At 61.3% G+C, this 55,471-nt stretch carries 57 protein-coding genes and 2 pseudogenes (2 of these 59 running past the window's edge); 33 read left to right on the top strand and 26 right to left on the bottom strand.

The genetic code is table 11. The features are described 5' to 3' along the window. The 3 genes from J4E08_RS15285 to J4E08_RS15275 form a co-directional block, all read right to left on the bottom strand. On the bottom strand, positions 1-273 hold the 5' portion of the coding sequence (locus tag J4E08_RS15285) for an FAD binding domain-containing protein (RefSeq protein WP_349539230.1). The gene continues 564 nt to the left of window position 1, outside the view; 273 of the gene's 837 nt are visible here — the first part of the coding sequence; its start codon is at positions 271-273; the stop codon falls past the left edge of the window. A 245-nt stretch (positions 274-518) separates the two neighbouring features. Continuing rightward, positions 519-1,646 carry an MHYT domain-containing protein gene (locus tag J4E08_RS15280; protein WP_349539229.1) on the bottom strand — a complete coding sequence of 376 codons (1,128 nt, stop codon included), beginning with the start codon at positions 1,644-1,646 and terminating at the stop codon, positions 519-521. Positions 1,647-2,073: 427 nt separating this feature from the next. Then, positions 2,074-2,946 (bottom strand): branched-chain amino acid aminotransferase, encoded by an 873-nt coding sequence (locus tag J4E08_RS15275; protein ID WP_349539228.1) that lies wholly within the window; start codon positions 2,944-2,946, stop codon positions 2,074-2,076. Positions 2,947-3,105: 159 nt separating this feature from the next. On the opposite strand from J4E08_RS15275, the gene J4E08_RS15270 reads away from it, so the two are divergent. The 6 genes from J4E08_RS15270 (at position 3,106) to dxs (ending at position 8,454) form a co-directional block, all read left to right on the top strand. Beyond that, a complete protein-coding gene (locus J4E08_RS15270) occupies positions 3,106-3,609 on the top strand; it encodes a MarR family winged helix-turn-helix transcriptional regulator (protein ID WP_183965952.1) in 504 nt (167 codons plus the stop codon). After that, positions 3,606-4,307, top strand: coding sequence for a response regulator (locus J4E08_RS15265; RefSeq protein ID WP_349539227.1), 702 nt, complete (start codon positions 3,606-3,608; stop codon positions 4,305-4,307). Before J4E08_RS15270 ends, J4E08_RS15265 begins: the two co-directional genes overlap by 4 nt. 54 nt (positions 4,308-4,361) lie before the next feature. Further along, positions 4,362-5,291: a histone deacetylase family protein gene (locus tag J4E08_RS15260; RefSeq protein ID WP_349539226.1), complete on the top strand. Its 930-nt coding sequence runs from the start codon at positions 4,362-4,364 to the stop codon at positions 5,289-5,291. After that, a complete protein-coding gene (locus J4E08_RS15255) occupies positions 5,288-5,536 on the top strand; it encodes an exodeoxyribonuclease VII small subunit (RefSeq protein ID WP_183965958.1) in 249 nt (82 codons plus the stop codon). The genes J4E08_RS15260 and J4E08_RS15255 overlap by 4 nt, the downstream gene beginning before the upstream one ends. 5 nt (positions 5,537-5,541) lie before the next feature. Continuing rightward, entirely contained in the window at positions 5,542-6,447 is a 906-nt protein-coding gene (locus tag J4E08_RS15250) for a polyprenyl synthetase family protein (RefSeq protein ID WP_349539225.1), read from the top strand. An 81-nt stretch (positions 6,448-6,528) separates the two neighbouring features. Continuing rightward, positions 6,529-8,454, top strand: a complete 1,926-nt coding sequence (gene dxs / locus J4E08_RS15245; protein WP_349539224.1) for a 1-deoxy-D-xylulose-5-phosphate synthase — start codon at positions 6,529-6,531, stop codon at positions 8,452-8,454. Between the two features lie 39 nt (positions 8,455-8,493). On the opposite strand, the gene J4E08_RS15240 is transcribed toward dxs, so the two are convergent. Beyond that, the gene (locus tag J4E08_RS15240; protein ID WP_349539223.1) at positions 8,494-9,105 is read right to left on the bottom strand and encodes an exopolysaccharide biosynthesis protein; all 612 of its coding nucleotides are present in this window, start codon (positions 9,103-9,105) and stop codon (positions 8,494-8,496) included. Positions 9,106-9,108: 3 nt separating this feature from the next. Then, complete coding sequence (locus tag J4E08_RS15235) at positions 9,109-9,966, bottom strand: SDR family oxidoreductase (protein WP_349539222.1); 858 nt, start codon at positions 9,964-9,966, stop codon at positions 9,109-9,111. 183 nt (positions 9,967-10,149) lie between these two features. On the opposite strand from J4E08_RS15235, the gene J4E08_RS15230 reads away from it, so the two are divergent. Then, a complete protein-coding gene (locus J4E08_RS15230; protein ID WP_183965968.1) occupies positions 10,150-10,614 on the top strand; it encodes a transglycosylase SLT domain-containing protein in 465 nt (154 codons plus the stop codon). A gap of 101 nt (positions 10,615-10,715) precedes the next feature. On the opposite strand, the gene J4E08_RS15225 is transcribed toward J4E08_RS15230, so the two are convergent. Both J4E08_RS15225 and J4E08_RS15220 read right to left on the bottom strand, forming a co-directional pair. Continuing rightward, positions 10,716-11,471, bottom strand: coding sequence for a class II aldolase and adducin N-terminal domain-containing protein (locus J4E08_RS15225; protein ID WP_349539221.1), 756 nt, complete (start codon positions 11,469-11,471; stop codon positions 10,716-10,718). A 48-nt stretch (positions 11,472-11,519) separates the two neighbouring features. After that, on the bottom strand, positions 11,520-12,476 hold the full coding sequence (locus tag J4E08_RS15220; RefSeq protein ID WP_349539220.1) for a DNA topoisomerase IB: 957 nt from the start codon (positions 12,474-12,476) through the stop codon (positions 11,520-11,522). Between the two features lie 142 nt (positions 12,477-12,618). Between J4E08_RS15220 and J4E08_RS15215 the strand changes: the two genes are divergently transcribed. Further along, entirely contained in the window at positions 12,619-14,103 is a 1,485-nt protein-coding gene (locus J4E08_RS15215) for an AMP nucleosidase (RefSeq protein ID WP_349539219.1), read from the top strand. Positions 14,104-14,268: 165 nt separating this feature from the next. Next, the gene (locus J4E08_RS15210) at positions 14,269-14,556 is read left to right on the top strand and encodes an HU family DNA-binding protein (RefSeq protein WP_183965976.1); all 288 of its coding nucleotides are present in this window, start codon (positions 14,269-14,271) and stop codon (positions 14,554-14,556) included. Positions 14,557-14,648: 92 nt separating this feature from the next. Here J4E08_RS15210 and J4E08_RS15205 read toward each other — a convergent pair whose 3' ends face one another. The 3 genes from J4E08_RS15205 to J4E08_RS15195 form a co-directional block, all read right to left on the bottom strand. Beyond that, on the bottom strand, positions 14,649-15,239 hold the full coding sequence (locus J4E08_RS15205) for an ImmA/IrrE family metallo-endopeptidase (protein ID WP_183965978.1): 591 nt from the start codon (positions 15,237-15,239) through the stop codon (positions 14,649-14,651). A gap of 140 nt (positions 15,240-15,379) precedes the next feature. Next, positions 15,380-16,072, bottom strand: a complete 693-nt coding sequence (locus J4E08_RS15200) for a GNAT family N-acetyltransferase (protein ID WP_349539218.1) — start codon at positions 16,070-16,072, stop codon at positions 15,380-15,382. A 23-nt stretch (positions 16,073-16,095) separates the two neighbouring features. Beyond that, entirely contained in the window at positions 16,096-17,487 is a 1,392-nt protein-coding gene (locus tag J4E08_RS15195) for an aminotransferase family protein (RefSeq protein WP_349539261.1), read from the bottom strand. Positions 17,488-17,778: 291 nt separating this feature from the next. Between J4E08_RS15195 and J4E08_RS15190 the strand changes: the two are divergent. The 3 genes and pseudogenes from J4E08_RS15190 (at position 17,779) to J4E08_RS15180 (ending at position 20,632) form a co-directional block, all read left to right on the top strand. Beyond that, a pseudogene (locus J4E08_RS15190) lies at positions 17,779-18,773 on the top strand (taurine ABC transporter substrate-binding protein). Further along, positions 18,730-18,879: pseudogene (locus J4E08_RS15185) on the top strand (ABC transporter ATP-binding protein); the annotation flags it as partial. The pseudogenes J4E08_RS15190 and J4E08_RS15185, both read left to right, overlap by 44 nt. A gap of 202 nt (positions 18,880-19,081) precedes the next feature. Beyond that, on the top strand, positions 19,082-20,632 hold the full coding sequence (locus J4E08_RS15180; RefSeq protein ID WP_349539217.1) for an alkaline phosphatase D family protein: 1,551 nt from the start codon (positions 19,082-19,084) through the stop codon (positions 20,630-20,632). A gap of 42 nt (positions 20,633-20,674) precedes the next feature. On the opposite strand, the gene J4E08_RS15175 is transcribed toward J4E08_RS15180, so the two are convergent. Beyond that, positions 20,675-21,775 (bottom strand): zinc-ribbon domain-containing protein, encoded by a 1,101-nt coding sequence (locus J4E08_RS15175; protein WP_349539216.1) that lies wholly within the window; start codon positions 21,773-21,775, stop codon positions 20,675-20,677. A gap of 162 nt (positions 21,776-21,937) precedes the next feature. Between J4E08_RS15175 and J4E08_RS15170 the strand changes: the two genes are divergently transcribed. The 5 genes from J4E08_RS15170 to J4E08_RS15150 all read left to right on the top strand — a co-directional run bounded on the left by J4E08_RS15170 (position 21,938) and on the right by J4E08_RS15150 (position 25,668). Then, entirely contained in the window at positions 21,938-22,615 is a 678-nt protein-coding gene (locus J4E08_RS15170; protein WP_183965988.1) for an ATP-binding cassette domain-containing protein, read from the top strand. Then, the gene (locus tag J4E08_RS15165) at positions 22,612-23,517 is read left to right on the top strand and encodes a cell division protein FtsX (protein ID WP_349539215.1); all 906 of its coding nucleotides are present in this window, start codon (positions 22,612-22,614) and stop codon (positions 23,515-23,517) included. The genes J4E08_RS15170 and J4E08_RS15165 overlap by 4 nt, the downstream gene beginning before the upstream one ends. Then, the gene (locus tag J4E08_RS15160) at positions 23,514-24,290 is read left to right on the top strand and encodes a lysophospholipid acyltransferase family protein (protein WP_349539214.1); all 777 of its coding nucleotides are present in this window, start codon (positions 23,514-23,516) and stop codon (positions 24,288-24,290) included. The genes J4E08_RS15165 and J4E08_RS15160 overlap by 4 nt, the downstream gene beginning before the upstream one ends. Continuing rightward, a complete protein-coding gene (locus J4E08_RS15155) occupies positions 24,259-24,858 on the top strand; it encodes an MSMEG_1061 family FMN-dependent PPOX-type flavoprotein (RefSeq protein ID WP_349539213.1) in 600 nt (199 codons plus the stop codon). The genes J4E08_RS15160 and J4E08_RS15155 overlap by 32 nt, the downstream gene beginning before the upstream one ends. Positions 24,859-24,969: 111 nt before the next feature. Next, positions 24,970-25,668, top strand: a complete 699-nt coding sequence (locus J4E08_RS15150) for an intradiol ring-cleavage dioxygenase (protein WP_349539212.1) — start codon at positions 24,970-24,972, stop codon at positions 25,666-25,668. Between the two features lie 78 nt (positions 25,669-25,746). On the opposite strand, the gene lpdA is transcribed toward J4E08_RS15150, so the two are convergent. From lpdA to mdh, 11 genes are all read right to left on the bottom strand, one after another. Beyond that, positions 25,747-27,147 (bottom strand): dihydrolipoyl dehydrogenase, encoded by a 1,401-nt coding sequence (lpdA, locus tag J4E08_RS15145; RefSeq protein WP_349539211.1) that lies wholly within the window; start codon positions 27,145-27,147, stop codon positions 25,747-25,749. A 102-nt stretch (positions 27,148-27,249) separates the two neighbouring features. Next, the gene (locus tag J4E08_RS15140; RefSeq protein WP_349539209.1) at positions 27,250-27,639 is read right to left on the bottom strand and encodes an MAPEG family protein; all 390 of its coding nucleotides are present in this window, start codon (positions 27,637-27,639) and stop codon (positions 27,250-27,252) included. Next, positions 27,636-28,028 carry an MAPEG family protein gene (locus J4E08_RS15135; protein WP_349539208.1) on the bottom strand — a complete coding sequence of 131 codons (393 nt, stop codon included), beginning with the start codon at positions 28,026-28,028 and terminating at the stop codon, positions 27,636-27,638. Before J4E08_RS15135 ends, J4E08_RS15140 begins: the two co-directional genes overlap by 4 nt. Then, positions 28,028-28,258, bottom strand: coding sequence for a hypothetical protein (locus J4E08_RS15130; RefSeq protein ID WP_183966002.1), 231 nt, complete (start codon positions 28,256-28,258; stop codon positions 28,028-28,030). Before J4E08_RS15130 ends, J4E08_RS15135 begins: the two co-directional genes overlap by 1 nt. After that, complete coding sequence (locus J4E08_RS15125; RefSeq protein WP_349539207.1) at positions 28,255-28,800, bottom strand: hypothetical protein; 546 nt, start codon at positions 28,798-28,800, stop codon at positions 28,255-28,257. The genes J4E08_RS15130 and J4E08_RS15125 overlap by 4 nt, the downstream gene beginning before the upstream one ends. Before the next feature lie 99 nt (positions 28,801-28,899). Further along, a complete protein-coding gene (odhB, locus tag J4E08_RS15120) occupies positions 28,900-30,435 on the bottom strand; it encodes a 2-oxoglutarate dehydrogenase complex dihydrolipoyllysine-residue succinyltransferase (protein ID WP_349539206.1) in 1,536 nt (511 codons plus the stop codon). Between the two features lie 6 nt (positions 30,436-30,441). Next, entirely contained in the window at positions 30,442-33,411 is a 2,970-nt protein-coding gene (locus J4E08_RS15115; protein ID WP_349539205.1) for a 2-oxoglutarate dehydrogenase E1 component, read from the bottom strand. A gap of 195 nt (positions 33,412-33,606) precedes the next feature. Beyond that, on the bottom strand, positions 33,607-34,488 hold the full coding sequence (gene sucD, locus J4E08_RS15110; RefSeq protein WP_183966012.1) for a succinate--CoA ligase subunit alpha: 882 nt from the start codon (positions 34,486-34,488) through the stop codon (positions 33,607-33,609). A gap of 144 nt (positions 34,489-34,632) precedes the next feature. After that, entirely contained in the window at positions 34,633-34,983 is a 351-nt protein-coding gene (locus tag J4E08_RS15105; RefSeq protein ID WP_183966014.1) for a hypothetical protein, read from the bottom strand. Between the two features lie 154 nt (positions 34,984-35,137). Then, complete coding sequence (gene sucC, locus J4E08_RS15100; protein ID WP_183966017.1) at positions 35,138-36,331, bottom strand: ADP-forming succinate--CoA ligase subunit beta; 1,194 nt, start codon at positions 36,329-36,331, stop codon at positions 35,138-35,140. Positions 36,332-37,053: 722 nt separating this feature from the next. After that, complete coding sequence (gene mdh, locus J4E08_RS15095; RefSeq protein ID WP_183966019.1) at positions 37,054-38,016, bottom strand: malate dehydrogenase; 963 nt, start codon at positions 38,014-38,016, stop codon at positions 37,054-37,056. Between the two features lie 157 nt (positions 38,017-38,173). On the opposite strand from mdh, the gene J4E08_RS15090 reads away from it, so the two are divergent. Then, positions 38,174-38,926 carry a sulfite exporter TauE/SafE family protein gene (locus J4E08_RS15090; protein WP_349539204.1) on the top strand — a complete coding sequence of 251 codons (753 nt, stop codon included), beginning with the start codon at positions 38,174-38,176 and terminating at the stop codon, positions 38,924-38,926. Positions 38,927-38,980: 54 nt separating this feature from the next. Here J4E08_RS15090 and J4E08_RS15085 read toward each other — a convergent pair whose 3' ends face one another. Next, on the bottom strand, positions 38,981-39,298 hold the full coding sequence (locus tag J4E08_RS15085; RefSeq protein WP_344716383.1) for a hypothetical protein: 318 nt from the start codon (positions 39,296-39,298) through the stop codon (positions 38,981-38,983). A gap of 324 nt (positions 39,299-39,622) precedes the next feature. Here J4E08_RS15085 and J4E08_RS15080 point away from each other — a divergent pair, with 324 nt between their 5' ends. From J4E08_RS15080 to J4E08_RS15030, 11 genes are all read left to right on the top strand, one after another. Beyond that, positions 39,623-40,471 (top strand): HpcH/HpaI aldolase/citrate lyase family protein, encoded by an 849-nt coding sequence (locus J4E08_RS15080; protein WP_349539203.1) that lies wholly within the window; start codon positions 39,623-39,625, stop codon positions 40,469-40,471. 94 nt (positions 40,472-40,565) lie between these two features. Then, positions 40,566-41,111 (top strand): NnrU family protein, encoded by a 546-nt coding sequence (locus J4E08_RS15075; RefSeq protein WP_349539202.1) that lies wholly within the window; start codon positions 40,566-40,568, stop codon positions 41,109-41,111. A 4-nt stretch (positions 41,112-41,115) separates the two neighbouring features. Then, positions 41,116-41,319 carry a DUF1737 domain-containing protein gene (locus J4E08_RS15070; protein ID WP_349539201.1) on the top strand — a complete coding sequence of 68 codons (204 nt, stop codon included), beginning with the start codon at positions 41,116-41,118 and terminating at the stop codon, positions 41,317-41,319. Beyond that, entirely contained in the window at positions 41,319-42,347 is a 1,029-nt protein-coding gene (locus J4E08_RS15065) for a MaoC family dehydratase (protein WP_349539200.1), read from the top strand. The genes J4E08_RS15070 and J4E08_RS15065 overlap by 1 nt, the downstream gene beginning before the upstream one ends. Before the next feature lie 657 nt (positions 42,348-43,004). After that, positions 43,005-43,394: a succinate dehydrogenase, cytochrome b556 subunit gene (gene sdhC / locus J4E08_RS15060; RefSeq protein ID WP_349539199.1), complete on the top strand. Its 390-nt coding sequence runs from the start codon at positions 43,005-43,007 to the stop codon at positions 43,392-43,394. A gap of 14 nt (positions 43,395-43,408) precedes the next feature. Continuing rightward, positions 43,409-43,780: a succinate dehydrogenase, hydrophobic membrane anchor protein gene (locus J4E08_RS15055; RefSeq protein WP_183966035.1), complete on the top strand. Its 372-nt coding sequence runs from the start codon at positions 43,409-43,411 to the stop codon at positions 43,778-43,780. A 63-nt stretch (positions 43,781-43,843) separates the two neighbouring features. Then, a complete protein-coding gene (gene sdhA, locus J4E08_RS15050) occupies positions 43,844-45,646 on the top strand; it encodes a succinate dehydrogenase flavoprotein subunit (RefSeq protein ID WP_349539197.1) in 1,803 nt (600 codons plus the stop codon). A gap of 448 nt (positions 45,647-46,094) precedes the next feature. Then, positions 46,095-46,415 (top strand): hypothetical protein, encoded by a 321-nt coding sequence (locus tag J4E08_RS15045; RefSeq protein ID WP_349539196.1) that lies wholly within the window; start codon positions 46,095-46,097, stop codon positions 46,413-46,415. Between the two features lie 10 nt (positions 46,416-46,425). Next, positions 46,426-47,205 (top strand): succinate dehydrogenase iron-sulfur subunit, encoded by a 780-nt coding sequence (locus J4E08_RS15040; RefSeq protein ID WP_183966038.1) that lies wholly within the window; start codon positions 46,426-46,428, stop codon positions 47,203-47,205. A 209-nt stretch (positions 47,206-47,414) separates the two neighbouring features. After that, positions 47,415-47,546 carry a hypothetical protein gene (locus J4E08_RS15035; RefSeq protein WP_349539195.1) on the top strand — a complete coding sequence of 44 codons (132 nt, stop codon included), beginning with the start codon at positions 47,415-47,417 and terminating at the stop codon, positions 47,544-47,546. Positions 47,547-47,838: 292 nt separating this feature from the next. After that, positions 47,839-48,681: an urea carboxylase-associated family protein gene (locus tag J4E08_RS15030; protein ID WP_349539194.1), complete on the top strand. Its 843-nt coding sequence runs from the start codon at positions 47,839-47,841 to the stop codon at positions 48,679-48,681. A 2-nt stretch (positions 48,682-48,683) separates the two neighbouring features. Here the strand turns inward: J4E08_RS15030 and deoD are convergent, their stop codons facing one another. The 3 genes from deoD to J4E08_RS15015 all read right to left on the bottom strand — a co-directional run bounded on the left by deoD (position 48,684) and on the right by J4E08_RS15015 (position 51,991). Further along, on the bottom strand, positions 48,684-49,388 hold the full coding sequence (gene deoD / locus J4E08_RS15025) for a purine-nucleoside phosphorylase (protein ID WP_183966040.1): 705 nt from the start codon (positions 49,386-49,388) through the stop codon (positions 48,684-48,686). A 4-nt stretch (positions 49,389-49,392) separates the two neighbouring features. Next, positions 49,393-49,701, bottom strand: a complete 309-nt coding sequence (locus tag J4E08_RS15020) for an H-NS histone family protein (RefSeq protein ID WP_349539193.1) — start codon at positions 49,699-49,701, stop codon at positions 49,393-49,395. A gap of 325 nt (positions 49,702-50,026) precedes the next feature. After that, on the bottom strand, positions 50,027-51,991 hold the full coding sequence (locus tag J4E08_RS15015; protein ID WP_349539192.1) for a methylmalonyl-CoA mutase family protein: 1,965 nt from the start codon (positions 51,989-51,991) through the stop codon (positions 50,027-50,029). A gap of 569 nt (positions 51,992-52,560) precedes the next feature. Here J4E08_RS15015 and ccrA point away from each other — a divergent pair. From ccrA to J4E08_RS14995, 4 genes are all read left to right on the top strand, one after another. Further along, positions 52,561-53,847 carry a crotonyl-CoA carboxylase/reductase gene (gene ccrA / locus J4E08_RS15010; RefSeq protein ID WP_183966044.1) on the top strand — a complete coding sequence of 429 codons (1,287 nt, stop codon included), beginning with the start codon at positions 52,561-52,563 and terminating at the stop codon, positions 53,845-53,847. Positions 53,848-54,086: 239 nt separating this feature from the next. Continuing rightward, the gene (locus J4E08_RS15005) at positions 54,087-54,293 is read left to right on the top strand and encodes a hypothetical protein (protein ID WP_183966046.1); all 207 of its coding nucleotides are present in this window, start codon (positions 54,087-54,089) and stop codon (positions 54,291-54,293) included. After that, positions 54,241-54,960: a helix-turn-helix transcriptional regulator gene (locus tag J4E08_RS15000; RefSeq protein WP_502949284.1), complete on the top strand. Its 720-nt coding sequence runs from the start codon at positions 54,241-54,243 to the stop codon at positions 54,958-54,960. Before J4E08_RS15005 ends, J4E08_RS15000 begins: the two co-directional genes overlap by 53 nt. A gap of 139 nt (positions 54,961-55,099) precedes the next feature. Then, a protein-coding gene (locus tag J4E08_RS14995; RefSeq protein ID WP_183966048.1) for an acyl-homoserine-lactone synthase crosses the window boundary here: on the top strand, positions 55,100-55,471 show its 5' portion. The gene runs 267 nt beyond the window's last position; 372 of the gene's 639 nt are visible here — the first part of the coding sequence; it begins with the start codon at positions 55,100-55,102; the stop codon falls past the right edge of the window.

Genomic DNA, 55,471 nt, shown 5'->3' with positions numbered 1-55,471 from the left:
CAAGGCCGTCGCCAGCGCGTCACTGGTGATCAGTTCGTGCTGGGTGGTCATGGCGCCGATGACAACGCTGTCGGATGTGACCTCGATGCCCCGGAGCGACGCGATGTCCTGAAGGTCGATCAGATGCCCGATCTCTGTCATGCGCAGCTTCATCATCGGGATCAGGCTGTGACCACCGGCCACGACCCTGGCCTCGTCCCCATGCGTGTTGAGAATGGAAAGCGCCGACGCAAGGTCGGCCGGCCGATGGTATTCGAACGCCGCTGGTATCACGATCTGTCCCTCCCTGTGGTCATCATGATCTGTGCCGGAATGCTATCCGGTCGCCGATGGGGACAAACGGTTTGGCCATGAAACACAGGGGGTCTTGCACGAAATGCGAATGGGCTGCACGAATGGCGTCCCTTCGGATCTGGTGCGACACCTTTGTCCGGTTCGTTTTGGGCGTGCAGATGCGGCATCTCGTGCCGCAGCGCAGCAGCGCAGAGGGCGGAATCGTGGGACTGGAGGCGCGCGCCTCAGATGCCGAGGGCGCTGCGCACCTCAGACAGGCGCGACCGGCTGACCGGGACCTTTTGCAGCGACGCGGTGGAGGCGAGCAGGCAGACCCCGGTGTCTTTCTTGCGCTCGAACCCGGTGACGAAACTGGGATTGATCAGGTAGCTGCGGTGGCTGCGGATAAAGTGCGACGGCGCCAGACGGCTCTCCGCCTCCGAGATCGACCAGGGGCAGAACAGTTTCTCTGACCCTGCATACAACAAGGTATAATGCCCCTCCGCCCGCACCGCCGCGATGGACTTGCGGTCAAGAAATTGCGTACGCCCTTCTTTCTCGAACGGCACGGGTGGCAGCGAGGGCTCTTCGCTCTCGGGGCCCGGATCGGCTGGCGCGTGTGGCTCCGGGACGGCAGGTGCGCTGACGGCCTCCGTGACCGGGTCCAGAAAACTCACCCCGGTCAGCAGGAACGCCCCGGAGATGACAAAGGCCGTGACAGTGACCCCCATGGCCATCACCTCGTTCGAGATTTCAGGCCCCACGGCAAAGGCGTCATTTGGAACAAAGCCTGTGCCCGTCATCGCAATATAATGCACCGCGCCGACAGAGACCGCGAAACACACCGTCCCAAGCAGCGTGTTGCCCCGCGTCCGCGCGCCATAGGCCACCCAAATCGCCAGGTTCGACAGCAGCAGCGCGCTCAGCACCGACACCGCCACCCCGGTAAAGCCAAAGACCGGCGCGCACAGCTCCATCCCCAGCATTCCGACGTAGTGCATGGCCGCAATGCCAAGGCCCATGATGCTGCCCGCAGTCGTCAAGGTCACAGCGGTCCGGTTGCGGAAATGCAGGATCAGCAGTGCGAGCCCCATCATCAGGATCGCAATGAGCGCCGAGATCAGCGTCATCAGACCATCATAATAAAACCGGATCGGCAGTTCGAGGCCAAGCATCGCAACGAAGTGCATTGACCAGATCCCGCCGCCCAGAACGATGGCCGCGATCACCAAGGTCATCTTGCGCTGCAAATTGGGAAGGCGCGACGCCCCCCGCGTCAAAGACAGGCCGCTGAACCCGGCCATCAAAGCGATGGCCAGAGACGCCATAACAAGCCAGGCGTTATGCGATATCTCCAACAGCGTCTGGTCCATCCCTTTTATACCAAGGGGTAGGGCAACACTGCCTGTCGCGCAACGATCATGGTTGCATCCAGGGTTATAATACATGCGTGGGTTGTTATGCGGCATTGCGGCAGACGCCATGCGCGAAGACCGGTCCCGCTTGGGACGGGGCGGCGTGGCTCGAAGGCTTCAGGGCCATGGTGGCGTGCACCAAGTCACGGCCTGCGAATGGTCGGAAGGCCGCGCCAAACGCCCGGTGCACCGGCGATGAAATTTGGCAGCTCGCATAGGGCGCATCGAGCGACAAGACCGCCTTTGACCCTGCAAGATCGTTTCGGCCTTGGGAAACAATCAAAGCGGCTTTATCACGTCGACATGATGGTCGACGGCCGACATCGGCAAGCACCCGATCCAAACCCAGCCAGGATCGAGTGCTTACACTTTCAAGGTCAGTGCTTTACGCGCGCACGAGCGCTTCATAGGTCTCTGCGATGTCGCGGGTGATCTTGCCCACTTCAAAGACGTAATCGCCAATTTGACCGACGGGCGTGACCTCTGCTGCGGTGCCGGTCAGCCAGCATTGCTCAAAGCCTTCCAGCTCCTCGGGCATGATATGACGCTCATGCACGGTCAGACCCTTTTCCTTCAGCAGCTCGATGACTGTCTGACGGGTCAGACCATTCAGGAAACAATCGGGCAGCGGCGTGTGGACTTCGCCGTCCTTGACGAAAAAGATGTTCGCGCCGGTCGCTTCGGCCACGTAGCCGCGATAGTCCATGAACAAGGCGTCAGAGCAGCCTTTGGCTTCTGCCGCGTGCTTCGAAGTGGTGCAAATCATGTACAGGCCGGCGGCCTTGGCGTGCACGGGGATCGTTTCGGGCGAGGGGCGCTTCCACTTGGAGATATCCAGCTTCGCGCCGACCGTTTTCGCATCGCCGTAGTAGTTGCCCCATGACCATGCCGCGATGGCCAGACGCACGGGGTTGCGCGCCGACGCGACGCCCATGTCAGGGCCCGCGCCGCGCCATGCCACCGCACGCACGTAGGCGTCGGTCAGGCCGTTGGCCTTCAGCACTTCGGCCTTGGCCGCTTCGATCTGGTCAACGGTGTAGGGAATTTCGAAATCCAGGCAGCTTGCGGAATAGTGCAGACGTTCCGAATGCTTGCGCGACAAGAAGATCTTGCCATTATAGGCGCGTTCGCCTTCGAAAACAGAGGAGGCATAATGCAAGCCATGGGTCAGGACATGGACCTGCGCGTTGCGCCAGTCTACCATCTGGCCGTCGAGCCAGATCTTACCGTCGCGGTCATCGTATGAGGCCTCTGCCATCACGTATCTCCTCAGCTTGCGTCACGAGCAATTGTCGAAAGTTGCGCAAAAAGGGTCGTGTATGGACACATAGTTGCGCCTTAGCTGGCGATCGCTACCAATTCGCGCTTGGAATGTCAACAAGGCTGACTTAAAATGCCTGAAAAGACGGAGGCAGTTATGGCCGAAGGGCGAGCAGGGCAGGGCGAGAGTCTTCTGTACCTGACGGACGAGCAATTGCGCCAGGGTGCGGAGGCGATGTTTTTCGCCTACCGCGGCTTTACCGCCGACCCGGACAGAATCCTCGCCGGGCTGAGTTATGGTCGCGCGCATCACCGCGCCCTGCACTTTATCCATGGCGCGCCGGGAACGACGGTCAACAACCTGCTGGCCATTCTGGGCGTGACCAAGCAATCGTTGAACCGGGTATTGCGGTCCCTCATCGAGGATGGGCTGGTGGAAAGCCGCGTGGGGCGCACGGACAAACGGGAACGCCATTTGTACCTGACAGCCGAGGGCGAAGACCTTGAGCGTGAGCTGACAGACGCGCAACGTCTGCGCATGCGGGCGGCCTTTCGCGACGCCGGGCCAGAGGCCGTGGCCGGGTTCCGGCGCGTTCTCGAAGCGATGATGGACCCGGAGATGCGTCATCAGTATCAAAGGCTCAGGGAGGGCCGGGGATGAGTGACGGTGATGCACATCTGTTGATCGTCGATGACGATGAGCGCATTCGAGGGCTTTTGCAGAAATTCCTGATGCGAAATGGGTTTCTGGTCAGCGCGGCGCGCGACGCAGCCCATGCGCGGCGGCTTCTGACCGGTCTGGATTTCGATATGCTGGTTCTGGATGTGATGATGCCGGGCGAGGATGGCGTCAGCCTGACGCGCGGGGTCCGGGAAACCTCTACGGTGCCGATTCTGTTGCTGACCGCCCGGTCTGAAACGGAGGACCGCATCAAGGGGCTGGAGGCCGGGGCGGACGACTACCTCGCCAAGCCCTTTGAGCCAAAGGAATTGCTGTTGCGGATCAACGCCATTTTGCGGCGGATGCCCGACGTCAACCCGCAAGAAACCGCACCCAAGCTGTTGACGCTCGGCGATATCCGGTACGACATTGAACGCAGCGAGATGTGGCAGGGGGAGGAGCTGGTGCGCCTCACCGCGACAGAGGCGCAGTTGATGCGGATTTTCTCGGCCAAGCCGGGAGAGGCGCTGAGTCGCTCGACCCTCGTCGAAGAGCTGGGGCGTGACAAAGGCCAGGCGCAGGAGCGCGCGGTCGATGTGCAGATCACCCGCCTTCGGCGCAAGTTGGAGACCGACCCGAAACAGCCGCGCTACCTGCAAACGGTACGCGGATCGGGCTACATGCTGGCACCTGACTGACGTGTCAGGAGTTAACGTTTTGCCAAGAACGAAAAATGAAGGGGAGGCGCGCATATGGCGACGGCATTGATCACCCACGCGGACGGTTTGGACCACGTCACGCCGAGCGGCCACCCGGAACGGGTGGCGCGGTTGGAACATGTGCTGCATGCGTTGCAGCCGCTGGAATTGCAGCGTGTGACGGCGCGGGAGGCCAGCGAAGAAGAGCTGCTGCGCTGCCATCCGCAGAGCTACATTGACCGGGTGCGCAACGCCGTGCCGGAACGTGGGCAGCACCAGCTCGATTCGGACACATGGCTGTCGCCGGGGTCCTTTCGGGCGGCATCGCGCGCGGCGGGCGGTGCCTGCCAGGCGGTGGACATGGTGCTGGGCGGCGAGGTGGCCAACGTCTTTTGCGCCACGCGGCCACCGGGTCACCATGCGGAGCGTGAGACCCCCATGGGCTTTTGCCTGTTCGGCACGGCGGCCATCGCGGCCAAACACGCCTTGGAGCATCACGGGTTGTCACGGGTGGCCGTCGTTGATTTCGACGTGCATCACGGCAACGGCACGCAGGATCTGCTCTGGGATGAGGCGCGGGCGCTGTTCATCACCTCGCAGCAGATGCCGCTTTGGCCCGGCAGTGGCGCGCCTGAGCAGCGCGGCGCGCATGACAACGTGATGAACTTGCCTTTGCCGCCGGAAACCGGCGGGGCAGAGATGAAGACGCGGTACGAGGCGGAGGCCTTTCCCCGGCTGCGTGCTTTCGATCCCGAATTGCTGATCATTTCCGCCGGGTTCGACGCGCATCAGGACGATCCGCTCGCCAACCTCAACTGGACGGTGGAAGACTTCCGCTGGATCACCGAACAGCTTTGCGAGATCGCGCAGACCTCCGCCGCTGGCGGGCGCGTGGTCTCGACTTTGGAAGGCGGGTATGATCTTGCGGGCCTGAGCGCGTCGGCGAAGGCGCATGTGGAAGTGTTGATGGAGGCGGGCGCATGAGCGAAGCGCAAACACCGGTCGAAGAGATGTCATTCGAGCAGGCCATGGCCGAGTTGGAGCGCGTCGTTGGCGCGTTGGAGCGCGGCGACGTTGCGCTCGAAGACTCCATCACGCTTTATGAACGCGGTGCCAAGCTGAAGGCGCACTGCGACCGCAAGCTGAAGGACGCCGAGGAAAAGGTCGCCGCCATCACGCTGGACGGCGAGGGCAATCCCGTGGGGGCGAAGCCGGTCGAAGGGCTCTGACGCCCATGCAGCAGGACACGGCAGACAGCGCAGCCGATACAAAGCCCCTGAGCTTTGAGGCCGCGCGCAACCGGGCGGCAGAGCTGGCCATCGGGCAGGTGATCTACGCGCTTCAGGGCTTGCCCGGTCCCGTGCCGGAGGCGATGCGCTATGCCATCGACGGCGGCAAGGCGCTGCGCGGATTCCTTGTGATCGAAAGCGCACGTCTGTTTGGCATCGACCGATCGCTGTCCGCGCCGGCGGCAGGGGCCATTGAGGCGCTGCATGCCTACAGCCTGGTACATGACGATCTTCCTTGCATGGATGATGACGACATGCGCCGTGGCAAACCTACGGTGCACCGCGCGTGGGATGAAACCACGGCCGTTCTGGCGGGTGACGCGCTGCAAGCGTTGGCATTTGAATTATGCGCGCAGGCTGGGTGCCCCCCTGACCGGCGCCTGGAGCTGGTTCTGAGCCTCAGCACGGCCTCCGGCATGCGCGGCATGGTCGGCGGGCAGGCGATGGACATCGCCGCCGAAAGCACCGAAACGCCTTTGGATCTGGATGAAATCACTGCTTTGCAATCGGGCAAGACCGGCGCGCTGATTCGCTGGTCCTGTACCGCCGGTGCGATCATGGCCGGCCAGCCGACTGAGCCGTTGCGCCGCTATGGCGATTGCCTCGGGCTTGCCTTTCAGATCTGGGACGATGTGCTCGACGTCGAGGGCGACGCCGATACGGTGGGCAAGGCCGTGGGCAAGGACGAGGGCCGCGGCAAGGCGACCTTTGTCAGCCTCATGGGTCTGGACGGCGCAAAGCAGCGCGCTGCAGAGCTTGTGCACGAGGCCTGCACATCCCTGGACACTTATGGAGCACAGGCCGACTGCTTGCGCGAAGCCGCCCGCTTCGTTATTTCACGCCGGAATTGACGCCCTGTTTTACGCCGCTCTCCGTGGTTTTCGCGCGCCGCCGCATTACCATTGCACGGATATTTATCAGCCGGAGGACACATGTCCCAGCGACCCGACACGCCCCACCTCGACCGAGTGCACCTGCCTTCGGATCTAAAGCAGTTTTCCGATGCCGAGTTGCACGAGGTAGCGCGCGAATTGCGGGCCGAGACGATCTCCGCCGTCTCCGAAACCGGCGGACACCTTGGCGCGGGTCTGGGTGTGATCGAGCTGACCGTGGCGCTGCACAGCGTGTTCGACGCGCCACGGGACAAGATCATCTGGGACGTGTCGCACCAGTGTTACCCGCACAAGATCCTGACCGGGCGACGCGAACGCATTCGGACCATTCGACAGAAGGACGGTCTCTCCGGGTTCACCAAGCGATCCGAGTCGCCGTACGATCCCTTCGGCGCGGCGCATTCGTCGACCTCGATTTCCGCGGCATTGGGCTTTGCCGTTGCCCGTGATCTGGGCGGCGCATCCGAGACCGGGCATGGCGACGCCATCGCGGTGATCGGCGACGGCGCGATGAGCGCGGGCATGGCCTTCGAGGCGATGAACAACGCGGGCCACCTTGGCAAACGCCTGATCGTGATCCTCAATGACAACGAGATGAGCATCGCGCCCCCGACCGGCGCCCTGTCGTCTTACCTGACGCGGCTGTATGCCGAGGCCCCGTTCCAGGACCTCAAGGCCGTGGCCAAAGGGGCCATGGGGTTCCTGCCACCACCGTTTCAAGAGGGGGCCAAGCGCGCCAAGGAAATGCTCAAGGGCATGGCCATGGGGGGCACGTTGTTCGAGGAACTGGGCTTCAGCTATCTCGGGCCGGTTGACGGTCATGATCTGGACCAGCTTTTGCCGATCCTGCGCGCCGTCAAGTCGCGCGCGACCGGGCCTATCCTGATCCACGCGCTGACCAAGAAGGGCAAGGGCTACAGCCACGCGGAGCACGCCCCGGACAAGGGCCATGCCCGCGCAAAGTTCGATGTCGTGACGGGTGAGCAGAAAAAGGCCCCGTCCAACGCGCCGGGTTACACCAAGGTCTTTGCCGAGGCCCTGATGCAAGAGGCCGCCGAGGACAGCCGCATCTGCGCCATCACCGCAGCGATGCCCGATGGGACGGGGCTTGATCTGTTCGCGGAGCGGTACCCCTCGCGCACCTTCGACGTGGGCATTGCCGAGCAACATGGCGTGACCTTCTGCGCCGGTCTGGCCGCAGGCGGGATGCGTCCGTTCTGCGCAATCTATTCGACCTTTCTGCAACGTGGCTACGATCAGGTGGTGCATGACGTTGCGATCCAGCGACTGCCCGTGCGCTTTGCCATCGACCGTGCCGGTCTGGTCGGGGCCGACGGGGCAACCCATGCGGGATCTTACGACACAGCGTTTTTGACGAACCTGCCGGGCTTTGTCGTGATGGCCGCTGCCGATGAGGCGGAGCTTAAACATATGGTGCGCACCGCGGCCGCGCATGATGACGGGCCGATTGCCTTCCGCTATCCCCGTGGCGAAGGCGTTGGCGTCGAGATGCCGGAACGCGGCCAGATCCTGGAGATCGGCAAGGGCCGGGTGATGAAGGAGGGCACGCGCGTGGCGCTTCTGTCCTTTGGCACGCGGCTTGCGGAATGTCTGACTGCGTCCGAGGCGCTGGAGGCGCGCGGCGTCTCTGTCACCGTTGTGGATGCCCGCTTTGCCAAGCCGTTGGACGAGGCGCTGATCTTGCGTCTTGCTCGGGAACATGAGGCGCTCGTCACGGTCGAAGAGGGTGCCGTGGGTGGGTTCGGCTCTCATGTGGCGCAGCTTTTGGCGGAAAACGCTGTGTTTGACCGTGGACTGAAGTACCGCAGCATGGTGCTCCCCGATATCTTTGTCGATCAGGCCAGCCCACGGGACATGTACGCCGTCGCCAAACTGAACGCCGAGGATATCGAGGCGAAAGTCCTGGGCACCTTGGGCGTCGATGTGTTGGACAAGCGTGCGTGATGATCCGAAAGGGTCGGGGATATCCCCGACCCGCGCGCGTCACACCAGGCCGATCCAGAGCAGCAGCAGGATCAGATAAAGCACGGTGGCCTGCACATAGCCGGCCACCATGTAGATGCCGTCGCGGACCATCAGCCCGTACATGATCATCGCCACAGCCCCGGCACTGAAACTGGTGACAAAGGGCAGCAGCTCCAGCGGTGGCCAGCTAATGGCAATGAGCGTCGTGGTCAGATACGCCAACAGCCGCGCCGGACCACTTGTCAGAAACCGCAACCGGTTGTGGCTATGCTTGTCCATAAACGCTGCCGGTTTGCGCAGCCAGCTCACGGCCTTTGACATGCGTGACGAGGGCACCGAGCGACGGCTGAGAAACCCCGGCAGCCACAAGTGTTTGCGTCCGATCAGCGCCTGAAGCGTGATAAGCAGAACGATAAGTCCGCCAAGCGTCGGCATCAACGGAATGCCAGACAGTGGCGACACCAGCACCACGCAGGGAACCAGGATCACAGTCGGAAACGACCGTGCGCCGACCTTTGACAGCACATTTTCAACGGAGACACGCTCCTGCCCTTCGTCGGGGCACATGGCGTCAAGCAGATCGCCGAGGCTTTCGGGGGGCGCCGGCTGATGGCTGTCAAGCTTGGGCATCGCTCAGCCCTCTGCTGCAAGCAGGGCGCGCAGGCCGAACTTGTAATCCGGGTATTTCAGCGTCACGCCCAGATCCTCATGCAAGCGCGTATTATCGACGCGCTTGTTGTCGGCGTAGAAGCTGCGCGCCATGGGCGACATGTCCGCATCCTCGAAATCGACCTCGGGCGGCAGCGGCAGGCCAAGCAGTTCCGCGGCATAGGCCAGCACGTCTTGTGGCGGGGCAGGGTCGTTGTCGCAAACATTGTAGGCCGCGCCGGGGTTGGGGCGGGCCATCGACGCGCGCAGCGTGCGGGCAATGTCCTCGCCATGGATTCGAGAAAAGACCTGACCCGGTTTTATGATGCGCCGGGCGGTGCCATTGCGCACTTTCTCAAACGGGCCACGCCCGGGGCCGTAAATCCCCGCGAGGCGAAAGATATGCACCGGCAGATCCGGGATCGCGGCCCACTGCGCTTCGGCGTCGATCCGGGCGCGGGCGCGCCGGGACTGGCCGTTCAGCGGAGCAGTCTCATCCACCCATGCGCCGTCCGCATCGCCATAGACGCCGGTGGTGGACAGGTAGCCCACCCATGTCAGACGGTTTGCGGCACGGGCGATCTCGTCCCCGATCAGGGCAAGTGACGGGTCGCCGTCGTCATCTGGCGCCGCGCTGACGAGGACATGAGAGGCCTGCGACAAGGCCTCTGCCACCGCGTCGCGGGTCCAGAGCACAGGCTCGACCCCGCTGGCGCGCAACCTGTCGAATTTGTCAGGAGAACGGGTGGTGCCAAGCACCCGCCAGCCGCCTTCGGCCAGCAAGTCATCAGCGAGAAAGCCGGCCGAGAAGCCATGGCCAAGGGAAAGAAGCGTCTGTGTCATTGCGCATAGGTGGCGCGCGGAGGCGTGTTTGGCAAGGGTTTGTGGTCCGCACGATGGCCACGCCACGCACCGGGCATGACCCTCGATCTGGCAAGGGTTCGCCTATGCCGCGCCTAAAGACTCCCCAGAACCGCGATCCCGGCGTAAGAGCCAATCAGGATCAACCGCCTTTAGAGGATGTCCATGCTGCGTATCCTGATCGTCACCGCCCTGATGGGCCTCGCTGGCTGCGCCAGTGCACCTGAGCCGGAACAGGCCCTGCCGCAAGTCGAGGCCATGCCGCTTTTCCCGAATGAAACGCCCGAACTGCGTGCCAAGATCAACAAATGGTCAGATCACTACGAGCTGCCGCGCGGTCTGGTGCATCGTCTGGCGATACGCGAAAGCACGCATAATCCGAAAGCACGCAACGGCCCGTACTGGGGGCTGTTCCAGATCCTCCCGGCGACCGCCCGTGGGATGGGCTTTCAAGGGTCGAACTCCGACCTTCTGAATGCGGACGTGAACCTGAGATACGCGCTGAAGTACCTCAAAGGGGCCTATCTGGTGTCCGACGGCGATTGGGACGATTCGATCAAATGGTACGCCCGGGGCTATTACTACGAGGCCAAGCGTAAGGGCCTGCTGCACGAAACCGGGCTGCGGTAACGCTGATTGGCTGCGGTGTCGGGGGCGCTGCCCCCCGGCCTGTGGCCTCTCCCCGACTATTTCAAAGGCACAGAGGCCGGGCGCGTGGTTCTGTTGCTTGCCTAGCTGGCGTAATTGGCGCCTTCCTCGTCCAGGATCGCTTTGAGTTCGGCCAGGTGGCGCAAATCCTGTTCCGGGTAAGCCTCCAGCTCCTGCGCGGTTTTCTCGGCCACCTCATCGGACAAGACATCCAGCGGCTGCCCGGTTTGCAGCGCCATGATGTAGGTCTGCGTGGCACGTTCAAAGTAGAACATCCGGTTGAATGTTTCGGCCACGGTGTCACCGATGACCATGACGCCGTGATTGCCCATGACAAGGGTTTTCACCTTCGGATCGACCAGCAGTTGGGCGCAGCGAGCCCCTTCTTCCTCGAACGCCAAGCCGCCGTACTCTTCGTCGATGGCAATGCGGTTGTAGAAGGTGGCGCAGTTCTGGTCGATGGGCGGCAAGCGCTTGTCCTTGAGGCTGGCGAGGACGGTTGCATAGGGGGAATGCACGTGGATGGCACAGCGCGCGTGGGGGCAGTGGCGGTGCAGGCCACCGTGCAGCCCCCAAGCGGTCGGGTCCGGCGCGCCCGGTCGGTTCAGCGTGTCGGGATCGTTGGCATCGACCACGATCAGATCAGACGCCTTGATGCGTTGAAAATGCATCTGATTGGGATTCATCAGGAATTTCGTGCCGTCGTCGTTGATTGCCAGCGAAAAATGGTTCGCGACCGCTTCGTGCATGTTCAGCCGGGCGGTCCAGCGAAAGGCGGCGGCGAGATCGACGCGTTCTTGCCAGAAATCGAGGTTGGCGAGGTTTTGTGGTGCGGTCATCGGGGCCTCCTTTGGATGCGGACATTGCACGCGTCCGGGCCGCGGATGTCAACGCAAGAGGTAAAGCAGGCGGGCCTCGCTGCGGCGCAGTCCGCGAATATCGGGCGCCTGTGCCAAATCCACAGGCCTGTCGCTCAAGGCGATCACATCAGGATGGATGTAGCTTTTGCGGGCAATGGCCGGGGTGTTGTGCAGTCGCGCGGCGGCGGCTTCGGTCATCGCCTTGATGGTCGGCGTTTCGCTGGCTTCGGCGGCTTCCAACGCGGCAGTGCTGCCGTTCCAGGTGCGAAAGGTCTTGGCGGTGACGTCTTCGCCCATCGCATCACAGAGGTAGGCGTTCACCTCCTCTGACGTCACGGCGCGGGGCGTGTCGCCGTCCAGCCACGTCACCAGCTCCGGCCCCGGTATGTCGCCAAGGCGCGTCAGGATCCGGTTCAGCGTGTGGTCGTTCAGCGTCTTGTCCACCTTCTTGCCGCCCTTCGCGGTGTAGGCGAGCCTGATCTTGTTGCCGTCGAGTTTCAGGTGCTTCTGGCGCAGCGTCGTGGCCCCGTAGGTTTTGTTGTCTCGCGCGTAGTCGGTATGACCAACGCGCAGCGAGGCCCGGTCAAGCAGGGCAAGGATGGCAGCAATGGCGAATGCGTGGTCGCCGGCTTCGTTCTCTCGCAGGGTATTGCGAATGCGGCGGCGCAAGGCGGGGAGCGCCTCGCCAAAAGCCGCCAGTTGATCGTATTTCTGAGCATCCCGCCAAACCCGCCAGTCAGGATGATAGCGGTATTGCTTGCGCTCCCGCGAGTCGCGGCCGGTGGCTTGCAAATGGCCTTGGGGCAGGGGGCAGATCCAGACGTCTTCGTAGGCTGGCGGCACGGCGAGCGCCTCGATGCGCCGGCGTTCCTTCGTGGCCTCGATGCGGGTCCCGTCCGGGGCGAGATAGGAAAATCCGCGCCCACGCCGTTGCCTGCGGATGCCGGGCTTCGAATCGGGGTAGTAGGTCAGGGAATGGCTCATGCCGGGCAAACCCGCGACACAGTCAGGCGGTTCCCGTCCTTTGTGGGAAAACGCTTGGCAGGCCGCAACGTGATTTGCACCTGCGGTTGCGCCCCCCGCGACAAGCTGTCAACGTCATTCAAAACAAGAGAATGAGACCGCCATGCAGGACCAAGCTGACCCGATGTTGACCGAAATCCCTGACCTGCCCGAGGCGGAGCTGTTCGACGATCCGCGCGCGGCTGTGGATCGCCTCTGCGAACTTTACGACACGTCGGCCGAGTTCCTGCGCGACCGGTTCATGACCGCGATGACCGAGGGGCATCCCGGCAAGCGCGTGCGCGCCTTCTACCCGGAGGTCAGGTTCACCACCTCCAGTTTCGGCAAAGTGGACAGCCGCCTGTCCTTTGGACATGTGACCTCGCCCGGCACGTACGCCACCACCGTGACGCGACCGGGGATGTTTCGTCATTACCTGCGCCAGCAAATAAGCCTGCTGCTGGCGAACCATGGAGTGAAGATCCAGATTGGTTTGTCCGACACGCCCATGCCGGTGCATTTCGCGGTGGCGAACTTCCCAGAGGTCACCGTCCCGCAGGAGGGGGCTGCGGATTTCGTGCTGCGCGACGTGTTCGATGTTCCGGACCTCAGCACCACCAACGATGACATCGTGAACGGTGTGGTGATGACCGCGCCTGGGGATGCCATGCCGCTGGCGCCCTTCACGGCGCAGCGCGTGGATTATTCGCTGGCGCGTCTGGCGCATTACACTGCGACAGACCCGGCGCATTTTCAGAACCACGTTCTTTTTACCAACTATCAGTTTTACGTATCGGAGTTCGAAGCGTACGCTCGCGCGGCGCTGGCGGATGAAGCAAGCGGCTACACCGGGTTTGTTTCCACCGGGAATGTAGAGATCACGACGCCTGATGCGCCGCTGGACGTCCCCGCGCGTCTGCCGCAGATGCCGACCTATCACCTGAAACGTGCGGATGGGTCGGGCATCACGCTGGTGAACATCGGTGTCGGGCCGTCCAACGCCAAGACGGCGACGGACCATATCGCCGTACTGCGCCCCCACGCCTGGCTGATGGTCGGACATTGCGCGGGCCTGCGCAATTCGCAAAGCCTTGGGGATTTTGTGCTGGCCCATGCCTACTTGCGCGAAGACAAGGTGCTCGACGATGATTTGCCCGTCTGGGTGCCGATCCCGGCCTTGGCTGAAATTCAGGTTGCTTTGGAAAAAGCCGTGGCCGAGGAAACTGCGCTGGACGGCTACGATCTCAAACGGATCATGCGGACAGGAACCGTGGCGACAGTGGACAACCGCAATTGGGAATTGCGTGACACGTCCGGCCCGGTTCAGCGCCTGTCGCAATCGCGGGCCATTGCCTTGGATATGGAATCGGCGACCATCGCGGCCAATGGCTTTCGGTTCAGGGTGCCCTACGGGACATTGCTTTGTGTGTCGGACAAGCCGCTGCATGGTGAGTTGAAGCTGCCGGGCATGGCCTCCGACTTCTACAAGACGCAGGTGGCGCGGCATCTCAGAATCGGGATCAGGGCGATGGAAACGCTGCGAGACATGCCGTTGGAGCGTATACATTCGCGCAAATTGCGTTCCTTTGAGGAAACTGCGTTCCTTTGACGCTGGGGAAGGTACTACAAAATGCACAATATCTCAGGAAGTATGGCCACGAATTATTGTGTTTCCCAACCATATCCGGTTTTAATGCGCGCCGGAGGCCCAAGGAAACAAGGGCAGTGAAGGCGCGTCTGGCCAACGACCGGCGCACGCAAAGGAGACCATGAAATGGCGAAACCGATGACAAAAACTCAGCTGGTTGCAGCACTGGCTGAGAAAATGGAAGCCGACAAGAAGACCGCGGGCGCAGCCCTGGACTCGCTGGTGGACATCATCACATCTGAAGTGGCCGACGGCGGTGCCGTGACGCTTCCCGGTGTGGGCAAGATTTACTGCCGCGAGCGCCCCGAGCGCATGGTGCGCAACCCCGCCACGGGCGAGCAGTTCAAGAAAGAAGCCGACAAGCAGGTCAAGGTGACCATTGCGAAGGCTTTGAAAGACAGCGTTAACGCGTAATCTGTTCGCATTGGGGCATGCGGCATGCGGCGCCGGTGTTCCAATGACATCCAATCATTTTGAAAGGGTCGTCCTCGGGCGGCCCTTTTGTCTTACAGGCCAGCGACGGAGGGGCGTTCTTTCCATTCGTATTTGTCGCCTTCGCTGTCGGGCTGCGTCAGGTCGAGCATGGAGGCACGTTCGTAAACAATCTGTGTGGGCACGTTCAGCACATCCGCCACGACAGCCGAGCGTCCTTCGTACCAGAGGTTTTTGAAATCCTCTTCCGGCATCAAAAGCGCGTATGCAAAAAGGCGCGCTTCTTTCCGTGCGGCTGGGTCGGTGGGACTGTAGAGTGCCTGGATGCCGCAGCCAGCGTGTTTTTCGCGCGTGGTCGGCACATGCATGATCCAATGACCAACACCGATGGCGGCAGCGATGCGGTCGTGTCGCGGGCGACCGTTTTTCGGCAGCCAGATCACGGCGCGACTGTTCAGCGGAACATCCAGAATAAGGTCATGCGGAGGGATCGAATATTCGATGTCAACATTCAGGGCGCGGCACAGAGCATCCAGGGGCCCTTCCCGCAAACAGGCGTTAGGATTGTTCTCCAACAGGTCCGCAACGACGGCATCTATCTCATCTTGCGTCGCATTGACAGCGGTTGGCTCCACGTAAGGGTAACTTGGGTATGGCGCGGGCATACGAGGACCTCCGGACAGGTTGCATCAAAACAGGTGGGTGCCCAAAGTCATGCCATGCAACAGGTTGACCGTTCCTGAATGCCGCTGTCCTAAACCGTTAAAGTTCCCTTCAAACCGTCCGGGACTGTCGCGCAGTTGGCTCAGATTGCGTTCAAGGCGCACAATTGTTTGCCTTGATCGTCAAAGTTCGCCGGATCCAGCCAGCGATCGAATCGCGCGGCGAGTGCAGGCCATTCGCTGTCGACGATCGAAAACCATGCCGTATCGCGATTGCGTCCCTTGTAGACGGTCGCCTGCCGAAAGGTGCCCTCGTAGGTAAACCCCAGCCGCTCCGCCGCGCGCCGTGACGGCGCGTTCAGAGCATCGCATTTCCATTCAAATCGACGATAGCCCAGCGTCTCGAACGCGTAACGCATCAGCAGAACCAGCGCCTCTGTCGCCGCGGTGGTGCCTTGCAGCCGGGGCGCGAAGTGAATCCAGCCAACCTCCATGCTCCCGACATCGGGCGCAATCCGCAGCAGCGCACACCTGCCGGAGACGATATTCTGCGCGTCGAGGATCGTGTAGTGTTGTGGATCAACCGTGCCTTGAGCCGCGCGGCACCTGTCCGCGGCCTGTTTCAAACTCGTCCAGGGCGCATCGGGCAGGTAGGTCCAGTCGCTGCCGTCCCCCTCGGCATAGGCGTCAAACAGGCCGGGAGCATCCTCTTCGCGCATCGCACGCAAAGAGCAATACTGCCCCACCAGATCCGTATGTGGCGGGAACGGGCGGGGCAGGGGTGTCGCCACGGGCAGCCCGACAGGCTGGCCGTGGTCGTTTGTGGAGACGGTCATGGATCGCTTGTCATTGGATCGTGTCAGCCAAAGACCCGCGTCAGAGCGCCATCAACCGAAGAGATGATATGGTCGATGTCATCCTTCGCGGCAATCAGCGCAGGCGAGAAACACAACGTGTTGTTCCGACCGGGGACGGAGCGGTTGGTCGCGCCGATGATCACTCCTTGCGCCATGCAGTCGGCGACAACCGCCTGCACCTGCGCCTCTGGCACGACCTCTTTGGTGTGGCGATCGGTGACCAGTTCCGCACCAAGGAACAGCCCCTTGCCACGCACGTCACCGATGACCTTATGCCGGTCCGACAGGGCGCGGAGCTGGTCGAGCATGTAGTCGCCCATGGCGACGGTATTGCCCAGCAGATCCTCGTCCTCGATGATCGCCATGTTTTCGATCGCCGCCGCCGGACCGGCGGTGCAGCCCCCGAAGGTCGAGATATCGCGGAAGTAGTTCAGCGGGTCCGTTGCGTCATCCTTGAACATCTCGAAGACGCGCTCCGAGGTGACGCAGCAGGCGATGGCCGCGTAGCCGGACGCCACACCCTTCGCCATGGTCACGAAATCCGGCTTGATGCCGTAGTGCTGGTATCCGAACCATTCGCCGGTACGCCCGACGCCGCAGACCACTTCGTCGATGTGCAGCAGAATATCGTATTTGTCGCAGATTTCCTGCACCTTCTGCCAGTAGCCTTCAGGCGGGGCGATCACGCCGCCACCTGCGGTCACGGGTTCAAGGCACAGGCCGCCCACGGTGTCCGGGCCTTCGCGCAGGATGACCGCTTCGATCTGCTCGGCGGCCCAAAGGCCGTAGTTCTCCTCCGGTGCGCCGTCTTGCTCATGCTTGCGATACTCAAGGCAATGCGGCACCCGCACGAACCCGGGAGCAAAGGGGCCATACTGCGCGTTACGTTCGTCCTGACCACCCGCGGACAGGCAGCCGATGGTGGTGCCATGGTAATCGCGGTCGCGGAACAGGATCTTGTGCTTCTTGCCGCCATATCGCTTGTGCGCGATCTGACGGATCATCTTGAAGGCTTTCTCGTTCGCCTCGGACCCGGAGTTCGTGTAGTACACACGGGTCAGGCCGGGCATCTTCTCGATCAGCTTTTCGGCAAACAGCGCGCCGGGCACGGATCCTGCGGAGCCCGCGAAATAGTTCAACTTCATCAACTGGTCATAGACCGCCTTGGCGATCCGCTCGCGCCCGTAGCCGACGTTGACCGTCCAGACACCGCCGGACACGGCATCGAGATGCTCCTTGCCCGCTTGGTTCCAGACGCGCATGCCTTTGCCCTCGATGATGATGTTCGGGTCTTTGGACTCGAAGGGTTTATGCTGAACCAGGTGATGCCAGACGTGGGCCTTGTCGGCCTCCACGATGCGGGTGAGATCGTTCTGGGTGTAGGTGCCGTCCATCTTGAATGACTCCATTAGAGGCGATGTTTCCACCACTTGGCCGGATTTTCGAGCGACTTATAGGGCCAAATGGAATGAGGCTGTAAGTCCAGATTTCCACAGGCCGGGCAGTTGTCGATAGGCTTTGCGACAAAATGCATGAATTTAAGCGGATTCGGCGTGATTTCACCCGTGTCGCCCAAGGCGCCTTGTGGACGTGGCGTCCTAAAAAAACAGTGATCCACTGCCTGTTTGCTGGTCGGATCACTCTCAGCGCCCGGCACGAGGCGCAGGCAACAAGGGAGACTCGGGATGAAGGAAACGCGTCTCAGCGCCGTGGCCGGGACGGATGTTATGGTTGGTATGACCCGGGCAGAGACCATCACCGCCGGGTATTTCCTCGAATGGCCGATGCCGTTTGAATACGCCAAGGTCAAAGGCCTGTACGAGGACGCCATGGGCGTCGGCATCAACTGGGTCAGCTTCGACACCGGCCCCGCATGAGCGCGGCGGTGGCCTCTGGCGATGTGCATCTGCCTGTGTCGCAGGGCGTGCCGTCGTTTGTGATCGGTGCCTTTGCCGGGCAGGACCTGCAAGCCTTGGATGTCGCCGTCAGCTATTCGGACAACCACAACTGTGTTGTGGCCGAGGCACTGGAAATCGACAAGGCCTCCGCTGACGAACTGGCGGGCAAGAAGGTCGCTGTGCCGTTGGGCACCGCCGCGCATTATGGCTTCAAGCAAATGCGCCACTTTGGCGTCGACCTCGCCTCGCTTGATCTTGTCGGCATGGCCCCGCCGGATGGTGCGGCGGCACTGGCCCAGGGCTCCATCGACATGGCCTGCGGATAGGGCGGCTCACTGCGTCGCAAGAAGGAACACGGCAATGTGCTGCTGACCGGCGCCGAAAAAGAAAAGCTGGGCATCCTGGTCTTCGACATAACCTCCGGCCCGGCGCCCTGGGTGGTCGAGAACTCCGACATCGTTGCGCGCTGCCTCAAGGTGTCAGCCGAGGCCAACGCCATGTGGGCGGATGAGGGTAACCACGCCAGGATGCTGCCGGTGATCGCCACAGACTCAGGCATGGACGAGGACGCCACGACGGAACCGCTCTCCACCTTCGTCTTCCCCACGGTCGAAAAGCAACCCTCAGACAAGTGGCTGGGCGGCGGCGCGCAGGACGTCATGCTGGGCGTGGCAGATGTCTTTGTCGATGCAGGCTCCATCGACGCGGCGCAAGAAAGCTACGCCGACACCGTGAACACCGGGCCGCATTCACCAGGAATACCGTCTGCCCTTTGCCGATAGGGGCGTCAACGCCGACCTGCGCGAGGTCAAGAAGCACGCAGACTTTGGCGTAAAGCGGGAGGAGATTGTCAGCATGATCTGGGACATGGAAGAGGAAATCCTGGGCCGCGCAAGCCGTCGAAACGCCATAGGCGACGCCTCACGCTTTGCAGCACGGGGACGTACCACGGATCGCGTCAACATAACGGGACAGAAGACCGCCGCGTCACGAGAGCTTCATACGGTCGTTAACTATTTCGTAAGCCACTGTTACATACGCGATGCACCGTCTGTTCATTCTCATGAGCAACACTGACGGAGTTCGCCATATGTCTCGCCTGACATTAAGCCGCCGCCGCTTTCTGGCCGCAGGTACAACCGCCCTGACCACTCTCGCCATGCCGGGTATCCTGCGCGCGGGCCAAGCCCCGCAATTCACCCACGGCGTGCAGTCGGGGGATGTCTCTGCGCAAGGCGGCATGATCTGGACGCGTACGGATCGTCCCGCCAAGGTCATGATGGAGGTCGCAACGACAGAGAGCTTTGCGGATGCACGGGCGCTTGCCCCTCTGCATGCCCATCCTTCAAATGACTTCGCCGTGAAGCGTCTGGTGGACGGGCTCGCCCCCGGACAGCAGGTGTTCTACCGCTTCACCGCGCAGGACCTGACGGATGTGAACGCGGTGTCCGAACCGGTGACAGGCACCTTCCGCACCGCGCCTGCCGCCGGGCAATCGGTCAAGTTCGCATGGTCCGGTGACACCGCCGGGCAGGGGTGGGGCATCGACGACGACGGGATGCTGACCTACGCCGTGATGGCGCGTCACAACCCGGATTTCTTCATCCATTCCGGCGACACGATCTATGCCGACGGTGCGATGCAGGACGAGGTCACCAACGACGCCGGGGAGGTCATCTGGAAGAACACCACCCTGATCGACGAAAAGCGCAAGGTGGCAGAAACGCTCGATGAATTCCGCGGGCAGTGGAAATACAACTTGATGGACCGTCACGTTCTGGAAATGAATGCCTCCGTGCCGACCTTCTACCAGTGGGACGACCATGAAGTGGTGAACAACTGGTCCGACAGCAAGGATCTGACCGCCGACGATCGCTACACCGAAAAATCCGTGCATGTTCTGGCGGCGCGCGCCTCCAAGGCATTCCACGAGATGACGCCGATTTCCTACGCACCGACGGAGCCCGGCCGCGTCTATCGCCGCATGTCCTATGGTCCGATGGTGGATCTGTTTTTCCTCGACCTGCGCAGCTATCGCGGCGCGAACTCCGACAATCTGCAAACCGAAAGATCGGAGGCCACGCGCATCCTTGGCCAAACGCAGCTTGATTGGATTCGGCGGGAGCTGAAGGCCTCCAAAGCGACGTGGAAGGTCATTGCCTGCGATATGCCGATCGGTCTTGTGGTTCGCGACGGCGACACATTCGAGGCCGTGGCCAATGCCGACGATGGCGACGCCAAGGGCCGCGAGCTGGAGATCGCCCAGCTGTTGCGCTTTATCCGCGACGAGGACATTCGCAACACGGTCTGGTTCACCGCCGATGTTCACTACACCGCCGCGCATCACTACTCGCCGGACCGCGCCGCGTTCCAGGAGTTCGCGCCGTTCTGGGAGTTCGTCTCCGGGCCGCTGCACGCCGGAACCTTCGGCCCGAATGCCCTCGACATGACCTTCGGTCCCGAAGTGAAGTTCGTCAAGGCGCCGACCGAAGCACAGGGGGCCAACCTCTCGCCCGCCGAAGGTTTGCAGTTCTTCGGACTGGTGGAGATCGACGGCGACACCGAACAGATGACCGTGCGCCTGATGGACCGTGCCGACAGCGAGCTTTGGTCCGTGACGCTGGACCCGGTCAAGGGCTGACCCATCGCGGCAACGGCGCGGGCCGCTTGCGGCCCGCGTCCTTTAGTCGTCCTGCGCCTTGTCCAGGGTGACCGGCGTCTCGGGCGCGGCTTCATTCGGATCAGTTGCCTCGGAGCTCATGCCATCCAGCATCTGCATCAAAGCCTTGACCTGATCGTCCAGCCAGTCGCGGCCCTCGTCGATCTTGGCGGTGTAGGCGTTCAGCGCCGGCGCGGCTTGCGGCAGGGCCTCGGACAGTTTTGGCGCCATGGCGTAGGTGCTGAGCGCGATCAGACCGAGCACGATGATCAGGGCAAAGCCTTTGCCAAATCCGCCCTGCGGTCTGTCCTCGGACTTCACGCTGGGGCGGTCTGCGGTGTCGATGACGCGCGGCTCTGGGTTGGCGCGCAGGGTTTGGTTGATTTCATCCACATCCGGCAACAGATCACGACGAGAGCCGGCCGCCGCCGCCGCTGCTGCCGCGTTTTCGGACATGGTGTGGCGCTCTGTATCCTCATCCGCATAAGGGTCTGCCGGCGGATGGGCTTCGGTCGGGATGGCCGGGCGCGCGGGGCGTTTCGGAGCGGCACGTCCCGGACCGTCAACCGCATCCCCCCGCAGGCGGGATATGCGCTCACGCGAATGTTGGGAACGCCGCTCAAGTTCGTCGTCATCCGGGTCGGTCAGCCCAAGATCCGGCTGGCTTTCAAGCGGCGCGGTTTGACGCAGCCGTGCCTCGTATTCGCGCTCTTCCCGGAAAATATCGGCAACTTCGGGATCCAATCCGCGCGGTTTCACAGGCGCGACGGACGGGTCCTGCTCTGACGCATGGGCGACTTCGTCCGGGATCGTGTCGTCCGGCAGGTAGGTTTCCGGCAGGTGGGTGTCATCCTCGACGTCATCCTCGGTGGCCGTGACAGGGCCGGGCGTCTCGTCCGCGGGTTCGGAGTCGAAAATGGTCGGCGCGTCGTCGTCGTCCTCGGGGGACCATTCCGCGTCGGGCAGGGGCTGATCAAGCTCGTCGGCCAGCGCCTCATCCTGATCCGGGTGGGTCTGATACCAGGTATGGCCACAGTTGGAACACTGGACGTCGCGTCCAGCCTCTGGGATGACCTCGGTCGGGACGTCGTATTGCGCTCCGCAATTCGGGCAAATCAGCCGCATACTGCTCTTGTCCTGTCTCTGGTTCGTCCCCTCTGGAACGTTAACGCCACAATAGGTGCCTTATCGCATAGGGAAAAGTCCAATGTTCACACTTGCGGTGCGTTGCGCTATGGGGCGTGCACTGGCACAACAGGGCCACCAAAGGGTGAGGACAAACATCCCGTGATCGAGCTGGACAATGTGGCCTATTCCTACAGCGGGGATGCGCTGCTGACCGATATATCGTTGCAGCTTGCGCCGGGGACGTTTCACTTCCTGACCGGCCCGTCCGGTGCAGGCAAAACGACCTTTCTCAAGCTGTGTTACGGCGCGCTGAAACCGACGGGCGGCAGCGTGCATATCTTTGGCGACGATGTGACAGAAATGGACCGCGACGCAGTGGCTTACATGCGGCGGCGCGTCGGTGTCGTGCATCAGGACTGCCAGTTCCTCGACCATTTGTCCGTGGCCGAAAACGTGGCGCTGCCGTTGTCCGTCTCCGGACAGGCGACGCCGGATCAGGCCGAGAACCTCAACGAGCTGATGGGCTGGGTCGGATTGCAAGGCAAGTTCGACAGTCTTCCCCCAGAGCTGTCAGGCGGCGAACGTCAGCGCGCGGCGCTGGCGCGGGCGCTGATCCTGTCGCCGGACGTGATTCTCGCCGATGAACCCACCGGCAACGTCGACTGGGAAATGTCGCAGCGGCTGTTGCGCCTGCTGATTGAACTCAACCGCATGGGCAAGACTGTGATGATCGCGACCCACGACCTCGGGCTGATCCGCGCGGCCAAGGCGCATGTCCAGGCGCGCGTCCTTCGGATCACCAATCGCACACTGCAAACGGCAGGGGCAGACCTGTGAGGGCGCGTCTGGATCAGGTGATCGCGCTGCTGAAAGGCGACCAGGGCGCGGACCGCATCGTACCGCCCTCGGGCTTTACCGTGCGCCTGACGCTGTTCACCTCGGCGGCCATGGCCTTTCTGACGATCTTTGCGCTGGCTTTGTCGCTGGCCGCGGGGCGTCTTGGCACAAGCTGGGGGGATGAACTGGCGCGGGCCTCCACCATCCGCATCTCCGCCCCGCCGGAGCAGATGCAGGAACAGGTGGCCAGCGTGCTGCGCCTGCTGGAACAAACACCCGGCGTGGAAAACGCCCGCGCGCTCAGCGCCGATGAACAGCGAGAGCTGCTGGAGCCGTGGTTCGGCCCCGCATTGCCGGTGGAACAGCTTCCCGTGCCGCAACTGATCGACGTGTCCGAGACCTCCGATGGCTACGACGCCGACAGCCTGCGCCTGCGCCTGCAAGCAGAGGCACCGGGCGCCGTGCTGGATGAACACACCCGGTGGCGCAGACCGCTGGTGGCGGCGGCCTCGCGGTTGCGGCTGCTGGGCTGGGTATCGATCCTGCTGATCGGCGCGGCCACGGGGGCAATGGTCACGCTGGCCGCTCACGCGGCGCTGGCGGCCAACGCGCAAGTCATCGCCGTGCTGCGGCTGGTGGGCGCCACAGACGGCTATATCGCGCAGGCCTTCGTGCGTCGGTTCACCCTGCGGACCCTGTCAGGCGCGCTGGCGGGCACGCTCGCCGGAATGGCCGCGCTGCTGCTGATGCCCTCGGCCGGGGATGTCGAAGGTCTGCTGACCGGACTTCGGTTTGAGGGATGGCAATGGCTCTTGCCGCTTGTGGTGCCGCCGCTCGCCGCATTGGTCGCCTATATCGCCACATCCGCAGCGGCGCGTCGCGTCCTTGGGGGGCTGGCATGACCGCTCCGGCAAAGCTGACCGACCGCATCGGGCCGGTGCAATGGGTGCGCTCCGTGCTGTTCGTGTTCCAGATGTACCTCGCCATGGCGGTGATGGGCGTGCTGTATTTCCCGTGGGCCATGCTGTCGCGGCGCGGCGCGCGCGCGGCCTGCCGGCACTACTGCCTGTGGGTGCGCTGGACAGCGTCCTGGATGGTCGGCCTGAAAACCGAAATCCGCGGCAAGGTGCCGACAGGCGAAGTGCTGATCGCCTCCAAACACCAGTCCTTTCTCGACATCATCATGATCTTTTCCGTTGTACCGGCGGGCAAATTCATCATGAAACGGGAACTGCTCTGGACCCCGATCCTGGGTCAATACGCCCTGCGCATCGGTTGCGTTCCGGTGGAGCGGGGCAAGCGAGGGCAGGCCATTTCGCGCATGTTGAAGGACGTCAAAAGCGGTTTGGTCGAACCCGGTCAACTTATCATCTACCCTCAGGGCACGCGTGTCTCTCCCGGCGTGACGAAACCCTACAAGGTCGGCGCGGCCCTGCTGTCAGAGCAGACCGGCCAGTCCTGCGTGCCAGCGGCCACCAACGTCGGCCTGTTCTGGCCGCGCAAGGGCATATGGCGCAAGCCCGGTCTTGCGGTGGTGGAGTTTCTCCCACAGATTAAACCGGGGCTGGCGCGTGAGACCTTTATGATCCGGCTCGAAACCGAGGTCGAAGCAGCCTCGGATCGGTTGATGCAGGAGGCAGGCTATGAACCGGATCAAGGACATCGCGACGCTTGAGGCGCTCTATCCGGCGCCGGTTCCCGCGTCCATTGCCAAACAGACGGCGGGGCTGACCCCGCTTTACCGCAAATGGGTCGAAGGCTCGCGCTTTTGCATCCTGTCGACCGTGGGCGAGGGTGTGCATGGCACCCCGCGCGGCGACGATGGTCCGGTTGTGCGGGTGCAGGATGCCCAGACCCTGCTGATGCCGGACTGGATGGGCAACAACCGACTGGAAGCGCTGCGCGACATTGTCACCGATGGGCGCGTGGGTCTGTTGTTCATGGTGCCCGGCAGCACCACGACACTGCGGGTGAACGGGCGGGCGTATCTGACCGACGATGCCACCTTGCGGGCGGGCTTTGCCAAGGGCACGCGCCAGCCCGCCACGGTGATCGTGGTGGACATCGCCGAGGTCTACACGCAATGCGCCAAGGCGATGTTGCGCTCCGGTCTTTGGACCCGCGACGACAGCGCGACCGTCCCGCGCACCGGTGACATGCTGGCCGAAGTCACCAATGGCGCGCATGGCGGAGCAGACTACGATTCGAATTATCCAGCCTATGCAGCGCCCAGAATGTGGTAAAATAACTCTGAACTTTTGCTCTGCGCCAGTGCACGGAACCTGCGCGCGAACCCATTGACTGAATCCTTTCGCAAAAGCGTTGTTAGAATATCCGATGCGAAAGGACCCCATATGAATGCCAACGTCATTGATCGCCGTATGCTCATGGCTGCCTTCGCCGCGTCGCCTGTTGTCGCTACGGGCATTGGCACGTTTCCCGGCAGCTCGCGCGCTCAGGCTGCTTCTGCAGGGCTCGTGTCGCCCAATGTCTGCATGGTCATGCCCGAGCTGACCGAAGGCCCGTTTTATCTGGATCCAAAGCTTGTCCGCAATGACATCACCGAGGATCGGCAGGGACGCCCCATGCGCCTTCAGCTTCAGGTGGTCACCGCAGACTGCGCGCCCGTCAAAGACGCCCGTGTTGATGTCTGGCACTGCGACGCCGAAGGGGCCTACTCCGGCGTGTCGAACTTTGGCGGTGTCGATACGCGGGACGAGACGTTTCTGCGCGGCACCCAGATCAGCGATGCGCGCGGGATCGTGACGTTTCAGACGATTTACCCCGGATGGTATCGCGGACGCACCACGCACATTCACTACAAGATTTTCCTGAATGATCGTACGGTGGTAACCAGTCAGCTGTTCTTCCCTGACGCGACCTCGGAATACCTCTTTCGCAATGTCCCCCCTTACAACAGCCGTGGCGCGACACGGGACACGATGAATGGGAACGACAGCATCGCAGAGCGCGCCGGACCGGGGGCCTACGCTGCCATTGTCGATCAACGGGAGTTCTACGACGCCTCTCTCGTGGTCGGAATTGTCAGCTGACAATTTTTTCGTCGACAGATCGTTGAGACACCAAAGGGCGACCTGTCAGGCCGCCCCTTTTCGTTGATTGCAACAGTGTTACGCGTGGATCGCGCCGTCGCCACAGGCCAGCGCGGCCTCTCGCACAGCCTCGGAAAACGTCGGGTGCGCGTGGCAGGTCAGGGCGATGTCCTCTGCTAATGCACCAAACTCCATGCCGACGCAGATCTCGTGGATCAGGTCGCCCGCCATGGGACCGATGATGTGGCAGCCCAGAATGCGGTCGGTGTCCTTGTCGGCCAGCAGTTTGACGAAGCCTTCGCCCTGGAACATGGCCTTCGCACGGCCGTTCCCCATGAAGGAAAACTTGCCGACCTTATAGGCCTTGCCCTCTTCCTTGAGCTGCGCCTCGGTCTTGCCCACGGCGGCGACTTCAGGCGTGGTGTAGATCACCGACGGGATCACGTTGTAATTCACATGGCCATGCTTGCCGGCGATGACCTCTGCGGCGGCCATGCCTTCGTCTTCGGCCTTGTGCGCCAGCATCGGCCCTTCGACCACGTCACCGATGGCGTAAATGCCGTCGACATTGGTCTTCCACTCACTGTTGACGGCGATCTGGCCACGCTTGGTCATCTCGATCCCCAGCGCGTCGAGGCCAAGACCATCGGTGAATGGCTTGCGCCCGGTGGCGACCAGCACGACATCGGCCTCTGCGGTGTGCTCGGACTCGTCCTTGCGCAGCGTGTAAGTGACGGTGGCCTTGTTCGCCGTCGCCTCGACCTTGGACACGGCGGCGCCCATGGTGAACTCCAGCCCCTGCTTGGTCAGGATCTTCTGGAACTGCTTCTGAACCTCGGCGTCCATGCCGGGGGTCACATGGTCGAGGAACTCGATCACCTGCACCTCGGCGCCAAGACGCTTGTAGACCGACCCCATTTCAAGGCCGATCACACCTGCGCCGATGACAATCATCTTCTTGGGGATCTTGGGCAGGGCCAGCGCGCCGGTGCTGTCGACAACAACGCCCTTGTCATTGTCCACGGTCACGTCGGCACCGGGAACCGATGCCACCTCGGAGCCGGAGGCGATCAGGATATTCTTGGCCTCGTAGACGTCGTCACCGACCTTGACCTTGCCTGCCTCGGGGATGGAGCCCCAGCCCTTCAGCCAATCGACCTTGTTCTTCTTGAACAGGAATTCGATGCCCTTGGTGTTCTGGCCGATCACGTCGTCCTTGTAGGACAGCATCTGCTTCCAATCGACGGAGGGCGTCTTGCCCTTGAGGCCCATCTTGGCAAAGTTGTGCTCTGCCTCGTGCAGCTGGTGGCTGGCGTGCAGCAGGGCCTTGGACGGGATACACCCCACGTTCAGGCAGGTGCCGCCGAGCGTTTCACGGCCTTCGACGCAGGCGGTTTTCAGACCCAGCTGAGCGGCGCGAATGGCAGCAACGTAGCCACCGGGGCCTCCGCCGATGACGATGACGTCGTATTGGGACATTGTCGGTTCCTTTCAGTAACGGGGGGAAGGGCGCGGCCCCTCAGGGACTTTGACCCATCTACCCCGGGATTTTCGGATTAAGAATACGCGGTGGGCGCTGCGTCACAACAAGCTCCAGATCAGCAGGAACACCGTTGAGAACAGACCGACCAGCCAGATGAGCGAGCGCCACGGTGTCCAGCCCCAGACATAAGCCGGAACGTAAAGCACGCGGGCGATGAGAAAAAGCGCGGAGGCGATGGCCGTGGCACCCCCTGTCTTGTCGGCGTAGGTCACGGCCATCACGGCGACCGCAAAAAGGATCAGCGCCTCAAAGCTGTTGGCCATGGTGCGTTGCAGCCGCCCGGCCTTGCCGGTCAAAGTGCGCGGCGTGTCACGGGGCGACAGCGCATAGCCGCGCCCCACCTGCATCTGCGCCGTGATCGAATAGGCAACGAAGGTGGCCACCTGCAGCAGCGCGACCAGAACGAGGGCTGTCAATTCAGGGGTCATCCAAACAGGCTCCTGACGATCATGGCGATGGTCGCCACAAAGCCGGTCATGAAGATCACCGACCGCCACGGCACCCAGCCAAAGGCATAGGCCGGCAGGTACAGCGCCCGTGCAACCACAAAGATCCACGCGCACAGCGCCGTGAACCAGCCGTTGGTTTCGGTGAACTGTACCAGCACCACGGCGATGATGAACGGGCCGATGTTCTCCGTATGGTTGCCCAAGGCCCGACGCAGACGCTGGGTGCGCTGGCCAAGGTCGAGGTCTCCGTCACGGGGCTTCAGGTTGCCTTCGTGGCCAATGTCGGCCTCCAGCGACTTCTGCGACCACATCACGGCAAAGACGTGGATCAACACCGTGGCGGCGAGGGCGGCCAGCTCATAGGTCATCACAGGGTCTCCAGCATGTGCGAGGCGGCGGGCGGATGGCTCAGCGCGCTTTCCTTGGACAGCCAGTCGCGGGCCTTTTGCCCATCGTTCACGGTGAACAGGGCCCAACGTGCGCTGCCTTCTTTCCACATCTGCAACAAGGTCAGGCCCGCCTGTCCGCGCGCCTCTGCATCGGCGTCAAAGGCAGACTGGTCGAAATGATCGTACTTGAGAAGGAGTTGAGTGGTCATGCGGCCTCCAGGGCTTTGGCGATCCGGGCGGCGCGGTCATCAAAGGTCAGGCCGCGCGCCGAGGGATGTATGGTTTCGATATGGTCTATACCGAAACCACGTAGGACGCTGGCGGCATCTGTCCCGCAGGCAATGGGACGCCGGCCCATCAATTCGTACTGGCCCACCGCCTCGAACGAGGCGCGCTTGTCCTTCATCGGGATGACGGAGGAGCGTGTGGCGGTCAGCAGTGCAAAGACAGGCGTGATGTAGATGTCGGCGCGTGTCAGGCCCACGAGGTCGAGCACCTTGTCGATCACGCGGTTGTAGGGGTTGCCCGGCAGGTAGCCCTGCTGCGTCAGGATCGCACGATTGGCATTGGCCGACGGGGCGTCGAGCCAGTCTTTCGAGATGATCATCGGCCCGGAGAGATTGCCGGAGGTCATCTGGATGGGCGAGACATAATCGCCGTCGAAGCCTTCCTCTGCGAGAGTTCTGTAACCGGGCAGGGAGAGGGCGCGACGGCGGCGGATGGCGTCGATGTATCGGTCTGAAGCAATCATGAGGTGTTAGCTTCTGCTCGTTTCCAGTGACAAAGCGCCAGCCGGGGCATGGGCGGGCATGTTCTATCACGCCCGCCGAAAGAGATATCTATCCGTGGATTACAGGTCCATCAGCAGGCGGCGCGGATCTTCCAGCGCTTCCTTGACGCGCACGAGGAAGGTCACGGCGCCTTTGCCGTCGACGATGCGGTGATCGTAGGACAGGGCGAGGTACATCATCGGGCGGATCTTGATCTCGCCATTGACGACCATCGGACGGTCCTGGATCTTGTGCATGCCGAGGATGCCCGACTGCGGGGGGTTCAGGATCGGTGAGGACATCAGCGAGCCGTAGACACCACCGTTGGAGATGGTGAAGGTGCCGCCCTGCATTTCCGCCATGGAGAGCTTGCCGTCGCGGGCGCGTTTGCCCTTTTCACCGATGGCCTTTTCGATCTCGGCGAAAGACATGCTGTCCGCGTCACGGATGACCGGCACGACCAGACCCTGCGGCGTGCCCGCGGCCACGCCCATGTGGACGAAGTTCTTGTAGACGATCTCGGTGCCGTCGATTTCGGCGTTGACCTCGGGGACCTCTTTCAGAGCGTGGCAGCACGCCTTGGTGAAGAAGGACATGAAGCCCAGACGCACGCCGTGCTTCTTCTCGAACTGGTCCTTGTACTGGTTCCGCAGGGCCATGACCTCGGTCATGTCCACCTCGTTGTAGGTGGTCAGGATCGCGGCGGCGTTCTGCGCATCCTTCAGGCGGCGCGCGATGGTCTGACGCAGGCGCGTCATCTTTACGCGCTCTTCGCGGTCGGCATCTTCTGCGGGGGACGGGGCGCGCGGGGCGCTCGCCGGGGCGGAGGAGGCTTTCGGCGCGGAGTTCGCAGCCGCAACGGCAGCCGCCACGTCGGACTTGGTCGCGCGACCGTCCTTGCCGGTGCCTTTGACGTCGTCACGCTTCACGCCTGCTTCGGCCATGGCCTTTTCAGCGGCGGGACCGTCCTTGATGTCCTTGCCGGGGCCTGCGTTGCCAGCGTCCGGGGTGGAATACTGGTTGTCGTCAGGCGCTTTGGACGGGGAGGCCGATGCGCCGCCGGAGCCACCCATCACAGCCAGCTTGCCGCCTGCTTCGACGGTGGAGCCTTCTTCGGCGAGGATCTCTGTCAGCGTGCCGGACGTCGGTGCGGGCACTTCGACGGAGACCTTGTCGGTTTCCAGCTCGCAGAGCATTTCGTCCTGCTCCACACTGTCGCCGACCTTTTTGAACCAGGTGGAGACGGTGGCCTCCGACACGGACTCGCCCAAGGTCGGCACCATCACGTCGACACTTTCGCTGCCTTTGGAGGGGGACGCAGGGCCGTCTTCGGATGTGGCTTTCTCCTCGCGGGGCTTGGTTTCCTCGGGGCCTGCGTTGCCTTCCTCGGAGACATTCGCCAGCAGAGCATCGACACCCACGGTGTCGCCTTCGTTCGCGACGATATCGGACAGTGTGCCCGCCACGGGGGAGGGGACTTCGACCGTCACCTTGTCGGTTTCCAGCTCACAGAGCATCTCGTCTACTGCGACGCTGTCACCGGGTTTCTTGAACCAGGTGGCGACGGTCGCCTCGGATACGGATTCGCCCAGGGTGGGGACGCGTACTTCGGTCATCTTCAGTTATCCTTCGATCGTCAGCGCTTCGTCGACGAGCGCCTGTTGTTGTGCCTTGTGTGCGGACGCGAGGCCGGTGGCGGGCGACGCGGATGTGGCGCGGCCCACGTACCGCGGACGAGAATACTCGGCCTTGATGCGGCCCAGAACCCATTCGATGTTCGGCTCGATGAAGTGCCACGCGCCCTGGTTCTTGGGCTCTTCCTGGCACCAGATCATTTCGGCCTGGGAGAAACGCTCCAGCTCCTTGACGAGGCTGATCGCCGGGAAGGGATAGAACTGTTCCACACGAAGCAGGTACACATCATCAAGGCCGCGGCTGTCACGCTCTTCGAGCAGATCGTAGTAAACCTTGCCGGAGCACATGACGACGCGCTTGATCTCGTTGTCGGGCTTGAGCTTGATGTCGGAGATGCCTGCCTCGGCGTCGTCCCACAGCACGCGGTGGAAGGACGACCCGGTGGTGAACATGTCGACATCAGAGACGCAGAGCTTGTGGCGCAGCAGCGACTTCGGCGTCATCAACATCAGCGGCTTGCGGTAGCTGCGATGCAGCTGGCGGCGCAGGATGTGGAAGTAGTTCGCCGGGGTCGAGCAGTTCGCCACGATCCAGTTGTCCTGACCACACATCTGCAGGAAGCGTTCGAGACGAGCGGAGGAGTGCTCCGGTCCCTGACCCTCGAACCCGTGCGGCATCAGGCAGACGAGGCCCGACATGCGCAGCCATTTGGATTCACCCGACGAGATGAACTGGTCGAACATGATCTGCGCGCCGTTGGCAAAGTCACCGAACTGGGCTTCCCAAAGGGTCAGCGCGTTGGGTTCCGCCAGCGAGAAGCCATATTCGAAGCCAAGCACCGCGTATTCTGACAGCGCCGAGTCGATGACTTCGTAACGCGCCTGACCCTCGCGGATATTGTTGAGCGGGTAATACCGTTCCTCGGTCTCCTGGTTCACGAAGGCCGAATGGCGTTGCGAGAAGGTGCCGCGCGTGCTGTCCTGACCGGACAGACGCACCGGGTATCCTTCGAGCTGAAGCGAACCAAAGGCCAGGGATTCTGCGGTGGCCCAGTCAAAGCCCTTGCCGGTTTCGAACATCTTGGCGCGCGCATCGATGAGACGGCCCACGGTTTTGTGGATCGGGTAGCCGTCGGGAATGGTGGTGAGCGCCTTGCCCACATCAGCGAGGGTATCCTTGCTGATGGCGGTCTTGCCGCGCTGGTATTTGCCCTCTTTCTGCTTGTCGAGGTGTGACCAGCGCCCGTCCAGCCAATCGGCCTTGTTGGGCTTGTAGACCTTACCGGCTTCGAACTCCTCGTTCAGTTTCGCCTGGAACGCGGCCTTCATATCCTCGATTTCGCCTTCCGGGATCAGGCCGTCCTTGACCAGACGTTCCGTGTACAGGGTCAGCGTGGTCTTCTGCTTCTTGATCTTGGTGTACATGACCGGGTTGGTGAACATGGGCTCGTCGCCCTCGTTGTGACCAAAGCGGCGGTAGCAGAAGATGTCGAGCACCACGTCCTTGCCGAACTTCTGGCGGAACTCGGTCGCGACCTTGGCGGCGTGGACCACGGCCTCCGGATCGTCGCCGTTGACGTGGAAGATCGGCGCCTCGACGACCAGCGCGTTGTCCGTCGGGTAGGGCGAGGACCGCGAGAAGTGCGGCGCGGTGGTAAAGCCGATCTGGTTGTTGACGATGATGTGCATGGTGCCGCCGGTGCGGTGCCCGCGCAGACCTGACAGGGCAAAGCATTCCGCCACAACACCCTGACCGGCAAAGGCCGCATCGCCGTGAAGCAGTACTGGCATGACCTGCGTGCGGTTGGTGTCGTTCAGCTGATCCTGCTTGGCGCGGACCTTACCCAGAACAACGGGGTTCACCGCCTCCAGGTGGGAAGGGTTCGCGGTCAGCGACAGGTGGACGGGGTGGCCGTCGAACTCACGGTCGGAGGACGCGCCGAGGTGGTATTTCACGTCGCCGGAGCCGTCCACATCCTCGGGTTTGAACGAGCCGCCCTGGAATTCGTTGAAGATCGCCTTGTACGGCTTTTGCATCACGTTGGCGAGGACAGACAGACGGCCGCGGTGCGGCATGCCGATGACGATGTCCTTCAGGCCGAGGTTGCCGCCGCGCTTGATGATCTGCTCCATCGCGGGGATCAGGCTTTCCCCACCGTCGAGGCCAAAGCGCTTGGTGCCCATGTACTTGACGTGAAGGAATTTCTCGAAGCCCTCTGCCTCGACCATCTTGTTCAGGATGGCCTTGCGGCCCTCGCGGGTGAACTGGATTTCCTTGCCGTAGCCCTCGATACGTTCCTTCAGCCAGGACGCCTGTTCTGGGTCGGAGATGTGCATGTATTGCAGCGCGAAGGTGCCGCAGTAGGTGCGTTTGACGATGGCGACGATCTCGCGGAGCGACGCGATTTGCAGACCCAGCACGTTGTCGATGAAGATCGGGCGATCCATGTCCGCTTCGGTAAAACCGTAAGACTTGGGATCGAGCTCCGGATGGTTCGACGTGTCGCGCAGACCCAGCGGGTCGAGGTCGGCGGCGAGGTGGCCCCGGATCCGGTAGGCGCGGATGATCATCAGCGCGCGGATCGAATCCAGCACAGCGCGTTGGATCGCTTCGTTGGAGACCTGAACACCCTTTTCATCCGCCTTGGCAGCGATCTTCTTGGCGGCGCCTTTGGCCTCTGCCGGGACGGCGGGCATGGGCCATTCACCGGTCAGCGCGGCGGTCAGATCGTCCGTGGGCTGCGGCGGCCAGTCCTTGCGCGCCCAAGAGGGGCCTTCGGCCTCCTGCGTGACGGCGCTGTCGTCGTCGCCCATCTGGTCGAAGAACGCCTTCCATGCATCATCCACCGCATTGGGGTCGTTGGCATAGCGCGCGTACATCTGTTCGAGGTACTCGGCATTGTGCCCCTGCATGAAGGAGGAGGCATGGAATTGATCGTTGGGGCTTTGGTCGGTCATGGGTTGCGCGTCCTTTTGTGTTCGACCAGCGGAGTGGCAAAAGGGAGACCCGAGGTTCCGTTGGCGGGTTTCCGTCGTGACACTCCGGAAGCGGTCCGGGGCGGGGTGGGTATTGGCCAAAATGCGTGTCTGGCCAATACCTTGAACATTGGGTCGCGGAGCCGTCGGGACAAGCCCGGACGGCCCGCTTTTGCGTCAGCCGATGGCCTTGAGCACGGCTTCGCCGAGGGTCGCGGGGCTGTCTGCCACCACGATGCCTGCGGATTGCATGGCTTCGATCTTGTCCTCGGCGCCACCTTTGCCGCCTGCGACGATCGCACCGGCGTGACCCATGCGGCGTCCCGGAGGCGCTGTGCGGCCCGCGATGAAGCCGGCGGTCGGCTTCCAGCGGCCTTTTTTCCGCTCATCGGCAAGGAACTGCGCCGCTTCTTCCTCGGCGGAGCCACCGATCTCACCGATCATGATGATCGACTGGGTTTCCGGGTCGGCGAGGAACATTTCCAGGACGTCGATATGCTCGGTGCCCTTGATCGGGTCGCCGCCGATGCCGACGGCTGTGGTCTGGCCCAGACCGCTGTCGGAGGTCTGCTTGACCGCCTCGTAGGTCAGGGTGCCGGACCGGGACACGACACCGACGCTGCCACGTTTGTGGATGTGGCCGGGCATGATGCCGATCTTGCAGGCGCCGGGCGTGATGACACCGGGGCAGTTCGGGCCGATGAGCGTGGATTTGGACGTCTCCAGCGCGCGCTTCACCTTCATCATGTCGAGCACCGGAATGCCCTCGGTGATGCATACGATCAGCTCCATCTCGGCGTCGATGGCTTCGAGGATCGAATCCGCTGCGAAGGGCGGCGGAACATAGATCACGGAGGCGTTCGCCTCGGTCACGTGTTTGGCTTCGTGCACGGAGTTGAAGACCGGCAGGTTGAGGTGGGTCTGCCCGCCTTTGCCCGGCGTCACGCCGCCGACCATCTTGGTGCCGTAGGCAATCGCCTGCTCGGTGTGGAAGGTGCCCTGCGAGCCGGTGAGACCCTGGCAGATGACCTTGGTGTTTTCGTCGATGAGAACGGCCATGTGTGTCGCTTTCTTCGTAAGATTATTGGGAAAAGGCCGGGGTGTGCCCAGCCAAATGAGGCACATGCGATGGCGCATGCAAAGACGACCCGCGCCACGAAATGGCGGGGTCGTCATGTTTGTTGATGGAAATGGGGGCAGGCGTCAGAGCTTGCGGCCGACGGCCTCGTCCAGAATGCGCGCGGTCAGCATGGCTGCGCCGCCGAGTATCAGCGACTTGCCAAGCTTGGTGGTGACATTGCCCGGCGCAAAGTTCGCCGCGCGGTCCCGTGCGAAGGTCGCAGCCTTCACCCCCCTGCTTTTCTTGCGCGAAGCGCCGTACTGAAGGGGATTGGGCAGTGTCCCAAAGCGTGGATTGACCTTCTTGAGCAGAAGACCTGCTGCAATCATCCCGGCACCATACACCAGAGGCGACATGCGCGCTCTTTTGCTGGGCACCGGCAAGGCGGCTTCCTTGGCTTCGTCCAGATTGCTTTTGCGCAGTTTCTTCAACATCACGTGTACCTCCGTTGCAGAGGTAACCCGTGAAAGCCGCAACCGGTTCCCGCACAGCCGCGGAAACGGGACAGAAAGCCTGCCGCGCTTCGTTGGACATATGATGGGAAATCGGTTGCATCTGATGCTCTCTTGTCGCTGCCCCGAGGGACGCTTAGCCCTTGACCGCTTTGACGATCTTTTCGGCACCGTCCTTGAGGTCGTCGGCGGCGATCACGTCCAGACCGGAGTTCTGGATGATCTCCTTGCCCTTTTCGACGTTGGTGCCTTCGAGACGGACAACCAGCGGAACCTGAAGGCCGACGTCCTTGACCGCGGCGATGACACCTTCCGCGATGACGTCGCAGCGCATGATGCCGCCAAAGATGTTGACCAGGATGCCTTTGACGTTCTTGTCAGAGGTGATGATCTTGAAGGCTTCTGTCACCTTCTCCTTGGTCGCGCCGCCGCCCACGTCGAGGAAGTTGGCAGGCTCTGCGCCGTAGAGCTTGATGATGTCCATGGTCGCCATGGCGAGGCCTGCGCCGTTCACCATGCAGCCGATTTCACCGTCGAGCGCGATGTAGTTCAGATCGTACTTGGAAGCTTCCAGTTCCTTGGAGTCCTCCTCGGTGGTGTCGCGCAGCTCTGCCACGTCCGACTGGCGGTACATGGCGTTGCCGTCGAAGCCGACTTTGGCGTCGAGCACTTTGAGGTCACCGCCGGGCATGACGATCAGCGGGTTGATCTCCAGCATCTCCATGTCCTTCTCGATGAAGGCCTTGTAGAGGATGCCCATCAGCTTGACGCACTGCTTCATTGCGGCGCCTTCGAGGCCGAGCGCAAAGCCGACACGGCGGCCGTGGAACGGCTGGTAGCCGGTGGCCGGGTCGACGGAGAAGGACAGGATCTTTTCCGGGGTCGAGGCTGCGACCTCTTCGATGTCCATGCCGCCCTCGGTGGAGCAGACGAAGGACACGCGCGATGTCTGCCGGTCGACGAGCAGCGCAAGGTACAGTTCGCGATCAATGTCGGAGCCGTCTTCGATGTAGATGCGGTTGACCTGCTTGCCCGCAGGGCCGGTCTGGTGCGTGACGAGGGTCTTGCCCAGCATCTTCTTGGCTTCTTCTGCGGCCTCTTCGACCGACTTGGTCAGACGTACGCCGCCTTTTTCACCGGCTTCGGCTTCCTTGAAGGAGCCTTTTCCGCGACCGCCTGCGTGGATCTGAGCCTTGACCACCCAAAGAGGGCCGTCGAGCTCGCCTGCTGCGGTCTTGGCATCTTCGGCCCTGAGCACGGCGCGGCCGTCAGAAACAGGCGCGCCGTAGCTGCGCAGGAGGGCCTTAGCCTGGTATTCGTGGATATTCATGAGTCCATGATCCCGTGGTTGCTGCGATTTGTCCTCGGTATAGGCAACCAAACCCGTTAGGGCGAAGTGATTATTGCCGCATGTACGTAAAACTCTGTGGTTTTTGCAGTTTGTGATCACGGCCAGAAACGCTGTGATCACAGGCGGGTGGTGCAGCTATGCGTTGCATCAACGAATCACTTTACGTGGATCTTGGATGGTAAGCCGCAGAAGAAAGAGACAACTGCCGAACGCTTTAACGCGCCGGCCAAGCTGGGCGTCGTGCGCTCCGAACGTGACGCCGCGGGATCTTGGTGATGTTGTCCATTTACAGGGCCCAGCATGTCGCGATGCCCAAAAATCCGGAAGAGGCCGGGGGGAACGCCCTGCGTCTGAGAGCACTGCCGACCGTCGTTTTGAGGATGTGGGGATGCTTTTTGGCCAGTCGCGCACGTGCGGCACAGGCTGGCGCGGATTTGCACCAGATGATTACGTCGCGACTTGGGGATAGTATCAAAGGCTCGAAGTGCTCGATTTGGTTCCGCGTCGGCTTGGGAAGGTTTTCACACCTATGCTCGTGTAGATGATGTCGACCTGTTCCTGACCAGCCTGGATGCGCACTGGTCTCAAACCCATCCGGAGTTTCAAATCTGGCCGCTGACCAATGATCCCATCCGGCTGGTCCTGAACGAAAAAAGCCGCCGGACAGACCGGCGGCTTTCGTATTGGATCGAATGACGGATTTACGCCAGTGAGCTGTCGATAGCTTTGCAGGCTTCGACCAGACCTTTGACCGCTGTCACCGAGGCATCGAACATCTCTTGCTCTTCCTTGGTGAGCTTGATGTTCACCACACGCTCAATACCGCCAGCGCCGATCACGGTCGGCACGCCAACGTACATGTCCTTTACGCCAAGGTCGCCATCACAATGGGCGGCACACGGCAGGACGCGCTTCTGGTCCTTCAGGTAAGCTTCGGCCATCTCGATCGCGGAGGTCGCAGGCGCGTAAAAGGCGGAGCCGGTCTTCAGCAGGCCAACGATTTCCGCGCCACCGTCACGGGTGCGCTGGACGATCGCGTCCATCTTTTCCTTGGTGGTCCAGCCCATCGAGATGAGGTCGGGCAAGGGGATGCCCGCGACGGTCGAATAGCGCAGGGAAGGCACCATGGTGTCGCCGTGGCCGCCAAGAACGAAGGCTGTGACATCTTTCATGGAAACGTTGAATTCTTCCGCGAGGAAGTGACGGAACCGTGCGGAGTCAAGCACGCCAGCCATGCCACAGACCTTTTCCGTGGGCAGGCCTGAGAACTTTTGCAAAGCCCAGACCATCGCGTCGAGCGGGTTGGTGATGCAGATGACGAACGCGTCCGGCGCGTTGTCGCGGATGCCTTCGCCGACGGATTTCATGACTTTCAGGTTGATGCCCAAAAGGTCGTCGCGGGACATGCCAGGCTTGCGCGCGACACCGGCTGTGACGATGCAAACGTCGGCGCCCGCAATGTCGGCGTAGTCCTGAGTGCCCTTCAACTTGGCGTCAAAGCCCTCGGAGGGGCCGGATTCGGCGATGTCGAGCGACTTGCCTTCGGGTACGCCTTCGGCGATGTCGAAGAGGACGACATCGCCCAGTTCTTTCATTGCAGCGAGGTGGGCAAGTGTGCCACCGATCTGACCTGCGCCGATGAGGGCGATCTTGGGTCTGGCCATGGAATGTATCTCCGGTCCTGCTTGAATTTGGCAATTTGCTACGCCGCTTGGCCGCGCAACGCAAGAGCGCGGCAGTGCAGCATTGTTGGTGTTAGGGCTACCACCAAGAGGTGTACAAAGTTATAGCGCTGAAAATACAGCGCGTTTAGGGGGCGGCATGGAATTGTTAAGCTGGTCGATCATGGCATTTGTCGTGCCTGCGGTTGTGTTCGCGGGCGTGTCAAAGGGGGGCTTCGGTTCTGGCGTGGCCTTCGCATCAAGCTCGATTCTCGCGCTTGTATTGCCGCCGGCGATGGCTGTCGGATTGATGCTGCCGCTGCTCATGCTGATGGATGTGGCAAGCCTCTGGGCCTACTGGCAGAAGTGGGATTGGGGGGTGGCCAAGGTGTTGATGCTGGGGGCGATACCCGGCACGATCCTGGGCGCCGTGTTCTGGGCCTCGGCCGATCCTGACATGATCCGCCTGCTCATTGGAGCCGTGGCGTTGCTGTTTGTCGCGTGGCAGGGGGTAAGGGCGCTGGGGCTCGTCCGTCTGGGGGCGCGGCTTGGGTCCGGGGCGGGGGTGACATCCGGCGTCGTGCTGGGGTTTACCAGCTTCATCAGCCATGCGGGCGGACCGGCGGCAGCAGTTTACATGTTGGGGCAGGGGCTGTCGAAAACCAAATTTCAGGCCACCACCGTGTTGGTGTTCTGGGCCGTCAACCTGTTCAAGGCGATCTTCTATGGCTTCATGGGAATCTTCACCGCTCAGACGCTGATGCTGGACCTGATACTGATCCCCTTCGCATTGGTCGGCACGTGGCTGGGCGTGAAGGCGCATCACATGCTGCCGGAGCGCTGGTTCTTTGGCATAACTTACGTGGCGCTGACCCTGACGGGCGCGAAATTGATCTGGGATGCGCTGACCTGACAGGGCAACAGAACCGGGGCACGGCCTGACGGGACAGGTGCGCCCACGGTGAAATCATGCATCGTCGCCTTTGGGAGGCAGGGCCTCGGCAAGCTCTTCGAACGCTTGACCGGACGCGACGAGACAGGTGATGCCGTTGGTCATGGTCACCGTGATCGTCCACGAACCGCTTTCTGCAGACGCGAAAACCTCCATCACGGCATTGTTGGAGCCGAGCCCCATGCTTTGCCGCGTTTCGCCGTATTTTGCGGCAAGGCGATCCACCACCTTGTCGCGCGGTGCACAGTGTTCCAATTGCTGTGCTTCGACCAGCGAGGCGGCGCCGAGCAGAAATCCGGCGGAGAGCAGGCACATCTTCATCTTTGTCGTCATCATTTTCACCTTTCGGCTGCTGGCGCTCGGATTCATCCGGCTGACGCCTTTTGGGTCCCCTCGGTTCCCGGAATGCCGACCTACGCGAGCCCTGTCGTGGCATCCGTGCCGCTTTCGAACGACATGCGAACATCCTTCGTCCGTTGCAGCTACTATCCGGTTAACGCGGCGTGCGCCCGTTGGTCTGGATGGTTCGAATGCAACCCATATGCCACGGATACCTTGGAGAACGGCCGATTTTCTGCGTTGCAGCACATTTCGCCTTGAACGATTTGCAAAAATATGTGCATTCATGCGCAACTTTATTTCACGACGGAGACCCCCATGGACTTGGAAACCCGCCCCTATCGGTCCGTTCTCTACATTCCGGCGTCCAAGGAGCGGGCGCTGGAAAAAGCGCGTGGTTTGACCATTGATGCCATCATCTTTGACCTTGAAGATGCTGTGGCACCAGAAGAAAAGGTCGCCGCCCGGACGACGCTGGCCGAGGCGCTGAAGCGATCCTACGGTCAACGCGCGCGCATCGTTCGGATCAACGCGCTTGAATCCGAATGGGGCGCAGAGGACGCGAAGGCCGTTGCAGAAATGGAATGCGACGCGATTCTTCTGCCGAAGGTTGATTCCCCGGCGCATTTGGATGCGCTTGCTGAGATTACCGACAAGCCGCTTTGGGCGATGATGGAAACCCCGATGGGAATGCTGAACGCCAAGGAGATCGCCGCGCACCCGCGTCTCGAGGGGATGGTGATGGGGACGAACGACCTCGCCAAGGAGCTGAACGCCCGCTTTCGGGCGGATCGTCTGCCCATGATGACAGGTCTGGGTCTGTGCGTTCTCGCGGCGAAGGCCTTTGGCAAGGTCATTGTCGATGGTGTTTATAATGCCTTCAAGGACGACGACGGGCTGAAAGCTGAATGCAGTCAGGGGCGTGACATGGGCATGGACGGCAAGACGCTGATCCATCCGGCGCAGGTGGAAATCACCAATGCGGCCTTTGCCCCTGACGAAACCGAGATCAACCTGGCGCGCCGCCAGATCGAAGCCTTCGAAGAGGCGAAAGCCGCAGGGCAGGGCGTTGCGGTGGTCGACGGCAAGATCGTCGAGAACCTGCATGTGGACACCGCACGCAAGACCCTGGCCAAGGCTGAGGCCATCGCGGCGCTGGCTTCCTGAAGCGCTTCAGACCAACGAAAAGCTGATGTTGCGCGCATTGTGCCTGCCCTCGAACCGGGCGACATTGCGCGCCGCATAGCCAAGGGAGAAAGCCATGCTTATCTTGATTCTCGGTGTCGCACTTTGGTGGGCGGCGCATTTGTTCAAACGGGTCGCTCCCGATGCGCGCGCCACGATGGGCAACAAGGGCAAGGGCGCTGTTGCGCTGGCGCTGGTCGTGTCCATCGTATTGATGACACTGGGCTATCGTGCGGCTGAGGGTGCATTCTTCTGGGGGCGTCACCCAGCTACGGTTGGCATCAACAACCTGATGATGATTGCTGCGCTGTACTTCTTCTCTCCCGGACCCAAGAAAGGTGCGCTGTTCTACAAGATGCGCCACCCGATGCTGATTGGTTTCCTGATCTGGGCGCTGGCACACCTGCTGGTGAACGGCGATGTGGAATCGTTCGTCCTTTTCGGTGGTTTGGGGATCTGGGCCGTGGTCGAGATGCTCCTCATCAATCGCGCCGAGCCCGCGTGGACCCCACCTGCCAAGGGCAGCATCAAAAAGGACGTGATTTTCCTGGTTGCGTCGCTGGTCCTGCTGGTTGTCATCGGCTTCATCCACGGCCTCGTCGGCCCTATGCCATTCGGATAATCCCATGAAACTATACAGATTCCTGTCTTCTGACGACACGTCGGAGTTCTGCCACAAGGTCACGGGCGCCCTGAACAAGGGCTGGGCGCTGCATGGCGATCCCACCTATGCCTTTGACGCGGCCAACGGCGTGATGCGCTGTGGACAGGCCGTGGTGAAGGAGGTTGAGGGCGCCTACACACCAGATATCAAATTGGGAGAGCAGTGATGCAAAAGACCAATCCGGGGCGTTTCTTCGAGGACTACGAGCTCGGGATGGTGATCGATCACGCCGTGCCTCGGACGGTTTCGGGCGGGGAACGGGCACTCTATCACGCGCTTTATCCCATGCGGCACGCGCTGTATTCCTCGGATGAGTTCGCGCGTGACTGCGGGCTGCCGGCGGGTCCGCTGGACGATCTGGCGGCTTTTCACATCGTCTTTGGCAAGACTGTGCCGGATGTGTCGCTGAACGCTGTGGCGAACCTTGGCTATGCCGAAGGTCGCTGGCTGAAGCCGGTGTGGCCGGGCGATACGCTGCGGGCGTCGTCTGAGGTGATCGGACTGAAGCAGAACTCGAACGGGCGCACCGGCGTTGTCTACGTGCATTCCAAGGGCTTCAATCAGAACGACGAATGCGTGATGGAATACAAGCGCTGGGTCATGCTGCGCAAACGCGACAACGATGCCCCCGCACCTGAGACTGTGCTGCCGGACCTCAAGCCCGTGCTGGACCCTTCGGATCTGGTGATCCCCGAGGGGTTGGATTTCTCTAGCTACGATTTCACGCTGGCAGGGGAGCCGCATCGCCTGGGCGATTATGAGATCGGTGAAAAGATCGACCATGTGGACGGTGTCACGATCGAGGAAGCCGAGCATATGATGGCGACACGGTTGTGGCAGAACACCTCGAAGGTGCATTTCGATGTCACGGCGCGGCCTGACCAGCGGTTGATTTACGGTGGGCATGTGATCTCCATGGCGCGTGCCTTGTCGTTCAACGGGTTGGCGAATGCGCAGATGATCGTTGGCCTGAATGGTGGCGCGCACGCGAACCCCTGTCTTGCCGGGAGCACGGTAAAGGCATGGTCGGAAGTTCTGGACAAGGCAGAAACGAATGCCCCCGGTGTCGGCGCGATCCGCTTGCGCTTGGTCGCCACCAAGGGCGGCAGCCCCTTCGAGCTTAAAGGCGCGGATGGCAAGTACCTCCCGGACGTTCTGCTGGATCTCGATTACTGGGCGTTGATGCCGGTCTGACCGAGGCGGGGGCACCGGACTTGTGCACCTGACGAACACCGGCGCATGTTGGCAAGTCTGCTTATTCAGCAAAAAAGTTGAAGCGCGAGACCGATCGTGGTTGCGCGCTTCTGTTTTCAGTGTCTCTGCCAACACCCGCGGGTTTTCTTTGAGACCTTCCGTCTACCTCCGGTGAGGAGAAGCGATGCTATGCGAAAAGGTGCCTTCGGCTCAGCTGCTTAGGAAATTGTGCGACTAGGCCGGCGTCAGCCACGCACTCATGCACCCCGCATCAATGTGTGAGATGACCGCTTTGGAAGGCAAGCAAAGCAATCCTTTTGACAGACTTGTATGGAACCATAGGTTTCGCCTGGTCACTGGTGTCGGTTTTGAGGCCCTCGGTCGAGGGGCAATCAGCTGTGCGGCGCATGCCGCGTCGCGGCAATTCAGCAGGTACCTGAGAGAAACAATCATGAAATAAGGCGCTTTGTCAGAGTGATTCTGATTGGCGGATGTTGCCGCTTAAAATGTGATCACACCATTGGTGGCCGTGATCACAAAAGGCTATTTTGAGCAAACTGCGCTAAAAAACCACGTGTCTTTCCCCCTCCAATGGGTGACAGAAGGTGAAAACCCACTAGAACGACCAACAACGGACCAAAACCGAAGGACGACGCCATGGCCGACGTGAACCGGGGCAACCGCCCGCTTTCACCCTTCATGATCGGGCAGTACTACCGCCCGCAAATGACTTCTATCTCCTCGATCATGGTGCGCATCACCGGCATCGCATCATTGGGCATGGCAGTGCTGCTTGTGCTGTGGCTGCTGTGCGCCGCCACATCGCCAGATGCGTTCGCAGTGATCGACGGTCTTCTGACCAGCTTTGTCGGAGATATCCTGCTGCTGCTGGGAAGCTGGGCCATCTGGTTTCACATGCTGGGCCGTCTGCGCCATGTGATCTGGGATCTTGGCTACCGCGTAGACATTGAATTCGGGGAACTGATGGGGACCGTCATGTTTATCGGGGCCACCGTTATGGCCATCTTCACCGCCATCGTGGTGTAAGGGAGGATATAGGGATGCATTATCTGACTGCTCGCAAACGCGCCACAGGCCTGGGTTCTGGCCGCACCGGCACACAGTTCCACAAGCGGATGCTGGGCACTTCCATGGCCTTGGTCGTGCTGGTTCCCCTTTTCGTCTTCACGTTTTTCTCTGGCATGGGTGGTTCCTTCGAAGAGGTGCAGGCCTATTTCGCACGTCCGTTCCCGGCGATCATCACGGCACTGATGCTGGTGGTGGGTGTGACGCACTTCAACGGCGAAACACAGGAAGCGATCGAGGACTACGTGCATGGCACAAAAGGCAAACTGCTGAGCATGGCCGTGACGGCCCTGTCCTACGTCCTGATCGCTGCCGGGCTGTTCGCCCTGGTTAAGCTGGCGCTCTGAACGAATTTCGGTGGCGCGGCGGGCAAGAGCCTTGCGAGCGCCCCACAGATACGAGGCTGAGATATGGCTGAATATACTTACGAGACGCATGACTATGACGTCGTGGTTGTGGGCGCCGGTGGTGCAGGTTTGCGCGCGACGCTGGGCATGGCCGAACAAGGTCTGCGCACAGCCTGCGTGACAAAGGTTTTCCCGACCCGCTCGCACACGGTTGCCGCGCAAGGCGGGATCGCTGCGTCGCTGTCCAACATGGGCCCCGACAACTGGCAGTGGCACATGTACGACACGGTGAAGGGCTCTGACTGGCTGGGCGACACGGACGCGATGGAATACCTCGCACGTGAAGCCCCCAAGGCGGTCTACGAGCTAGAGCACTACGGCGTGCCGTTTTCGCGCACCGAAGAGGGCAAGATCTACCAGCGCCCCTTTGGTGGTCACACCACCGAGTTCGGCGAAGGCCCGCCCGTGCAGCGCACCTGTGCCGCCGCGGACCGGACGGGCCACGCGATCCTGCACACGCTGTATGGTCAGTCGCTTAAAGAGAACGCTGAGTTCTACGTCGAATATTTCGCCATCGACCTTTTGATGGAAGACGGCGTCTGCAAGGGCGTCCTGTGCTGGAAGCTCGACGACGGCACCATGCACGTTTTCAACGCGAAGATGGTGGTGCTGGCGACCGGCGGCTATGGCCGTGCGTATTTCTCCGCGACCTCGGCGCACACCTGCACCGGCGATGGCGGCGGCATGGTGGCCCGCGCTGGCCTTGCGCTTCAGGATATGGAATTTGTGCAGTTCCACCCCACCGGCATCTACGGCTCCGGCTGTCTGATCACCGAGGGCGCGCGCGGCGAGGGCGGTTATCTGACCAACTCCGAAGGCGAGCGGTTCATGGAACGTTATGCTCCGACCTACAAGGATCTCGCGCCGCGTGACTACGTTTCGCGCTCCATGACCATGGAGATCCGCGAAGGACGTGGCGTCGGCAAGGAAGGGGATCACATCCACCTGAACCTGTCGCACCTGCCTGCCGAAGCACTGGCAGAGCGCCTGCCGGGGATTTCCGAGTCGGCCAAGATTTTCGCCGGTGTCGACGTGACCAAGGAGCCGATCCCGGTCCTGCCCACTGTGCACTACAACATGGGCGGCATTCCCACGAACTACTGGGGCGAAGTGCTGAACCCGACGGCTGAAAATCCGACCGGTATCGTGCCGGGTCTGATGGCCGTGGGCGAGGCGGGCTGTGCGTCTGTGCACGGTGCGAACCGTCTGGGCTCGAACTCGCTGATCGACCTCGTGGTCTTTGGCCGTGCCGCCGCGATCCGCGCCGGTAAGGTTGTTGACCGCGACGCCGCCATCCCCACGGCGCCGAAGGCTGAAATCGACAAGGCGTTCGATCGCTTTGATGGACTGCGCTATGCGAAAGGCGGCACCCCCACTGCGGAGCTGCGTCTGGAAATGCAGAAGACCATGCAGCGCGACGCTGCCGTCTTCCGCACCGCCAAGACGATGTCCGAAGGTGTCGAAGCCATGACCGCCATTGCGGGCAAGCTGAACGACCTGAAAGTCACGGATACGTCTCTGGTCTGGAACTCCGACCTCATGGAGACGCTGGAACTGACCAACCTGATGCCGAACGCGCTGGCGACGATCACAGGTGCCGAGGCGCGCAAGGAATCCCGTGGTGCGCATGCGCATGAGGATTTCACCTCCCGCGATGATGAAAACTGGCGTGTACACACTGTCGCGCGCGTGCACGGCAACGCGGTGGACCTGACCTATCGCCCGGTCATCACCGATCCGCTGACTACCGAAGGTGAAGGCGGCATCAGTCTGGAGACCATCGCACCCAAGGCGCGGACGTTCTGATGAGGCGAGCCATTTCGCTTTGCTTTCTTCTCGTAGTCGGCTTGCTGGTGGCAGCATGTACGAGCAAAGCCGACTATGCGACGTCTTGCGCGCTCCGGCTCGATCTGCCGGGATCGTATGAGTATTCCGGTAGTTCAGAGGCGCCGATCGTCACTCCTGGTGCCGGTGGGACCAAGGGTGGTGCCAGTGCTCTCAACGACTGTATCGAGCGCAAAGCCGCCGCCGACGGTATTGCGAATGGGTCTCGAAAGTCTGTCAATAAGACTGCCGCAGGCTATCAATCCAGTACCAGTACAGAGACGCGGGCAGATGGCGCAGTCGTCAAGACATACACTTATGGCACGCCCCCTTCTAAGAGCGGCAGCACACCCACAAAGGTACATGCGCGTCAAAGCGTGACGCCCGGCTGTCCGCCTCAAGCTGCAACCTTGTATAGGGGGACGCTCTATTGCGTGGATTGACTGCTCTTAGTCTGGCCGGGCTATTGCTCGCCGGGTGTTCGACGCAGGCTCAGGACCAGATCGCCCGCAGCGCGGCGCGTTCGACCGTCAACCGGGTGCTGCTTGAACGTCTGCCAGCGGGGATCCCGCTGCAGCCCAGTATTGATTGCGTGATAAACAACGCCTCCGCGCCGCAGATTTACGCTCTGGCTTCCGATACGCTCGGTGGCCCGACACAAAGTTCCGTCGAGATCGTCACGCAAGTGGTCTCGAAGCCCGAAACAACAACTTGTCTGGCGACCCAAGGGCTGCCGGCTCTGCTTCGATAAGGAGAGAGAAATGGTACAGTTTACCCTCCCCAAGAACTCCAAGATCCGGACTGGCAAGACTTGGCCAAAGCCGTCGGGCGCCAAGAACGTCCGTGCGTTCAAGATCTACCGCTGGAGCCCTGATGATGGGGAAAATCCGCGCGTCGACACCTATCATCTGGACATGGACGAATGTGGTCCCATGGTTCTGGATGCGCTGATCAAGATCAAGAACGAGATCGATCCCACCCTGACGTTCCGCCGCTCTTGCCGCGAAGGCATCTGTGGTTCCTGCGCGATGATGATCGACGGCATCAACACCTTGGCCTGTATCTACGGTCTGGACGAGATTGATGGCGACGTCACCATCTACCCGCTGCCTCACATGCCGGTGGTGAAGGATTTGATCCCGGACCTGACGCACTTCTACGCGCAACACGCTTCGATCATGCCGTGGTTGGAGACCAAGACCAACCGCCCTGCGAAAGAGTGGAAGCAGTCCATTGAGGATCGCAAAAAGCTCGACGGCCTGTATGAATGCGTGATGTGTGCGTCCTGCTCCACATCTTGCCCGTCCTACTGGTGGAACGGCGACAAATACCTTGGACCGGCAGCGCTGCTGCACGCCTACCGCTGGATCATCGACTCGCGTGATGAGGCGACGGGTGAGCGTTTGGACCAGCTCGAAGACCCATTCAAGCTGTACCGCTGCCACACCATCATGAACTGCACCAAAACCTGCCCGAAGGGTTTGAACCCCGCTGGCGCGATTGCAGAGATCAAGAAGTTGATGTTGGAGCGCGCAGCCTGAAACGGCTGCAATCGTTTTGATCATTGGCCCCGGGACGCGTTCGTTTCCCGGGGTTTTTCTTTGCGTCATAGGAACTCACGCGGTTTCCGCAGCGTTCCCTATGTCCTAAATGCATGTCGTTCTTGCGATATCGGCAGATGTGAAGCAGGCGGGCCGGGACTATTTCATGGGTCGGGGAGGGGATGAAAACGACATAAAGGTCATATCCAATGCAAGAGCAGACTAAATCCCCGGCTCAGCGCGCCCTCGACGCCCTGAATGAGGCTTTCGCCTACTACACACCAACACCGCGGCCGGCCAGCACTGCGCCGGTTTATGACGACATGCCCTTCGCGGCCTGATCCTGTCCCGCGGACAGGCCTGACCGGGCGGGTGATCCGCCCGGGCCTATGAGGCAAAGTGCTTTTGCATCCCGGTCAAACGCACTAGTTCAGTCATCATGTTGATCCCTGTCCTTCTGATCGTAGCCTTCGTGCTATTGCTGATCTACAACAAGCCGGAAACGCGCCTATGCCGTTGGCGGGAATATCGGATGTCTGAGGCGACCCGCTGGACATGTGTGCATTGCGGGGCCACCGTAGATTACCCAAAGGGCCAAAGCCCGACCCGTTGCCATCGTGAGGAGGCCGCACAATGACCCCGCCCGAAGATGCCGACATCCGCCGCGCCGTTCCGCCGGTGATTTGCTACCCGAACGACACGCTGCCGCAGGCAAATATGTCGCTTTATGCTGAGGCGCTAGAGGGCGCTGATGTGATCTCGCGCCACACTGCCGCACCGCGCGAGGCCTGCGCGTTTGAGGTCCCTGCCGGGCATTTCTTTCGCATCACCTGTGCCGAGACGCCGCAAGTCGGCGATCTGAACCTGTGGAATGCGCACGATCTGACCGAGCGGTTCTATTCTGGCAAGACCCGCGCGCTGCATGGCAGCCACGTCACCACCGGTGACCGGTTGTGGTCCGGCTTTCCCTATCTCAGGCCAATGGCGACGATCGTTGCCGACACGCTGGGCTGGTACGGACGCGACGCGTTTGGCGGGGCGGTGCACGATGTGATCGGAACGCGGTGCGACCCTTACACCCATCAGCTTTTGGCGGGGAACGATTACCACCACTGTTGTCATTCGAATTTGACGCGTGCCTTGGCCGATGCGCGGGACCTGCCCTTGGCGGAGGCGGAGAAACACGTGCATGACGTTTTGAATGTCTTCATGTGCACCGGATTTACGCAGGACACCGGGCAATATTTCATGAAGGCGAGTCCGGTTCGCAAGGACGATCATCTGACATTTTTCGCGGAAATTGATCTTCTCGGGGCGCTCAGTGCCTGTCCCGGAGGCGATTGCAGCGCGGAGCACAGCTCTGACACCGCCATATGCGGGCCGCTTCTGGTCGAGGTGATGGCCCCGGCGTCCGGTGCATTGGCCGGATGGAAATCGCCCGTGATCAATGGATATGACCGCAGCCACGGGCGATAGGCTCAGGCGAAGGCCGCCTCGAGCGCGATTTCTACCATGTCGCCAAAGGACCGTTCACGGTCTTCGGCGGGCAGGGCGTCCTGGGTGAGCAGGTGGTCGGAAACGGTCATGATCGCCAATGCGCGCACGCCATGTCGCGCCGCAACTGTGTACAATTCCGCAGCTTCCATTTCCACGCCGAGAATACCGTGCCGGATCATTTGCTCATTCAGATCCGGACGCTCGTCGTAAAACACATCCGCTGAATAGATTCCGCCCACATGAACTGCGCTGTCTTTTTTACGCGCGCTGGCGACGGCTGCTTCGAGCAAAGCATAATCCGCGCAAGGAGCGTAATTCAGTTCCTTGAAAATGCCACGCGAGGGGGTCGATAGAGTGGAAGCGGTCATTGCGATGACAACGTCGCGGATATTGATGCTGTGTTGCATGGCGCCGCAGGATCCGATGCGGATCAACGTGCGCGCGCCATAATCGCGGATCAACTCATTGGCATAAATGGAGAGGCTGGGCATGCCCATGCCGGACCCTTGAATGGTAACCCGGTTGCCTTTCCAGGTGCCCGTATACCCCAACATGCCGCGGACACGGTTTACGCATTTGGCATCGTCGAGAAAGGTCTGAGCGGCCCATTCCGCGCGCAAAGGATCGCCGGGCATCAGCACGGTTTCCGCGATTTCGCCGGGGGCGGCGCCAATGTGAATGGTCATTTTATCAGATCGCCATGTCGTCCAGGGACTTTCCTGCGTCCAAGGCTTCAATCAACCAATTGGGTTTGCGGCCACGGCCGGTCCATGTCTGAGTGGGGTCTTCGGGGTTGACGTATTTCGGTGCGCCTTTGGAAGCTTTAGTTCCGGATTGAAGGACCTCATCAAGCGAGAAGCCATATTCCTTTGCGGCCAATTCGGCGGCGCGCTTTGCTTCTGCCATGCGGCGTGCATCTACAGTTTTCAGAGCCTTTTGCGCGTCTGAAATCAGCTTTTGCAGTTCTTCGCGGGACATTGTTTCGAGGTTATCTGTCATGGTGCGTTCCTTTTCATGTGGTGCCAGAAGCCAGATACGCAAAACCATAGCATGAAGAAAGTTCGAAACTTATTGCGGAGCGAAGGAACACAGATAAATGATTTTCGAAGATCCGCCTACTTGCACAGTCTTCTGAAAGTCATTCGAAACTATTTAATTTGCCGTTTTGCCATGGTCTAAGCGTTTTCCAGCGTCCGAATTTCTTTATTGTGTGCTTTTGTATTGGTCAATTCAATTCTGAGGCTGCGAAAAGCGAAAGGGCCGAAGCGTCTGCTCCGGCCCGGTCATTTTGCGACAATTGGCAACCTGCGGCTGAAACGCTACGTCATTCTGCCGCGACCGATTTTGGATCAACCAAAGTCACGATGTCTTTCATGATTGTATTCAGTTCGAAATCTTTTGGCGTATAGACGCGGGCAACGCCCATTGCGGTCAGACGCGCGGCGTCTTCGTCGGGAATGATGCCGCCGACAATCACGGGAATATTGCCAAGTCCTGCGTCGCGCATCTTGTTCATCAGGTCTTCGACCAGTGGGATGTGCGAGCCTGACAGGATCGACAGGCCCACCACATGGGCGCCTTGTTGCGCAGCGGTGACGATCTGCTCCGGCGTCAGGCGAATGCCCTCGTAGTCAATTTCCATGCCGCAATCGCGGGCGCGGAAAGCGATCTGTTCGGCCCCGTTGGAGTGGCCGTCGAGGCCCGGTTTGCCGACCAGAAAACGCATGCGTTTGCCCAGCTTGTCAGAAACGGCATCGACGGCTGCGCGGAGGTCTTCGAGACCTTCGGTCTTGTTCGAGACTGCACGTGAGACGCCGGTGGGGCCGCGGAATTCGCCGTGCACGGCACGCATTTCCCCGGCCCATTCACCTGTGGTGACCCCCGCTTTCGCGCAGTCAATAGAGGCGGGGACCACGTTTTCACCGGCCTGCGCGGCTTTGCGCAGGGCAGTGAGGGCGGATTTGACGGCTTCTGCGTCGCGCTCGGAGCGCCACGCATCGAGCCGTGCTTTCTGATCTTCCTCCACAGCCGGGTCGACCGTCATGATGCCGCCGTCTTCGCCCATCAATGGCGAGGGTTCACCATGCTGCCATTTGTTCACGCCAACGACGATGGTTTCTTCGCGCTCGATCTTGTTGAGGCGTTCGGCGTTGGAATCCACGAGGCGCGCCTTCATGTATTCGATCGCCCCGATGGCGCCGCCCATGGAGTCGATGTTTGCCAGTTCGGCGCGCGCGCCTTCTTTCAGGGCTTCGACCTTGGCGTCCACGGCCGGGTTTCCGTCGAACAGGTCGCCGAATTCCAGCAAGTCGGTTTCGTAGGCGAGGATCTGCTGCATCCGCATGGACCACTGCTGATCCCAGGGGCGGGGCAGGCCGAGTGCTTCGTTCCAGGCGGGAAGCTGAACGGCGCGGGCACGCGCCTTTTTCGACAGGGTCACGGCCAGCATCTCGATCAGGATGCGGTAGACGTTGTTTTCCGGCTGCTGTTCGGTCAATCCGAGGGAGTTGACCTGAACGCCATAGCGGAAGCGGCGCATCTTGGGGTCGTCGATGCTATAGCGTTCGGCGAGGATCTCATCCCAGAGATCGACAAAGGCGCGCATCTTGCACATCTCCGTCACAAACCGAATGCCGGCGTTCACAAAAAAAGAGATCCGCCCGCAGACGGTGGCGAAATCCTCTTCAGGGATACGTGGCTTCAGCTCGTCCAGCACGGCGATGGCGGTGGCGAGCGCAAAGGCCAGCTCCTGCTCCGGTGTCGCGCCGGCCTCTTGCAGATGATAGGAACACACGTTCATCGGGTTCCATTTGGGCACGTTCTTATAACAGTACTCGGCCACGTCGCCGATCATCTTCAACGAGGGTTTTGGCGGGCAGATATACGTGCCACGCGACAGGTATTCCTTGATGAGATCGTTCTGAACGGTGCCTTGCAGATTGGACACGTCCGCGCCCTGTTCCTCGGCGACCGCGATATAGAGTGCAAGCAACCATGGCGCGGTTGCGTTGATCGTCATCGAGGTGTTCATCTGCTCCAGCGGGATATCCCGGAACAGCATCCGCATATCACCCAGATGGCAAACGGGCACACCGACTTTGCCCACTTCTCCGCGTGCGAGGATATGGTCGCTGTCATAGCCCGTCTGCGTCGGTAGATCGAAGGCCACGGACAAGCCGGTCTGACCTTTGGCAAGGTTGTTGCGATAAAGCTCGTTGGATTTTTCCGCGGTTGAGTGTCCCGCGTAGGTACGGATCAACCAGGGCCGGTCTTTTTGGGTCTCGGTCATCGGGGCCTCCTCAGGCTGGACTTGCGCGGGCGGGTCTGTGGTGACCGTTGGCGTGAATCAAGTTTGGGCAATCTTGTTGCGTTAATGACGGAATACGCGAAACATTATGTCCCTGTCAATTCGCCGCGATGCGGCGTTGCTATCGCAGCATGTCCGGACACCGGTGACCCGCGCAAGTGGTTTGAAGGTCTTATTCCGGTAGGCGCCTTTGACCCCTGAGCTTTGGCGCAAACAGGCATCAAAGCACTTCGAGTAGGGCATACACCATGTTTGTCTCAATTGGTCGATCTGGACCGGTCTCGCGCTGCATCGGGCGATGGCGGTGAGGCTGTTGGTGGTTGCAGAGTCGCCGCAACGGTGAAAATGGCGACCGCCCAGCGACGACAAGAACTGAACCTGTGCTGCAGCCGCACCGAAATTTCTGCGACTGCTCGGTTATAAAGTTTCAAAAATACCATGATTGATGTTGCAAAGTTGCGTGCACGTCCGTATTTCTCGGATCAGCGCTGCGATTCTGCACCTGCACAACGCGGCAGACGTTAACGACCTCAGACCCTCAGGAGGCCGACATGGCACTGGATCAGCAAACGGGCATCGCGCAGTACGAGGCGCCGGAGAAAGACCTCTACGAAATCGGCGAAATGCCTCCGATGGGCTATGTGCCAAAGAAAATGTATGCTTGGGCGATCCGCCGTGAGCGACATGGCGAGCCCAACACGTCTTTCCAGCAGGAAGTGGTCGATACATGGGAGATCGACTCCCATGAGGTTCTGGTGCTCGTGATGGCCGCCGGTGTGAACTATAACGGCGTATGGGCTGGCCTGGGTCAGCCGATTTCCCCCTTCGACGTACACGGTCAGGACTTCCACGTTGCAGGGTCTGACGCGTCCGGCATCGTTTGGAAAGTGGGCGACAAGGTGAAGACCTGGAAAGTGGGCGACGAAGTTGTCATTCACTGTAACCAGGACGACGGCGACGACGAGGAATGTAACGGCGGTGATCCGATGTTCTCGCCGTCCCAGCGGATCTGGGGCTACGAGACCGGCGACGGCTCCTTTGCGCAGTTCACCAAGGTGCAAGCCCAGCAGCTGATGCCGCGCCCCAAGCACCTGACCTGGGAAGAAAGCGCCTGCTACACGCTGACGCTGGCCACGGCCTATCGGATGCTGTTCGGTCACCACCCGCACGAGCTCAAGCCCGGCCAGAACGTGCTGGTCTGGGGGGCGTCCGGCGGCCTCGGCTCCTACGCGATCCAGCTGGCGAACACCGCCGGTGCCAATGCGATTGGGGTGATATCCGATGAATCCAAGCGCCAGTTCGTGTTGGATCAGGGGGCAAAGGGCGTCATCAACCGCAAGGATTTCAACTGCTGGGGTCAGCTGCCGACGGTCAACTCGCCCGAATACAACGACTGGCTGAAAGAGGCCCGCAAGTTTGGCAAGGCGATCTGGGAGATCACAGGCAAGGGCGTCAGCGTCGACATGGTGTTCGAACACCCGGGCGAGGCGACGTTCCCTGTGTCGACACTGGTGGTGAAGAAGGGCGGCATTGTCGTGATCTGCGCCGGCACCTCTGGCTTCAACTGCACCTTTGACGTGCGATACATGTGGATGCACCAGAAACGCTTGCAGGGGTCGCACTTCGCAAACCTGAAACAGGCCGGCTCTGCCAACCGTCTGATGTGCGAGCGGCGCCTTGATCCCTGCATGTCTCAAGTGTTCCCGTGGAACGAGATCCCGGATGCGCACATGATGATGCTGCGAAACGAGCACAAGCCGGGCAATATGTCCGTTCTGGTGCAGGCGCCCAAGACCGGCCTGCGCACGCTTGAGGATTGCCTGGAGGCACGCAAGTAAACTGCGACCCGGTGCCGTGGGGTCGCAAGACCCGCGCATCGGACCTCATGACACGCCCGCGAATCGCCCCGGCATTCGCGGGCGTGTTCTCGTTTTGGACCGCGCCAATGAGATTTCAAACACTTGCTGACGGTGCCCTCGCTATTTCTGGGGAGGGAAATTAAGTGAATATGAGCGCTGTTTTCCACATGCTAAAGTGAAGTTAATGGATCGTTAACTACTTGAGTATGAGGCTTGCCATGGGAAATGACTGGATCTTGGACGTACTGACTGACCTGAAGACCTTTGCGCGCGCCAACGGTATGCCTGCTCTGGCGGCACAGCTTGACGACGCGTCCTTCGTCGCACAGGCCGAACTGACGTCCGTTGCCAAGGAAAACGGTATTGGGGTTTTTGCGAAACGCGCCGCGTCTGGACACGCTGATCGAACGGTTGGAATCCGCTGACGGGCTGGATGATCTACAGGGTCTGATCGAGGAATTGCGCGACGAATACGGTGTCGACCACATCATCTATCATTGGGTGAACGGCGCGGGGGAGCAGTATGGCTGTGGCACGTATGATCTGGAATGGGTCAACCGCTATATCGAGAAAGGATATCTTCGGATCGATCCGGTGATCCAGGGCTGCTACCAGCGCTTTCACCCCGTGAATTGGAAGCGACTGGATTGGTCCAGCAAATCGGCCCGCGCATTTCTGGAAGACGCCATCGCCCACGGCATCGGCAACCAAGGCTATTCCATTCCGATCCGGGGACCGAACGGGCAATTTGCGCTTTTCACGCTCTCTCACAACGGCAACGACGCCGACTGGGAGCAATTCACCACGGAAAACCGCCGTGACTTGATCCTCATGGCGCATTATTTCAACTCCAGAGCGCTGGAGTTCGAACCGGGCCGCGCGCCCGATCCCGCTCAGCCACTGTCGCCCAGGGAAGTCGAGGCGATGACGCTGCTGGCCATTGGCTACAACAGGGCGCAGGCGGCGGACACCCTGTCGATCTCTGAGCATACTTTGCGGGTGTACGTTGAAAGTGCGCGCCACAAGCTGGGAGCGCTCAACACCACCCATGCCGTGGCCCGCGCGCTCAGCCGTGGGGTCATTGTCATTTGACGCATGTGCCAAGCAATCGAACACCTTGGGCGAGGGATGGTAAAGCAATCCTTACCCACACGTGCGTGGCTCGTGGAATCGTTTAACCACCAAACTTGCAGGGTTCTTTCATCAACGCATCACCGCGAAGGAAAGACCCATGATCCGCTATATCTACGGCAACGACCTGCACACCTTCCCCAAACTTGCCCGCACAATGTTTCTTGACCGGGCCGACCAATTCAAGACGCGCCTCGGTTGGGCGGTCACCGTCGACGACAAGGGGTTCGAGCGCGACGAATACGACACTGAAAACCCGCTTTATGTCATCTGGGAAAATGCCGACGGCAGCCATGGCGGGTCCATGCGGTTGCTGCCGACCATCGGGCGCACCATGGTGAACGATCACTTCATCCACCTGACGGATGGCGTGCGCATCGAAAGCCCACTGATCTGGGAGTGCACGCGCTTCTGTCTGTCCCGTTCGGCCACGCCGGGCGTTGCAGCGGCGCTGATGCTGGCCGGGGGCGAG

It is taken from the genome of Sagittula sp. NFXS13 (genome assembly GCF_040148795.1).
GTDB classification, from domain to species: Bacteria; Pseudomonadota; Alphaproteobacteria; order Rhodobacterales; family Rhodobacteraceae; genus Sagittula; species Sagittula marina.
This window is presented reverse-complemented; position numbering and strand designations above follow the sequence as displayed.

What these genes read in the sequence shown, in the direction of transcription:
- J4E08_RS15280 (WP_349539229.1), bottom strand. Translation starts at nt 1,646, where the DNA reads ATGGACCAGACGCTGTTGGAGATATCGCATAACGCCTGGCTTGTTATG.
- J4E08_RS15275 (WP_349539228.1), bottom strand. Translation starts at nt 2,946, where the DNA reads ATGGCAGAGGCCTCATACGATGACCGCGACGGTAAGATCTGGCTCGAC.
- J4E08_RS15270 (WP_183965952.1), top strand. Translation starts at nt 3,106, where the DNA reads ATGGCCGAAGGGCGAGCAGGGCAGGGCGAGAGTCTTCTGTACCTGACG.
- J4E08_RS15265 (WP_349539227.1), top strand. Translation starts at nt 3,606, where the DNA reads ATGAGTGACGGTGATGCACATCTGTTGATCGTCGATGACGATGAGCGC.
- J4E08_RS15260 (WP_349539226.1), top strand. Translation starts at nt 4,362, where the DNA reads ATGGCGACGGCATTGATCACCCACGCGGACGGTTTGGACCACGTCACG.
- J4E08_RS15255 (WP_183965958.1), top strand. Translation starts at nt 5,288, where the DNA reads ATGAGCGAAGCGCAAACACCGGTCGAAGAGATGTCATTCGAGCAGGCC.
- J4E08_RS15250 (WP_349539225.1), top strand. Translation starts at nt 5,542, where the DNA reads ATGCAGCAGGACACGGCAGACAGCGCAGCCGATACAAAGCCCCTGAGC.
- dxs (WP_349539224.1), top strand. Translation starts at nt 6,529, where the DNA reads ATGTCCCAGCGACCCGACACGCCCCACCTCGACCGAGTGCACCTGCCT.
- J4E08_RS15240 (WP_349539223.1), bottom strand. Translation starts at nt 9,105, where the DNA reads ATGCCCAAGCTTGACAGCCATCAGCCGGCGCCCCCCGAAAGCCTCGGC.
- J4E08_RS15235 (WP_349539222.1), bottom strand. Translation starts at nt 9,966, where the DNA reads ATGACACAGACGCTTCTTTCCCTTGGCCATGGCTTCTCGGCCGGCTTT.
- J4E08_RS15230 (WP_183965968.1), top strand. Translation starts at nt 10,150, where the DNA reads ATGCTGCGTATCCTGATCGTCACCGCCCTGATGGGCCTCGCTGGCTGC.
- J4E08_RS15225 (WP_349539221.1), bottom strand. Translation starts at nt 11,471, where the DNA reads ATGACCGCACCACAAAACCTCGCCAACCTCGATTTCTGGCAAGAACGC.
- J4E08_RS15220 (WP_349539220.1), bottom strand. Translation starts at nt 12,476, where the DNA reads ATGAGCCATTCCCTGACCTACTACCCCGATTCGAAGCCCGGCATCCGC.
- J4E08_RS15215 (WP_349539219.1), top strand. Translation starts at nt 12,619, where the DNA reads ATGCAGGACCAAGCTGACCCGATGTTGACCGAAATCCCTGACCTGCCC.
- J4E08_RS15210 (WP_183965976.1), top strand. Translation starts at nt 14,269, where the DNA reads ATGGCGAAACCGATGACAAAAACTCAGCTGGTTGCAGCACTGGCTGAG.
- J4E08_RS15205 (WP_183965978.1), bottom strand. Translation starts at nt 15,239, where the DNA reads ATGCCCGCGCCATACCCAAGTTACCCTTACGTGGAGCCAACCGCTGTC.
- J4E08_RS15200 (WP_349539218.1), bottom strand. Translation starts at nt 16,072, where the DNA reads ATGACCGTCTCCACAAACGACCACGGCCAGCCTGTCGGGCTGCCCGTG.
- J4E08_RS15195 (WP_349539261.1), bottom strand. Translation starts at nt 17,487, where the DNA reads ATGGACGGCACCTACACCCAGAACGATCTCACCCGCATCGTGGAGGCC.
- J4E08_RS15180 (WP_349539217.1), top strand. Translation starts at nt 19,082, where the DNA reads ATGTCTCGCCTGACATTAAGCCGCCGCCGCTTTCTGGCCGCAGGTACA.
- J4E08_RS15175 (WP_349539216.1), bottom strand. Translation starts at nt 21,775, where the DNA reads ATGCGGCTGATTTGCCCGAATTGCGGAGCGCAATACGACGTCCCGACC.
- J4E08_RS15160 (WP_349539214.1), top strand. Translation starts at nt 23,514, where the DNA reads ATGACCGCTCCGGCAAAGCTGACCGACCGCATCGGGCCGGTGCAATGG.
- J4E08_RS15155 (WP_349539213.1), top strand. Translation starts at nt 24,259, where the DNA reads ATGAACCGGATCAAGGACATCGCGACGCTTGAGGCGCTCTATCCGGCG.
- J4E08_RS15150 (WP_349539212.1), top strand. Translation starts at nt 24,970, where the DNA reads ATGAATGCCAACGTCATTGATCGCCGTATGCTCATGGCTGCCTTCGCC.
- lpdA (WP_349539211.1), bottom strand. Translation starts at nt 27,147, where the DNA reads ATGTCCCAATACGACGTCATCGTCATCGGCGGAGGCCCCGGTGGCTAC.
- J4E08_RS15140 (WP_349539209.1), bottom strand. Translation starts at nt 27,639, where the DNA reads ATGACCCCTGAATTGACAGCCCTCGTTCTGGTCGCGCTGCTGCAGGTG.
- J4E08_RS15135 (WP_349539208.1), bottom strand. Translation starts at nt 28,028, where the DNA reads ATGACCTATGAGCTGGCCGCCCTCGCCGCCACGGTGTTGATCCACGTC.
- J4E08_RS15130 (WP_183966002.1), bottom strand. Translation starts at nt 28,258, where the DNA reads ATGACCACTCAACTCCTTCTCAAGTACGATCATTTCGACCAGTCTGCC.
- J4E08_RS15125 (WP_349539207.1), bottom strand. Translation starts at nt 28,800, where the DNA reads ATGATTGCTTCAGACCGATACATCGACGCCATCCGCCGCCGTCGCGCC.
- odhB (WP_349539206.1), bottom strand. Translation starts at nt 30,435, where the DNA reads ATGACCGAAGTACGCGTCCCCACCCTGGGCGAATCCGTATCCGAGGCG.
- J4E08_RS15115 (WP_349539205.1), bottom strand. Translation starts at nt 33,411, where the DNA reads ATGACCGACCAAAGCCCCAACGATCAATTCCATGCCTCCTCCTTCATG.
- sucD (WP_183966012.1), bottom strand. Translation starts at nt 34,488, where the DNA reads ATGGCCGTTCTCATCGACGAAAACACCAAGGTCATCTGCCAGGGTCTC.
- J4E08_RS15105 (WP_183966014.1), bottom strand. Translation starts at nt 34,983, where the DNA reads ATGTTGAAGAAACTGCGCAAAAGCAATCTGGACGAAGCCAAGGAAGCC.
- sucC (WP_183966017.1), bottom strand. Translation starts at nt 36,331, where the DNA reads ATGAATATCCACGAATACCAGGCTAAGGCCCTCCTGCGCAGCTACGGC.
- mdh (WP_183966019.1), bottom strand. Translation starts at nt 38,016, where the DNA reads ATGGCCAGACCCAAGATCGCCCTCATCGGCGCAGGTCAGATCGGTGGC.
- J4E08_RS15090 (WP_349539204.1), top strand. Translation starts at nt 38,174, where the DNA reads ATGGAATTGTTAAGCTGGTCGATCATGGCATTTGTCGTGCCTGCGGTT.
- J4E08_RS15085 (WP_344716383.1), bottom strand. Translation starts at nt 39,298, where the DNA reads ATGACGACAAAGATGAAGATGTGCCTGCTCTCCGCCGGATTTCTGCTC.
- J4E08_RS15080 (WP_349539203.1), top strand. Translation starts at nt 39,623, where the DNA reads ATGGACTTGGAAACCCGCCCCTATCGGTCCGTTCTCTACATTCCGGCG.
- J4E08_RS15075 (WP_349539202.1), top strand. Translation starts at nt 40,566, where the DNA reads ATGCTTATCTTGATTCTCGGTGTCGCACTTTGGTGGGCGGCGCATTTG.
- J4E08_RS15070 (WP_349539201.1), top strand. Translation starts at nt 41,116, where the DNA reads ATGAAACTATACAGATTCCTGTCTTCTGACGACACGTCGGAGTTCTGC.
- J4E08_RS15065 (WP_349539200.1), top strand. Translation starts at nt 41,319, where the DNA reads ATGCAAAAGACCAATCCGGGGCGTTTCTTCGAGGACTACGAGCTCGGG.
- sdhC (WP_349539199.1), top strand. Translation starts at nt 43,005, where the DNA reads ATGGCCGACGTGAACCGGGGCAACCGCCCGCTTTCACCCTTCATGATC.
- J4E08_RS15055 (WP_183966035.1), top strand. Translation starts at nt 43,409, where the DNA reads ATGCATTATCTGACTGCTCGCAAACGCGCCACAGGCCTGGGTTCTGGC.
- sdhA (WP_349539197.1), top strand. Translation starts at nt 43,844, where the DNA reads ATGGCTGAATATACTTACGAGACGCATGACTATGACGTCGTGGTTGTG.
- J4E08_RS15040 (WP_183966038.1), top strand. Translation starts at nt 46,426, where the DNA reads ATGGTACAGTTTACCCTCCCCAAGAACTCCAAGATCCGGACTGGCAAG.
- J4E08_RS15035 (WP_349539195.1), top strand. Translation starts at nt 47,415, where the DNA reads ATGCAAGAGCAGACTAAATCCCCGGCTCAGCGCGCCCTCGACGCCCTG.
- J4E08_RS15030 (WP_349539194.1), top strand. Translation starts at nt 47,839, where the DNA reads ATGACCCCGCCCGAAGATGCCGACATCCGCCGCGCCGTTCCGCCGGTG.
- deoD (WP_183966040.1), bottom strand. Translation starts at nt 49,388, where the DNA reads ATGACCATTCACATTGGCGCCGCCCCCGGCGAAATCGCGGAAACCGTG.
- J4E08_RS15020 (WP_349539193.1), bottom strand. Translation starts at nt 49,701, where the DNA reads ATGACAGATAACCTCGAAACAATGTCCCGCGAAGAACTGCAAAAGCTG.
- J4E08_RS15015 (WP_349539192.1), bottom strand. Translation starts at nt 51,991, where the DNA reads ATGACCGAGACCCAAAAAGACCGGCCCTGGTTGATCCGTACCTACGCG.
- ccrA (WP_183966044.1), top strand. Translation starts at nt 52,561, where the DNA reads ATGGCACTGGATCAGCAAACGGGCATCGCGCAGTACGAGGCGCCGGAG.
- J4E08_RS15005 (WP_183966046.1), top strand. Translation starts at nt 54,087, where the DNA reads ATGGGAAATGACTGGATCTTGGACGTACTGACTGACCTGAAGACCTTT.